This window comes from Pseudomonas ekonensis (assembly GCF_019145435.1).
Lineage (GTDB): Bacteria > Pseudomonadota > Gammaproteobacteria > Pseudomonadales > Pseudomonadaceae > Aquipseudomonas > Aquipseudomonas ekonensis.
Genome location: NZ_JAHSTS010000001.1, coordinates 1305373 through 1362013 on the forward strand (window position 1 = coordinate 1305373; position 56641 = coordinate 1362013).

General features: G+C 64.4%; 47 protein-coding genes, 2 tRNA genes and 3 rRNA genes (1 of these 52 cut by a window edge). 33 read left to right on the forward strand and 19 right to left on the reverse strand.

All coding sequences use genetic code 11. The features are described 5' to 3' along the window. Positions 1–3, reverse strand: partial view of a VOC family protein gene (locus KVG96_RS05985; RefSeq protein ID WP_217891207.1) — the start only. Its footprint begins 456 nt before the window's first position; the window shows 3 of its 459 coding nt (coding positions 1–3); the start codon lies at positions 1–3; its stop codon lies beyond the left edge, outside the window. A gap of 112 nt (positions 4–115) precedes the next feature. Then, positions 116–583: a redox-sensitive transcriptional activator SoxR gene (soxR, locus tag KVG96_RS05990; RefSeq protein ID WP_085629878.1), complete on the reverse strand. Its 468-nt coding sequence runs from the start codon at positions 581–583 to the stop codon at positions 116–118. A gap of 93 nt (positions 584–676) precedes the next feature. Here soxR and KVG96_RS05995 point away from each other — a divergent pair, with 93 nt between their 5' ends. Beyond that, a complete protein-coding gene (locus KVG96_RS05995) occupies positions 677–1039 on the forward strand; it encodes an antibiotic biosynthesis monooxygenase (protein WP_217891208.1) in 363 nt (120 codons plus the stop codon). Here KVG96_RS05995 and KVG96_RS06000 read toward each other — a convergent pair. From KVG96_RS06000 to msuE, 3 genes are read right to left on the reverse strand one after another with little or no spacing between them, the layout of a single operon-like run. Beyond that, positions 1036–2139, reverse strand: a complete 1104-nt coding sequence (locus KVG96_RS06000; protein WP_217891209.1) for a sigma-54 interaction domain-containing protein — start codon at positions 2137–2139, stop codon at positions 1036–1038. The genes KVG96_RS05995 and KVG96_RS06000 overlap by 4 nt on opposite strands. Positions 2140–2165: 26 nt before the next feature. Then, positions 2166–3353: an acyl-CoA dehydrogenase family protein gene (locus KVG96_RS06005; protein ID WP_217891210.1), complete on the reverse strand. Its 1188-nt coding sequence runs from the start codon at positions 3351–3353 to the stop codon at positions 2166–2168. A 53-nt stretch (positions 3354–3406) separates the two neighbouring features. After that, complete coding sequence (gene msuE, locus KVG96_RS06010) at positions 3407–3970, reverse strand: FMN reductase (RefSeq protein ID WP_217891211.1); 564 nt, start codon at positions 3968–3970, stop codon at positions 3407–3409. 390 nt (positions 3971–4360) lie between these two features. Between msuE and KVG96_RS06015 the strand changes: the two genes are divergently transcribed. From KVG96_RS06015 to KVG96_RS06030, 4 genes are all read left to right on the forward strand, one after another. Beyond that, positions 4361–4630 carry a hypothetical protein gene (locus tag KVG96_RS06015; protein WP_217891212.1) on the forward strand — a complete coding sequence of 90 codons (270 nt, stop codon included), beginning with the start codon at positions 4361–4363 and terminating at the stop codon, positions 4628–4630. A gap of 101 nt (positions 4631–4731) precedes the next feature. Further along, positions 4732–5346, forward strand: a complete 615-nt coding sequence (locus KVG96_RS06020) for a LysE family translocator (RefSeq protein ID WP_085577904.1) — start codon at positions 4732–4734, stop codon at positions 5344–5346. A gap of 206 nt (positions 5347–5552) precedes the next feature. Then, positions 5553–6722, forward strand: coding sequence for an aminotransferase class V-fold PLP-dependent enzyme (locus tag KVG96_RS06025; RefSeq protein ID WP_217891213.1), 1170 nt, complete (start codon positions 5553–5555; stop codon positions 6720–6722). A gap of 58 nt (positions 6723–6780) precedes the next feature. Beyond that, positions 6781–8589, forward strand: coding sequence for an aminopeptidase P family protein (locus tag KVG96_RS06030; RefSeq protein ID WP_217891214.1), 1809 nt, complete (start codon positions 6781–6783; stop codon positions 8587–8589). On the opposite strand, the gene KVG96_RS06035 is transcribed toward KVG96_RS06030, so the two are convergent. After that, positions 8582–9490, reverse strand: a complete 909-nt coding sequence (locus KVG96_RS06035) for a LysR family transcriptional regulator (RefSeq protein ID WP_217891215.1) — start codon at positions 9488–9490, stop codon at positions 8582–8584. The two genes, KVG96_RS06030 and KVG96_RS06035, sit on opposite strands and share 8 nt — an antisense overlap. Before the next feature lie 118 nt (positions 9491–9608). Between KVG96_RS06035 and KVG96_RS06040 the strand changes: the two genes are divergently transcribed. Next, positions 9609–10604 carry a zinc-dependent alcohol dehydrogenase family protein gene (locus KVG96_RS06040; RefSeq protein ID WP_217891216.1) on the forward strand — a complete coding sequence of 332 codons (996 nt, stop codon included), beginning with the start codon at positions 9609–9611 and terminating at the stop codon, positions 10602–10604. On the opposite strand, the gene KVG96_RS06045 is transcribed toward KVG96_RS06040, so the two are convergent. Continuing rightward, positions 10601–11191 carry a 2-hydroxychromene-2-carboxylate isomerase gene (locus KVG96_RS06045; protein ID WP_217891217.1) on the reverse strand — a complete coding sequence of 197 codons (591 nt, stop codon included), beginning with the start codon at positions 11189–11191 and terminating at the stop codon, positions 10601–10603. The two genes, KVG96_RS06040 and KVG96_RS06045, sit on opposite strands and share 4 nt — an antisense overlap. A gap of 40 nt (positions 11192–11231) precedes the next feature. Continuing rightward, on the reverse strand, positions 11232–11960 hold the full coding sequence (locus tag KVG96_RS06050) for an SDR family oxidoreductase (RefSeq protein WP_217891218.1): 729 nt from the start codon (positions 11958–11960) through the stop codon (positions 11232–11234). Positions 11961–12050: 90 nt separating this feature from the next. Here KVG96_RS06050 and KVG96_RS06055 point away from each other — a divergent pair, with 90 nt between their 5' ends. Beyond that, entirely contained in the window at positions 12051–12620 is a 570-nt protein-coding gene (locus KVG96_RS06055) for a TetR/AcrR family transcriptional regulator (protein ID WP_217891219.1), read from the forward strand. Between the two features lie 8 nt (positions 12621–12628). On the opposite strand, the gene KVG96_RS06060 is transcribed toward KVG96_RS06055, so the two are convergent. Together KVG96_RS06060 and rhtA are read right to left on the reverse strand one after the other, a co-directional pair. Continuing rightward, complete coding sequence (locus KVG96_RS06060) at positions 12629–12910, reverse strand: hypothetical protein (RefSeq protein ID WP_085577896.1); 282 nt, start codon at positions 12908–12910, stop codon at positions 12629–12631. A gap of 168 nt (positions 12911–13078) precedes the next feature. Then, positions 13079–13966, reverse strand: a complete 888-nt coding sequence (rhtA, locus tag KVG96_RS06065; RefSeq protein WP_217891220.1) for a threonine/homoserine exporter RhtA — start codon at positions 13964–13966, stop codon at positions 13079–13081. A gap of 657 nt (positions 13967–14623) precedes the next feature. Here rhtA and KVG96_RS06070 point away from each other — a divergent pair. The 6 genes from KVG96_RS06070 to mrdA all read left to right on the forward strand — a co-directional run bounded on the left by KVG96_RS06070 (position 14624) and on the right by mrdA (position 21900). Next, positions 14624–16160, forward strand: a 16S ribosomal RNA gene (locus KVG96_RS06070). A gap of 65 nt (positions 16161–16225) precedes the next feature. Next, positions 16226–16302: transfer RNA gene (locus KVG96_RS06075), tRNA-Ile, on the forward strand. Between the two features lie 25 nt (positions 16303–16327). Beyond that, positions 16328–16403 (forward strand) — tRNA-Ala (locus tag KVG96_RS06080). A gap of 236 nt (positions 16404–16639) precedes the next feature. Next, positions 16640–19530: ribosomal RNA gene (locus tag KVG96_RS06085) — 23S ribosomal RNA — on the forward strand. A gap of 147 nt (positions 19531–19677) precedes the next feature. Continuing rightward, positions 19678–19793: ribosomal RNA gene (gene rrf / locus KVG96_RS06090) — 5S ribosomal RNA — on the forward strand. The 16S, 23S and 5S rRNA genes sit together here with 2 tRNA genes alongside, the layout of an rRNA operon. A gap of 214 nt (positions 19794–20007) precedes the next feature. Beyond that, positions 20008–21900: a penicillin-binding protein 2 gene (gene mrdA, locus KVG96_RS06095; RefSeq protein ID WP_217891221.1), complete on the forward strand. Its 1893-nt coding sequence runs from the start codon at positions 20008–20010 to the stop codon at positions 21898–21900. Positions 21901–21911: 11 nt separating this feature from the next. Here mrdA and KVG96_RS06100 read toward each other — a convergent pair whose 3' ends face one another. Then, positions 21912–22871, reverse strand: a complete 960-nt coding sequence (locus tag KVG96_RS06100) for a LysR family transcriptional regulator (RefSeq protein WP_217891222.1) — start codon at positions 22869–22871, stop codon at positions 21912–21914. Between the two features lie 155 nt (positions 22872–23026). Between KVG96_RS06100 and KVG96_RS06105 the strand changes: the two genes are divergently transcribed. Genes KVG96_RS06105 through KVG96_RS06115 form a run of 3 tightly spaced genes read left to right on the forward strand, consistent with a single transcriptional unit; the run spans position 23027 to position 26030 of the window. Next, the gene (locus KVG96_RS06105) at positions 23027–24328 is read left to right on the forward strand and encodes an MFS transporter (RefSeq protein ID WP_217891223.1); all 1302 of its coding nucleotides are present in this window, start codon (positions 23027–23029) and stop codon (positions 24326–24328) included. Positions 24329–24336: 8 nt separating this feature from the next. Then, positions 24337–25092, forward strand: a complete 756-nt coding sequence (locus tag KVG96_RS06110; RefSeq protein ID WP_217892446.1) for a class II aldolase/adducin family protein — start codon at positions 24337–24339, stop codon at positions 25090–25092. Between the two features lie 8 nt (positions 25093–25100). Next, positions 25101–26030 (forward strand): 2-hydroxyacid dehydrogenase, encoded by a 930-nt coding sequence (locus tag KVG96_RS06115; RefSeq protein ID WP_217891224.1) that lies wholly within the window; start codon positions 25101–25103, stop codon positions 26028–26030. On the opposite strand, the gene KVG96_RS06120 is transcribed toward KVG96_RS06115, so the two are convergent. Next, positions 26024–26959, reverse strand: coding sequence for a LysR family transcriptional regulator (locus tag KVG96_RS06120; protein WP_217891225.1), 936 nt, complete (start codon positions 26957–26959; stop codon positions 26024–26026). The genes KVG96_RS06115 and KVG96_RS06120 overlap by 7 nt on opposite strands. A gap of 161 nt (positions 26960–27120) precedes the next feature. Between KVG96_RS06120 and KVG96_RS06125 the strand changes: the two genes are divergently transcribed. The 7 genes from KVG96_RS06125 (at position 27121) to qhpG (ending at position 36722) form a co-directional block, all read left to right on the forward strand. Next, a complete protein-coding gene (locus tag KVG96_RS06125) occupies positions 27121–28431 on the forward strand; it encodes an MFS transporter (protein ID WP_217891226.1) in 1311 nt (436 codons plus the stop codon). Between the two features lie 20 nt (positions 28432–28451). Continuing rightward, the gene (locus KVG96_RS06130) at positions 28452–29681 is read left to right on the forward strand and encodes a Zn-dependent hydrolase (protein WP_217891227.1); all 1230 of its coding nucleotides are present in this window, start codon (positions 28452–28454) and stop codon (positions 29679–29681) included. A gap of 226 nt (positions 29682–29907) precedes the next feature. Continuing rightward, entirely contained in the window at positions 29908–30933 is a 1026-nt protein-coding gene (locus KVG96_RS06135; RefSeq protein ID WP_217891228.1) for a histone deacetylase family protein, read from the forward strand. 191 nt (positions 30934–31124) lie between these two features. After that, positions 31125–33029, forward strand: a complete 1905-nt coding sequence (locus tag KVG96_RS06140; protein WP_217891229.1) for a sigma-54-dependent Fis family transcriptional regulator — start codon at positions 31125–31127, stop codon at positions 33027–33029. Beyond that, entirely contained in the window at positions 33029–34753 is a 1725-nt protein-coding gene (locus tag KVG96_RS06145) for an ABC transporter ATP-binding protein (protein ID WP_217891230.1), read from the forward strand. The genes KVG96_RS06140 and KVG96_RS06145 overlap by 1 nt, the downstream gene beginning before the upstream one ends. Continuing rightward, entirely contained in the window at positions 34750–35427 is a 678-nt protein-coding gene (gene qhpE / locus KVG96_RS06150) for a subtilisin-like serine protease QhpE (RefSeq protein ID WP_217891231.1), read from the forward strand. The genes KVG96_RS06145 and qhpE overlap by 4 nt, the downstream gene beginning before the upstream one ends. Beyond that, positions 35424–36722, forward strand: coding sequence for a flavin-dependent monooxygenase QhpG (gene qhpG / locus KVG96_RS06155; protein WP_217891232.1), 1299 nt, complete (start codon positions 35424–35426; stop codon positions 36720–36722). Before qhpE ends, qhpG begins: the two co-directional genes overlap by 4 nt. A 205-nt stretch (positions 36723–36927) precedes the next feature. Here the strand turns inward: qhpG and KVG96_RS06160 are convergent, their stop codons facing one another. Then, positions 36928–38418, reverse strand: coding sequence for an aldehyde dehydrogenase family protein (locus KVG96_RS06160; RefSeq protein ID WP_217891233.1), 1491 nt, complete (start codon positions 38416–38418; stop codon positions 36928–36930). Positions 38419–38814: 396 nt separating this feature from the next. Here KVG96_RS06160 and KVG96_RS06165 point away from each other — a divergent pair, with 396 nt between their 5' ends. Then, positions 38815–39015, forward strand: a complete 201-nt coding sequence (locus tag KVG96_RS06165; RefSeq protein ID WP_085584605.1) for a hypothetical protein — start codon at positions 38815–38817, stop codon at positions 39013–39015. A 310-nt stretch (positions 39016–39325) separates the two neighbouring features. On the opposite strand, the gene KVG96_RS06170 is transcribed toward KVG96_RS06165, so the two are convergent. After that, a complete protein-coding gene (locus KVG96_RS06170) occupies positions 39326–39682 on the reverse strand; it encodes a hypothetical protein (protein ID WP_217891234.1) in 357 nt (118 codons plus the stop codon). Positions 39683–39837: 155 nt separating this feature from the next. After that, positions 39838–41793, reverse strand: a complete 1956-nt coding sequence (locus tag KVG96_RS06175; RefSeq protein WP_217891235.1) for an amidohydrolase — start codon at positions 41791–41793, stop codon at positions 39838–39840. A gap of 372 nt (positions 41794–42165) precedes the next feature. On the opposite strand from KVG96_RS06175, the gene peaA reads away from it, so the two are divergent. From peaA to peaD, 4 genes are all read left to right on the forward strand, one after another. Next, positions 42166–43746, forward strand: coding sequence for a quinohemoprotein amine dehydrogenase subunit alpha (gene peaA, locus KVG96_RS06180; protein ID WP_217891236.1), 1581 nt, complete (start codon positions 42166–42168; stop codon positions 43744–43746). Between the two features lie 84 nt (positions 43747–43830). Next, a complete protein-coding gene (gene peaB, locus KVG96_RS06185) occupies positions 43831–45261 on the forward strand; it encodes a quinohemoprotein amine dehydrogenase maturation protein (protein ID WP_217891237.1) in 1431 nt (476 codons plus the stop codon). Position 45262: 1 nt separating this feature from the next. Continuing rightward, positions 45263–45586 (forward strand): quinohemoprotein amine dehydrogenase subunit gamma, encoded by a 324-nt coding sequence (gene qhpC, locus KVG96_RS06190; protein ID WP_033061173.1) that lies wholly within the window; start codon positions 45263–45265, stop codon positions 45584–45586. A 23-nt stretch (positions 45587–45609) separates the two neighbouring features. Continuing rightward, the gene (gene peaD / locus KVG96_RS06195; protein WP_217891238.1) at positions 45610–46728 is read left to right on the forward strand and encodes a quinohemoprotein amine dehydrogenase subunit beta; all 1119 of its coding nucleotides are present in this window, start codon (positions 45610–45612) and stop codon (positions 46726–46728) included. A gap of 54 nt (positions 46729–46782) precedes the next feature. On the opposite strand, the gene KVG96_RS06200 is transcribed toward peaD, so the two are convergent. Continuing rightward, positions 46783–47184 carry a lysozyme inhibitor LprI family protein gene (locus KVG96_RS06200; RefSeq protein WP_217891239.1) on the reverse strand — a complete coding sequence of 134 codons (402 nt, stop codon included), beginning with the start codon at positions 47182–47184 and terminating at the stop codon, positions 46783–46785. A gap of 123 nt (positions 47185–47307) precedes the next feature. On the opposite strand from KVG96_RS06200, the gene KVG96_RS06205 reads away from it, so the two are divergent. Next, the gene (locus tag KVG96_RS06205) at positions 47308–47796 is read left to right on the forward strand and encodes an SRPBCC family protein (protein WP_217891240.1); all 489 of its coding nucleotides are present in this window, start codon (positions 47308–47310) and stop codon (positions 47794–47796) included. Positions 47797–47803: 7 nt separating this feature from the next. Then, positions 47804–48604, forward strand: a complete 801-nt coding sequence (locus KVG96_RS06210; RefSeq protein ID WP_217891241.1) for an aminoglycoside phosphotransferase family protein — start codon at positions 47804–47806, stop codon at positions 48602–48604. Positions 48605–49004: 400 nt separating this feature from the next. On the opposite strand, the gene acnA is transcribed toward KVG96_RS06210, so the two are convergent. After that, positions 49005–51746 (reverse strand): aconitate hydratase AcnA, encoded by a 2742-nt coding sequence (acnA, locus tag KVG96_RS06215; protein WP_217891242.1) that lies wholly within the window; start codon positions 51744–51746, stop codon positions 49005–49007. Between the two features lie 210 nt (positions 51747–51956). On the opposite strand from acnA, the gene rlmM reads away from it, so the two are divergent. Both rlmM and tusA read left to right on the forward strand, forming a co-directional pair. Continuing rightward, positions 51957–53033 (forward strand): 23S rRNA (cytidine(2498)-2'-O)-methyltransferase RlmM, encoded by a 1077-nt coding sequence (rlmM, locus tag KVG96_RS06220; protein ID WP_217891243.1) that lies wholly within the window; start codon positions 51957–51959, stop codon positions 53031–53033. Between the two features lie 128 nt (positions 53034–53161). Then, a complete protein-coding gene (gene tusA / locus KVG96_RS06225; RefSeq protein ID WP_217891244.1) occupies positions 53162–53413 on the forward strand; it encodes a sulfurtransferase TusA in 252 nt (83 codons plus the stop codon). Between the two features lie 79 nt (positions 53414–53492). Here tusA and KVG96_RS06230 read toward each other — a convergent pair whose 3' ends face one another. Next, the gene (locus tag KVG96_RS06230; RefSeq protein ID WP_217891245.1) at positions 53493–54902 is read right to left on the reverse strand and encodes an MATE family efflux transporter; all 1410 of its coding nucleotides are present in this window, start codon (positions 54900–54902) and stop codon (positions 53493–53495) included. Between the two features lie 188 nt (positions 54903–55090). On the opposite strand from KVG96_RS06230, the gene pdxB reads away from it, so the two are divergent. Then, entirely contained in the window at positions 55091–56233 is a 1143-nt protein-coding gene (gene pdxB, locus KVG96_RS06235) for a 4-phosphoerythronate dehydrogenase PdxB (RefSeq protein WP_217891246.1), read from the forward strand. A 102-nt stretch (positions 56234–56335) separates the two neighbouring features. On the opposite strand, the gene KVG96_RS06240 is transcribed toward pdxB, so the two are convergent. Further along, entirely contained in the window at positions 56336–56515 is a 180-nt protein-coding gene (locus KVG96_RS06240) for a PA1571 family protein (RefSeq protein WP_085584577.1), read from the reverse strand. Between the last annotated feature and the right edge of the window lie 126 nt (positions 56516–56641).

Consider the following 56641-nt stretch of genomic DNA (forward strand, 5'->3'; position numbering starts at 1 on the left):
CATGACGTTCTCCCTGTTCTTTCTTGTGGACGGTCAGTCTTCACCGGATGCCCGGTCGGTCAACTATAGGTCCGCGCCGGCGCCGCAGACCGGGGCGCCGACAAAGGGTCGGCGGTCATTCGGCATCGCTCGCCGACGGCGGGAAGTGCGGCCCCGGCCCCTGTTCCCCGAGCACGTCCCCGTAGTTGCGCAGCGGGCAGGCTTCCATCGACAGGCACCCGCAGCCGATGCAGCCGTTGAGGCGGTCGCGCAGCAGCATCAGCTGCCCGATCCGCTCGTCCAGTTCGCGGCGCCATTGCTCCGACAGCCGTTTCCAGTCCGCCGCCGTCGGTGCCCGGTTGTCCGGCAGGTTCTTCAGGGCTTCGCCGATTTCCGCCAGCGGAATGCCCAGGCGCTGCGCCACCTTGATCAATGCCACGCGCCGCAGCACTTCCCTGGGGTAGCGGCGTTGGTTGCCGGCATTGCGCTGGCTCTTGATCAACCCCTTGGACTCGTAAAAGTGCAGGGCCGTGACCGCCACGCCGCTGCGGGCCGCGACTTCGCCGACGGTCAGTTGCTTGTGCAGGGTGTCTGCGGTGACCATTTCCAGTTTGCCTCTTGACCTCTACTTAACTGGAGGTTTTAACCTGCACGCCTTCGAATCGCAAGATTCGCCTGACAGACGAGTGGGGACGTTATGCACGCGCCGAAAAACCTCAGCTTCACCCAATTGATCGAATTCGAGATCGACCCCGGACAACAGCCCGCGCTGGTCACCGCGTTGGCGTTGCAGACCGAGCGTCTGGCCGAACGCTACGCCGGGTTCGTCAGCGCCAGCGTCCAGGCCAGCGACGACGGCCGGCGGGTGCTGGGCTTTCTGCAATGGCGCTCGCGGGAGGCGGGCGAGGCGGCGTTTCGCAGTTTCGAAAACGGCGAGCAGGATTTCTGGCAACTGATCCGCACCCATCGGGCGCGCACCGTGACCTTCGGTTCGTTCCAGGTGTTGAGCAGCATCGCCCGCAGCCATGACGACGGGCTGCACTGCCAACTGGTCGGCTAGATCGACAGCTGGATCAGGCGTTCGCCTTGCCGGTGTTGTGCGGGCCGGCGCTTGTTGACCGCCAGTTCGCCGATCTTGATCAGCCGCGTGCGGGTGACGTTGCGGCTCAGGCCGAGCAGCGCGGCGGTGTGCACCTGGTTGTAGTGGCAGAAGCGGTAGGCGGCGCGCAGCAACGCGTCTTCGACGGTTTCGTGCAACGCGCCGGCCTGTTGTTCGAAGAGTTGCTGGAAGGCCCGCTCCAGCAGCGCCGGCGCGGTTTCGTCGGCGGTGTGCTGCGGCTCGTCCGCCCGGTCGATGCGCAGGTTGGACAGGCGCAGGTCGTCGCGCTCGATCACGCCGTTGCGGCAGATGAGCAGGGTGTGGTGGATGACGTTTTCCAGCTCGCGGATGTTGCCCGGCCAACCGTAGCCGCGCAGCCTGTGTTCGGCGCCGGGGCTGATGGCGACCCGGCCGTAGCCCAGGCGCTGGCTGTAGGACTCGATGAAATGCCGGGTCAGCGGCAGGATGTCGCCGGGGCGCTCGCGCAGCGGGCTCAGCTCCAGGTTGACCACGTTCAGGCGGTAATACAGGTCCTCGCGGAAATGCCCGGCGTTGATGGCTTTCTCCAGATGCACGTTGGTCGCCGCCAGCACCCGCACATCGATGGGGATGGCCTTGCGCGAGCCCAGGCGCACCACCTCACGTTCCTGTAGCACCCGCAACAGCTTGACCTGGATCGCCATCGGCAGGTCGCCGATCTCGTCGAGGAACAGCGTGCCGCCGTCCGCTTCCTCGAACCACCCGGCCTTGGCGCTCAGGGCACCGGTGAACGCGCCTTTTTCGTGGCCGAACAGTTCGGCTTCCACCAGGGATTCGGAGAACGCGCCGCAGTTCACCGCAATGAACGGCCGGTTGCGCCGGTGGCTCAGGTTGTGGATATGCCGCGCCACCAGTTCCTTGCCCGTGCCGGTCTCGCCGATGATCAGCACGCTGGCCTCACTGGGCGCCACCTGCTGCAGATGGGCGAGCAGGGCCTGGGACTTGGGGTCTTCGAACACCTGGGCGGTGGCGCGGATCGACGTGGCCAGGGCGGGGGACGGCGGTAGGGTCAGCAGTTGCATGGGGCTCGCTCCACGGAAGGAAAAAATCAGGAATAGAACGTCGGCACCGGCAGGGCGCGGTTCAGCGCCCAGTCGCCCAGCTCATGGAGCTTGTAGTCCAGCGGGTCGTGCAGGGTCTGCGTGCGCAGGTTGCGCCAGTGCCGGTCCAGGCGCAGCGACGCGTGGGTGGCGCGGGCGCCGGTGACCTCGAACAGCCGGCTGCAGATGTCCAGGCCCTGGCGGCTGGCCGCGACCTTGGCCGTGGCGATCGCCGTGGCCAGGTGCCCGCGTTGTTCTGGGCTCAGGTCGGGCCCCTTGGCCCAGGCGTCGTCGAGCAGGGCGGCGGCCCGCTCCACCAGCAGGCGGATGCCTTCGAGCTCGACCCAGAACTCGCCGTAATGGCCAAGCACGTAAGGATCCTCGCGCACATCGCGGGCCGGGGAGCGGTGCCACACGCGGGTTTCGTTCAGGGTGTACTGGCGGGCCTCTTCAAACGCACCTTCGGCGATGCCGAGGAACATGTGCGTGAAGGTCAACTGCGCGATCAGCGGCCGCAGGCAGGCGAACGGCGTGCTCAGGGGGCCGGGGTCGAGCAGCAGCTCCGATTCTTCGACCCGAACCCGTTCGAACGTGGCGCTGCCGCTGTCGGTCTGGCGCTGGCCGATGTTGTTCCAGTCGTTGTGCAGGGTGATGCCGCTGCGTGCGCTGGGGATGGCGGCGATCAGCAGCTTGCCGCCCTGGCTCTCGTCCACCGCCGAGGCGATCAGCATCTGAGAGTCGCTGGCGCCGGAGCAAAAGCTCTTCTTGCCGGAGAACTCGCGCCAGCCGCCCAGGTCCTTGACCACGGTGCGGGTGTCCAGCGGATTGAGCGCATTGCCCCAGAACCAGTTCTGCCGGGCGGTCTGTTCGAACCACGGTTGCCATTGTTCGGGCCGCGAGAACAGGCGCACCGTGGCCAGCATCAAGTGGTGGAAACCGAAGACATGGGCGATCGAACTGTCGACCCTGGCGAACTCGCGCACGATCTGCAGGGTTTCGCTCCAGGGCGCGCCGAGGCCGCCGTAGCGGGTCGGAATGCTCAGGGCCAGCAGGCCGCTGTTGCGCAGGGCATCGCGTTCGGCCTTCGGCGTGCCGCCGCGCTCGTCGCGTTCGACGGCGGTCAGGGCGAACTCGGCGGCCAGCCGTCGGGCGGTCTGCAACGGGGAGGGCAGTGGGCTTTGCGGTTTGGCGGTCACGCGGTGTTCCTCATCAGAGTCCTGGGCGGGCTGGGGTGTCGGCGGGCGGCGCCTCAGGCGCTTTTCAGCAACGGCTTGAAATGCGTGCCGAACAGCGGCGCGGCGCGTTCGGCGGCCAGGCGGATACGGGCCTTGAGCGGTTCGCTGGTGATCTGGTAATCGGTGAAGTCGGCTTCGCTGGCGTACACGCCGATGGGCAGGGTCACGGCCTGGAAGAAGCTGAACAGCGGCCGCAGTTGGTGGTCGAGCACCAGCGCATGGCGTTCGCTGCCGCCGGTGGCGGCCAGCAGCACCGGCGTGTCGATCAGCGCATTGAGGTCGATCAGATCGAACAGGTGCTTGAGCAGGCCCGGATAGGCCCCGCGGTACACCGGTGTGGCCACGACCAGCAGGTCAGCCTGTTCGATGGCCTGCAACTGCGCCTCGACCTCGGCCGGCAATTCCTGGCGCGACAGCGCGGCGCCGAGCGGGCGGGCAATGTCGCCGAGTTCGATGAGGTGGCTGTCGACGGGCAAGTGCCCGGCCAGTTCGGCCAGCAGGGCCTGGGTCAGCACCAGGGTACGGGACGGACGCCAGGTTCCGCCGGACAGGGCAACGACTTTCAGTGGGCGCGACATGATGTATTCCTTTTCAACAGTGGCTCGGCGAGCGGTGAGGGTTCACCGGGGGGCGGAGCAAGCGCTGTACCAATTCCTCAAAAGCCCGCACTGCGGGGCTTCGGCGGTTCTGCGTGGGCCTCCTTGTGTGGTTTTCGGGGCGGTTTGCTGAACCGCTGTTGCCTGGCGGACAGTTGCTGGAGCAACAGTGCCGAACGCGGTGGATGTGTTTATAGAGGCTGCCTTTTATTCCGTAAAAGACTGTTAATTGATATTGATAGGTCTTTTGTGAATATGAAGTGTTCACCGGCGAAAATCTGATAGCCACTATTGAGCGCGTTGATTTCTGCGCGCGCGTGCCCCGGCGTAGCCTTTGTCCATCGACAAACACCTTTCGCCAGGACGCTCCCGATGAACCGCTTACTGACTGTTTCCCTGATGCTCGCCGTCTCCGTGCTCGCCGGTTGCGCCAGCCACGTGTCACCTGAACTGCGCCCCTACACGGCGGAAGAAACCCGCGAACTGGCCCTCGAAGCGCTGAACCGCCGCGGCCTGTCCTTCGACGAGTACCACGCCAAGAAAGCCGAACTGCTCGGCCAGCCACAGAAGATCGTCGGCTTCGACAGCCATGGCGAAATGAGCGCCGAACGGGCCGTACAGCTGCACGGTCGTCCAAGCTGATCGACAACTGTACTGCTCGAAGTTTCGCCCAACTGTCCATGGGCTGGCGCGGTGCCGTGCGATAGGGTCAACACCTGAATGACCCTCACGGAATGCCTGCCATGACCCTCTCGCTCGATCTGCTGCTGGGCTTTGCCCTGTTTGCCCTTGTCACCTCGATCACGCCGGGGCCGAACAACACCATGCTGTTGGCGTCGGGGGTGAATTTCGGCTTCAACCGCACCATCCCTCACATGCTCGGCATCACCTGCGGCTTCTTCGTGCTCGTCGTGGCGGTAGGGTTCGGCCTGGGCGCGGTGTTTCAGCGCTATCCCTTGCTGTACACGATCCTGCGGTACGTCGGCGCGGCGTACTTGCTGTACCTGGCGTGGAAAATCGCCCGTTCCGGCCCGGTCGGCGACAGCGGCGACGGCGAAGGCAAACCGATCAGCTACCTGGGGGCGGCGGCGTTCCAGTGGGTCAACCCCAAGGCGTGGATCATGGCCATCGGCGCCATCAGCACCTACACGCCGATGCAGGGCTACTTCACCAACGTGCTGGTGATCGCCGCCGTGTTCGCCATCATCAACCTGCCGAGCGTCGGCGTGTGGGCGGCCTGCGGCACCTTGTTGCGCAACGTGCTCAAGGATCGCCGCTGGCTGCGGGCGTTCAATTGGGGCATGGCGGCGCTGCTGGTGATTTCGCTGTACCCGCTGCTGCTGGAAAGCTTTGCCTGACGCATCGCTTCAACCGCCGGCCCGATGCCTGTTAAGCTCGGCTTCAGGAGCGTTCCTACGCACTCTTAAATGAAGTTGTTCTTCTTTAACGGCATCCGATCAGGTAATGATGACGCTCTCTAACCGCGGCGCGGCCCACAAGGCTGCGCCTTGCCGTTTGCAGACACGAGCCTCCTGACCCCGGAACACGCTCTGCGAGTCTTTCTATGAACCAACGTCCGCTGTATTTCGATTACGCCGCCACCACCCCGGTGGACGAGCGGGTCATCCAGGTGATGATCGAGTGTCTGGGCTTCGACGGCAATTTCGGCAACCCGGCCTCCAGCTCCCATGCCTTCGGCCGGCAGGCAAGGCACACGGTCGAGCAGGCGCGCCGGCAGGTCGCCGAACTGGTCGGGGCCCAGGCCGGGCAGATCGTCTGGACCTCCGGCGCCACCGAATCCAACAACCTCGCCCTCAAGGGCGTGGCCCAGGCCCGGGGCGTGCCCGGCGGGCACATCATCACCAGCCAGATCGAACACAAGGCCATCCTCGACACTGCCCGGCAACTGCAGGACGCCGGCATCGCCGTGACCTACCTGGTGCCGGACGCCGACGGCCTGATCACCCCGCAGGCGGTCAGCGAAGCGATGCGCGACGACACCTTTCTGGTGTCGCTGATGCTGGTCAACAACGAACTGGGCACCGTCAACGATATCCCGGCCATCGGCGAGGTGGTGCGCGGCCGCGAGGCGCTGTTCCATGTCGATGCGGCGCAGGGCGCCGGCAAGGTCGCCATCGACCTGGCGCAATGGCCGGTGGATCTGATGTCCTTCTCGGCGCACAAGCTGTACGGGCCCAAGGGCATCGGCGCGCTGTACGTCGGCCCGCGCGCGCAGCAGCGTCTGCAGGCGCAGATCCACGGCGGCGGACACGAAGGCGGCTTGCGCTCCGGCACCCTGGCGACCCACCAGATCGCGGCGATGGGCGCCGCCTTCGCCCTGGCGGCGCAGGTGTTCGATGAAGAGAAAAACACCATCGCTGCGCTGCGCGAGCGACTGCTCGAACAATTGCTGAGCCTGCCCGGCGTGCGCCTCAACGGCAGCGCGCAGCGGCGCATCCCGCACACCCTGAGCCTGACCTTCGGCGAAGGCGAGTTCAACGCCGCGACCCTGAGCCATTCGCTCGCGTTTTCCGCGACCTCGGCCTGCAACTCGGCGAGCAACACTCCATCCCACGTGCTGTTGGCGTTGGGGCATGACGCACGCCTGGCGGGACGCACCATCCGCCTGAGCCTGGGCCGCTTCACCACGGCCGACGACATCGACCGGGCCGTGCAACTGATCAAGGCCGCCTGCACCAGCGCTCCGGCGTTCTGGGCGACAGGACTTTCATAAAGGTGCCGGACACGACCGGCACCGGACAATAACGACGAAGTGGTTAGCAGGAGACATGATGAGTACCCAGACTTTGACCGACGGATCGGTTCCCCAGCGCCTGGCGCACACCCGTGAACTGATGCGCCGCGAAGGCATCCATGCGTTGCTGGTGCCGTCGGCCGACCCGCACCTGTCAGAGTACCTGCCGGGCTACTGGCAGGGCCGGCAATGGCTGTCGGGGTTCCACGGTTCGGTCGGCACGCTGATCGTCACCACGGACTTCGCCGGCGTCTGGGCCGACAGCCGTTACTGGGAACAGGCGACCCAGGAACTCAACGGCAGCGGCATCGAACTGGTCAAGCTGCAGCCCGGTCAGCCGGGTCCGTTGGACTGGCTGGCCGAGCAGACGCCGGAAGGCGGCGTGGTGGCGGTTGATGGCGCGGTCATGGCGATGGCGTCGGCGCGAACCCTGGGCAGCAAGCTCGAGGCCCGGGGCGCCCGTCTGCGCACTGACATCGATTTGCTGGATGAAGTCTGGAGCGACCGCCCGCAACTGCCGAACGCGCCGGTCTATCAGCACCTGTCGCCGCAGGCCACCGTCAGCCGTGGCGAGAAGCTCGCCCGACTGCGCGAAACCCTCAAGGAGCGCGGGGCCGATTGGCATTTCATCGCCACCCTCGACGACATCGCCTGGCTGTTCAACCTGCGCGGCGGCGATGTGTCGTTCAACCCGGTGTTCATTTCCTTTGCCTTGATCGGCCAGCAGCAGGCCACGCTGTTCGTGGCCCTGGGCAAGGTCGACGCTAGCCTGCGCGCCGTGCTGGAACAGGACGGCGTGACCCTGCGCGATTACAGCGAAGTCGCCGACGCCTTGCGCGCGGTGCCGGACGGGGCGAGTCTGCTGGTGGATCCGGCGCGGGTCACCAGTGGCCTGTTGGGCAACCTCGACAGCGGCGTGACGCTGGTCGAAGGCCTCAATCCGACCACCCTGGCCAAGTCGCAGAAGAGCCAGGCCGATGCCGAACACATCCGTCGGGCCATGGAGCAGGACGGCGCGGCGCTATGCGAATTCTTCGCCTGGCTGGAGTCGGCCTGGGGTCGCGAGCGCATCACCGAGCTGACCATCGACGAGAAACTGACCGCCGCCCGCGCGCGTCGTCCGGACTACGTGTCGCTGAGCTTCAACACCATCGCCGCGTTCAACGCCAACGGTGCCATGCCGCACTACCACGCCACCGAGCAGGCGCACGCGGTGATCGAGGGCGACGGCCTGCTGCTGATCGACTCCGGCGGCCAGTACCTGGGCGGCACCACCGACATCACCCGGATGGTGCCGGTCGGTACGCCGAACGCCGAGCAGAAGCGCGATTGCACCCGGGTGCTCAAAGGCGTGATCGCGTTGTCGCGGGCTCACTTCCCCAAAGGCATCCAGTCGCCGCTGCTCGACGCCATCGCCCGGGCGCCGATCTGGGCCGACAACGTGGAGTACGGTCATGGCACCGGCCACGGCGTCGGTTACTTCCTCAACGTCCATGAAGGCCCGCAGGTGATCGCCTACCAGGCGGCGCCGACGCCGCAGACAGCCATGCAACCGGGGATGATCACCTCCATCGAACCGGGCACCTACCGTCCGGGGCGTTGGGGCGTGCGCATCGAGAACCTGGCGATGAACGTCGAAGCCGGCAGCAGCGAATTCGGGGAATTCCTCAAGTTCGAAACCCTGACCCTGTGCCCGATCGACACCCGTTGCCTGGAGCCGTCCTTGCTGACCGAGGACGAAAAGCAGTGGTTCAACGCCTACCACGCCCAGGTGCGCAAGCGCCTGAGCCCGCTGCTCGACGGCGCGGCGCTGGCCTGGCTGAATACCCGCACCGCGGCTATCTGACCGGCATCAGCTCGGGCGCTGTCGCCAGCGCCTGAGCCATGTGGTCGACGAATGCGTGGATCCTGGCGGACTGGCGACGGTTCGCCGGGAACACCGCGTGCATCGGCAGCGGTTGTGTGCGGTAGTCCTGCAACAGGGCGACCACCCGGCCCGCCTTCAAGTCTTCGCTGAACAGCCAGACCGGCGACAGCGCAATGCCCAACCCGCCCAGCACCATTTCACGGATGGCCTCTGAGTTGTTGCTCTGGGCGTTTCCCTGTATGCGCACCTCGTGGCGCTGTCCGTCCTTTTCGTAGGTCCACAGGTTCTGGCTGCTGAGCAAGTTGAATTGCAGGCAGTTGTGCAGGCGCAGATCGGCTGGCGCAAGCGGTGCGGGATGTCGCTCCAGATAAGCCGGCGCCGCGACAGTGATACGGTGAGTGACGCCGATGGGGCGGGCGATCATGCCGCTGTCGCTCAATGCGCCGATTCGCAGGCTGACGTCCAGGCCTTCGCTGACCAGATCCTGGTTCTGGTCACTGAGCTGCAGATCGATCTGCACCTGCGGGTAGCGCTCCAGAAACGCCGTCAGCCGCGGCGCGATCTGCAAGCGGCCGAAGCTGACGGACGAGCCGATCCGCAGGGGGCCCGCAACGGTTTCCCGGCCGGACTGGAAACTGTGTTCGGCAGCGTCCACCGCCGCCAGGATGGTTCGGCATTCGTTGTAGTAGCGCTGGCCTTCATCGGTCAGCGACAGCTTGCGCGTGCTGCGGGCGATCAGCTTACCGCCGAGCTGACGCTCGAGTGCACGCAGGACTTTGCTGATGGTCGGCTGGGTGGTCTGCAGCTCACGGGCCACGGCGGAAAAGCTGCCGCGCTCGATGACCCGGACGAAAATCGACATCGCGTGGAGTTTGTCCATGGTGGGCAAGGCTCATTCATGCTGTTTTGGCATGGTCACTATAGCGATACGGCGTCTTATCGGCATGGGTCGGTTGCGGGAGGATGGCTTCACTCTCTTTCAGACAGGAAATGCCGAAATGACTGACTCAATGCACATGCGCGCTCTGATGGTCGAAACCCCCAACGGTCCGCTACGCTTGGTTTCGCTGCAACGCCCCAAGCCACGCCCGGGAGAAGTGCTGGTGCGTATCAAGGCCAGCGGCGTGAATCCGTTGGATCTGAAAGTCCGTGCGGGCCAGGCCGCCCATGCCCGGCAGGCGCTGCCGGCAGTGTTGGGCATTGACCTTGCCGGTGTGGTCGAGGCGGTGGGCGAAGGCGTTCTCGGCTGGGTGCCGGGCGACGAGGTGTATGGGATGGCCACGGGCATCGGCGGCGCGCAGGGTTCGTTGGCCGACTATGCAGCGGTGGACGCACGGCTGCTGGCGCGCAAGCCCTCGAACCTGTCCATGCGTGAGACGGCCGGTTTGCCGCTCGTGGCCATCACGGCATGGGAGGGGCTGGTGGATCGCGCCCATGTGCGCGATGGGCATAAAGTGCTGATCCATGGGGGCGCGGGCGGGGTCGGGCATGTGGCCATTCAGCTGGCGCGGGCCTTCGGGACGGACGTGTTCGCCACAGGCTCTGTCGGGCAGCGGGCAATCATCGAAGGGGTCGGCGCGACGTTCATCGACCGGCAATCCCCGGTGGAGACTTACGTGAACGAACACACGGCGGGGGAGGGCTTTGACATCGTCTATGACACGGTGGGCGGTGAAGCGCTGGATGCCGCCTTCAAGGCCGCGCGGGTTTACCACGGGCATGTGCTGAGTTGCCTGGGATGGGGACAGCACAGCCTGGCGCCGCTGTCGTTCCGGGGCGCGACGTATTCCGGTGTGTTCACCCTGCTGCCGCTGTTGACCGGCCACGGGCGTGAACATCACGGGGAAATCCTGCGACAGGTTGCGCAATTGATCGAAGCCGGGCGCCTGCGGCCGATGGTCGACCCACGTCGGTTTTCCCTGAAAACCGCCGAAGACGCCCATGGGCTGCTCGCCTCGAAAGCGGCCCGTGGACGCCTGGTGATCGAGCTCTAACGCAAGGCCTCTGCGACGAAGTCGAGCCGGTCCTGGCCGAAGAACAACTGGTTGCCGATGAACATGCTGGGGGCGCCGAACACACCGCGCTTGACGGCGGTTTCAGTGTTGTCCTTGAGGGCGGCCTTCACGGCTTCGTCGTTGGTCAGCGCCAGCACGTCCTCCGGATTGAAGCCGTGTTCGGTCAGCACGGCCGCCACCGTTGCGGGCTCGTCGAGGCAGCGACCCTCGACCCAGAGGGCGTTGAACAGGCAATCGACGAACGCCTGGAACCGCTCGGGGTGGCGCAGCTGCATGCCGGTGACGGCGCGCATCAGGGTCAACGTGTTGATCGGGAAGTGAGGGTTGAATTTCAGCGCAACGCCGTAACGTCGGGCGTAGCGGTCCAGATCCTCGAACATGTAGCGGCCCTTGGCCGGGATCGTGGCCGGTGAAGCGTTGCCGGTGGCCTTGAATACGCCGCCCAGCAGCATCGGGATGTAAACCAGTCGGCTGCCGGTTTCGGCGCAGATCTTCGGCAGTTGCGTGTAGGCCAGATAGGTGGCGGGGCTGCCGAGGTCGAAATAGAATTCCACGGTTTTGCTCACGGGTGCGGCACTCCTGATTGTTGTTATGGATGACGTGAAGTTACCAGCGTTCGCTCCAGGGGCGCAGATCCAGCTCGAATGTCCAGGCGTCCCGGGGCTGGTTGTGCAGATACCAGTAGTTCTCGGCAATGTGCTCGGGGTCGAGGATGCCGTCTTGCTCCTTGGTTGCGTATTTTTCGGGGAAGTTGTCGCGGATGAAGTCGGTGTCGATGGCGCCGTCCACCACGACGTGGGCGACATGGATGTTCAAGGGGCCCAGTTCTCGGGCCATGCTTTGCGCCAAGGCCCGGATGCCGTGCTTGGCGCCCGCGAACGCGGCAAATCCGGCGCCGCCGCGCAGGCCGGCGGTGGCGCCGGTGAACAGGATAGTGCCCCGGTGGCGGGTGACCATGCGTTTGGCCACCTCCCGGGCATTGAGGAAACCCGAGAAACAGGCCATTTCCCAGATCTTGAAATACTTGCGTGCGGTTTCGTCGAGAATGCTGCACGGCACATTGGCGCCGATGTTGAAGACAAACGCTTCTATGGGGCCCATGCGGATCTCGATGTCCTCGATCAGTGCGATCACGTCTTCTTCCTTGCGCGCATCGCAGGCAAACCCGTGGGCTTCACCGCCGTCCGCGTGGATGGCATCCACCAGCGGCTGCAGCTTGTCGGCGCTGCGGCGGGTGACGCAGGCCACGAACCCTTCCTTGGCGAAGCGTTTGGCAATGGCGCCGCCGGTGGCATCGCCTGCGCCGACGACCAATACGACCTTCTTGTTGTTCATGGGTATCCCCTTTAGTAAACGATCGTTAAGTGAACGAACGTTATGCTAGGATCCAGGCAGCGTCAAGGCAGTCAATCGCGGAGTACGGAAATGCGTTATTCAGCCGGTCACAAGCTCGAAACCAAGGAAAAGCTGCTGCAAAGCAGTGCGTTATCGGCGAAAAGGTCAGGATTTTCCACGGTGGGCGTCGATGGTCTGATGAAGGCAATCGGACTGAGCGGCGCGGCGTTTTACAGCCATTTTTCATCCAAGGACGCGCTGTTTGCGGCCATCGTCGAACGTGAGCTCGGGCAAAGCCTCGAGCGGTTGGGCGGGCAGGGTACGCAGGATCGCGAACGGCTGGAACGTTGCCTCAAGCAGTATTTGAGCATGGCCCATGTCGAACAGCCGGAGTCTGGCTGTGCGATACCGGCATTGGGCGCGGAGATCGCGCGTTCCGAGAACGGGGTGCGTGAGCAGGCCGAGCTGTGGATCGGCAGGCTTCAGCAAAGTTGGGCGCAGACGTTGGGAAGCGACAGCCTGGCCTGGGCGATTCTGTCGCAATGCGTGGGTGCATTGGTGGTAGCGCGAATGCTGGCCAGCACAGACATGCAGAAGAACGTGCTGGGCGCCAGTCACGGGGAAATCAGTCGGCGGATCGCCGCTCAGTTCGCGGAGTAGGTGTCCGCTTACTTGCAGATGACGATCATGCTGCGGCTGGTATAGCCGGCGGGGTTGAGGCCGAAGGGATAGTCACCGGGCTCTTCCACGGCATCCCCTGATTTTGCGATCACCTTGTAGCCCTTGGGAGCGCAGGCGTTGGCGGCGCTGGCGTAGCACTTGTCCCAGGAGGACGAGAGTCCGGAACAGTTTATGTGCAGGCCTTTCTTGCCATGCTTGACCTGGGTTTTCGTGGTGGCTGCACAACCCGCGATTGCGAGTACGGCGATCAGTATCAAAATCTGTTTCATTAACGTCCTTAATCGCGGCGCCGAGTCTGGTGCTCGATTCTGCCTGCATTCGCTCACGTTTGAAGCGTTGTGCCGTCCCTGTCTGAAAAATCCATGCCTGGCATTGGGTTACGCGCTTTAACATGGCCTAAATGCGCGCCAAATGCCAGACCTTCGTCGAATCCTGTCTCAATCTGCCGCAACGGCAGGCTTGGCTGTGCTGCCCATGGTCATGGTTGCGCCGACGGAAGCCAGGATAATGCACAGGATCGCCATCCATTGTGACAGCGACAGGTACTCCTGCAGGAAGAGCAGGCCGGACAACGCGCCAAACGCGGGCTCGATGCTCATCAAGGTGCCGAACGTACGGGCAGGCATGCGAGTGAGGGCAACCATCTCCAGGGTGTAGGGAAGGGCTGTGGACAGGATGGCGACGCCGATCGCCACCGGAATCAGAGAGGGTGTCAGCAGCGCTGTTCCTGCGTGGATGATTCCGATGGGAGCGACGAACAGTGCGGCGATCATGACGCCCAGCGCGGCGGTCGTGACGCCGTTATCGGCACCGGCCTTCTGGCCGAAGAGGATGTACAGCGCCCAGCAGACGCCGGCGCCCAGGGCATACCCGGCACCGATCAGGTCGATGCCGGCCGTGGTCGCCCCTGTCGGGATCAGCAGCAGAAGCCCGGCGGCGGCCAGTGCGATCCAGAGAAAGTCGATGGCCCGGCGGGATGCATAGATGGCGACGGCCAGCGGTCCGGTGAACTCCAGGGCGACGGCGATGCCGAGCGGTACGGTGCGAAGCGACATATAGAAGAGGAAGTTCATGCCCCCCAATGCCATGCCGTAAACAATGACGGTGCGCAGGGACTTGGCCGTCAGCTTCACTCGCCAAGGACGCAGCAGCAGAACCATGATGACGCTGGCGAAAATCAGGCGCAGGGTGGTGGTGCCCTGTGCGCCGACCACGGGGAACATGCTTTTGGCCAGCGAGGCGCCGGACTGGATTGACGCCATGGCTATGAGCAGCAGGCCAACGGGAAAGAGGATCGAGGCAAGGCTGCGGGGGTGGTCGTTCATCGCTGGGCAGTGTCCGAGTTAAAGATTGGCTTGGTTTGCGCAATATAGTGCGCATTCGCTGTGTGGGCGTCTATATGCAGAACGGCTTTTTAAGGATGTTGATAGAAAAGTGAAATTAACGGTTGACGGCTGATTTCAGTTCTCTATAATTCGCCCCACTTCCGGCGCAGCCGAAACGGAAAACTTCTTGAAATTCAACGAGTTATGAAGTTTTCGGCAGCGGATTGCTTCAGTTAAGCGAAGCCCGGATGAGTCGAGGAGGGTGGCGTTGTTTGGCCCTTTCGGCGTTTCGATCCTCCCGGTCGAAAGCGGAGAAAAGAGGTGTTGACAGCAGCGTGCAACGCTGTAGAATTCGCCTCCCGCTGACGAGAGATCGAAAGCGCAAGTGGTTGAAGTTGAAAAAGAAATTTTGAAAACTTCTGAAAATAACCGCTTGACAGCAAATGAGGCTGCTGTAGAATGCGCGCCTCGGTCGGGACGAAAGACTTGACCAACCGCTCTTTAACAACTGAATCAAGCAATTCGTGTGGGTGCTTGTGGGGTCAGACTGACAGTCAAAAAGATTATCAGCATCACAAGTTACTCCGCGAGAAATCAAAGATGTAACCAACGATTGCTGAGCCAAGTTTAGGGTTTTCACAAAACCCAACGATGTTTGAACTGAAGAGTTTGATCATGGCTCAGATTGAACGCTGGCGGCAGGCCTAACACATGCAAGTCGAGCGGATGAAGGGAGCTTGCTCCCTGATTCAGCGGCGGACGGGTGAGTAATGCCTAGGAATCTGCCTGGTAGTGGGGGACAACGTCTCGAAAGGGACGCTAATACCGCATACGTCCTACGGGAGAAAGCAGGGGACCTTCGGGCCTTGCGCTATCAGATGAGCCTAGGTCGGATTAGCTAGTTGGTGAGGTAAAGGCTCACCAAGGCGACGATCCGTAACTGGTCTGAGAGGATGATCAGTCACACTGGAACTGAGACACGGTCCAGACTCCTACGGGAGGCAGCAGTGGGGAATATTGGACAATGGGCGAAAGCCTGATCCAGCCATGCCGCGTGTGTGAAGAAGGTCTTCGGATTGTAAAGCACTTTAAGTTGGGAGGAAGGGTTGTACGCTAATACCGTGCAATTTTGACGTTACCGACAGAATAAGCACCGGCTAACTCTGTGCCAGCAGCCGCGGTAATACAGAGGGTGCAAGCGTTAATCGGAATTACTGGGCGTAAAGCGCGCGTAGGTGGTTCGTTAAGTTGGATGTGAAATCCCCGGGCTCAACCTGGGAACTGCATCCAAAACTGGCGAGCTAGAGTATGGTAGAGGGTGGTGGAATTTCCTGTGTAGCGGTGAAATGCGTAGATATAGGAAGGAACACCAGTGGCGAAGGCGACCACCTGGACTGATACTGACACTGAGGTGCGAAAGCGTGGGGAGCAAACAGGATTAGATACCCTGGTAGTCCACGCCGTAAACGATGTCAACTAGCCGTTGGGAGCCTTGAGCTCTTAGTGGCGCAGCTAACGCATTAAGTTGACCGCCTGGGGAGTACGGCCGCAAGGTTAAAACTCAAATGAATTGACGGGGGCCCGCACAAGCGGTGGAGCATGTGGTTTAATTCGAAGCAACGCGAAGAACCTTACCAGGCCTTGACATGCAGAGAACTTTCCAGAGATGGATTGGTGCCTTCGGGAACTCTGACACAGGTGCTGCATGGCTGTCGTCAGCTCGTGTCGTGAGATGTTGGGTTAAGTCCCGTAACGAGCGCAACCCTTGTCCTTAGTTACCAGCACGTTAAGGTGGGCACTCTAAGGAGACTGCCGGTGACAAACCGGAGGAAGGTGGGGATGACGTCAAGTCATCATGGCCCTTACGGCCTGGGCTACACACGTGCTACAATGGTCGGTACAGAGGGTTGCCAAGCCGCGAGGTGGAGCTAATCCCACAAAACCGATCGTAGTCCGGATCGCAGTCTGCAACTCGACTGCGTGAAGTCGGAATCGCTAGTAATCGCGAATCAGAATGTCGCGGTGAATACGTTCCCGGGCCTTGTACACACCGCCCGTCACACCATGGGAGTGGGTTGCACCAGAAGTAGCTAGTCTAACCTTCGGGGGGACGGTTACCACGGTGTGATTCATGACTGGGGTGAAGTCGTAACAAGGTAGCCGTAGGGGAACCTGCGGCTGGATCACCTCCTTAATCGACGACGTCAGCGGCTCCATGAGCTCCCACACGAATTGCTTGATTCATTGAAGAAGACGATTGGGTCTGTAGCTCAGTTGGTTAGAGCGCACCCCTGATAAGGGTGAGGTCGGCAGTTCGAATCTGCCCAGACCCACCAATTACGGTGCACCCTGTAGCGATACGGGGCCATAGCTCAGCTGGGAGAGCGCCTGCCTTGCACGCAGGAGGTCAGCGGTTCGATCCCGCTTGGCTCCACCATTACCGGTTGGTGATCCACTGTCTTGAAGCTTAGAAATGAGCATTCCATCGAGGCGATGGTGAATGTTGATTTCTGACCTTTGTCAGATCGTTCTTTAAAAATTTGGGTATGTGATAGAAAGACTGATGAAGCACTTTCACTGGTGCGGATTCAGGCTAAGGTAAAATTTGTGAGTAATTGCGAATTTTCGGCGAATGTCGTCTTCACAGTATAACCAGATTGCTTGGGGTTATATGGTCAAGTGAAGAAGCGCATACGGTGGATGCCTTGGCAGTCAGAGGCGATGAAAGACGCGGTAGCCTGCGATAAGCTTCGGGGAGTCGGCAAACAGACTTTGATCCGGAGATCTCTGAATGGGGGAACCCAGCCAGCACAAGCTGGTTATCTTGCACTGAATACATAGGTGCAAGAGGCGAACCAGGGGAACTGAAACATCTAAGTACCCTGAGGAAAAGAAATCAACCGAGATTCCCTTAGTAGTGGCGAGCGAACGGGGACTAGCCCTTAAGTGGCTTTGAGATTAGCGGAACGCTCTGGAAAGTGCGGCCATAGTGGGTGATAGCCCTGTACGCGAAAATCTCTTGGCCATGAAATCGAGTAGGACGGAGCACGAGAAACTTTGTCTGAACATGGGGGGACCATCCTCCAAGGCTAAATACTACTGACTGACCGATAGTGAACCAGTACCGTGAGGGAAAGGCGAAAAGAACCCCGGAGAGGGGAGTGAAATAGATCCTGAAACCGTATGCGTACAAGCAGTGGGAGCAGACTTCGTTCTGTGACTGCGTACCTTTTGTATAATGGGTCAGCGACTTATATTCAGTGGCGAGCTTAACCGAATAGGGGAGGCGTAGCGAAAGCGAGTCTTAATAGGGCGTTTAGTCGCTGGGTATAGACCCGAAACCGGGCGATCTATCCATGGGCAGGTTGAAGGTTAGGTAACACTGACTGGAGGACCGAACCGACTACCGTTGAAAAGTTAGCGGATGACCTGTGGATCGGAGTGAAAGGCTAATCAAGCTCGGAGATAGCTGGTTCTCCTCGAAAGCTATTTAGGTAGCGCCTCATGTATCACTCCAGGGGGTAGAGCACTGTTTCGGCTAGGGGGTCATCCCGACTTACCAAACCGATGCAAACTCCGAATACCTGGAAGTGCCGAGCATGGGAGACACACGGCGGGTGCTAACGTCCGTCGTGAAAAGGGAAACAACCCAGACCGTCAGCTAAGGTCCCAAAGTTATGGTTAAGTGGGAAACGATGTGGGAAGGCTTAGACAGCTAGGAGGTTGGCTTAGAAGCAGCCACCCTTTAAAGAAAGCGTAATAGCTCACTAGTCGAGTCGGCCTGCGCGGAAGATGTAACGGGGCTCAAACCATACACCGAAGCTACGGGTATCACGCAAGTGATGCGGTAGAGGAGCGTTCTGTAAGCCTGTGAAGGTGAGTTGAGAAGCTTGCTGGAGGTATCAGAAGTGCGAATGCTGACATGAGTAACGACAATGCGAGTGAAAAACTCGCACGCCGAAAGACCAAGGTTTCCTGCGCAACGTTAATCGACGCAGGGTTAGTCGGTCCCTAAGGCGAGGCTGAAAAGCGTAGTCGATGGAAAACAGGTTAATATTCCTGTACTTCCGGTTATTGCGATGGAGGGACGGAGAAGGCTAGGCCAGCTTGGCGTTGGTTGTCCAAGTTTAAGGTGGTAGGCTGGAATCTTAGGTAAATCCGGGGTTCCAAGGCCGAGAGCTGATGACGAGTTGCCGTTAGGCGACGAAGTGGTTGATGCCATGCTTCCAAGAAAAGCTTCTAAGCTTCAGATAACCGGGAACCGTACCCCAAACCGACACAGGTGGTTGGGTAGAGAATACCAAGGCGCTTGAGAGAACTCGGGTGAAGGAACTAGGCAAAATGGCACCGTAACTTCGGGAGAAGGTGCGCCGGTGAGGGTGAAGCACTTGCTGCGTAAGCCCACGCCGGTCGAAGATACCAGGCCGCTGCGACTGTTTATTAAAAACACAGCACTCTGCAAACACGAAAGTGGACGTATAGGGTGTGACGCCTGCCCGGTGCCGGAAGGTTAATTGATGGGGTTAGCTAACGCGAAGCTCTTGATCGAAGCCCCGGTAAACGGCGGCCGTAACTATAACGGTCCTAAGGTAGCGAAATTCCTTGTCGGGTAAGTTCCGACCTGCACGAATGGCGTAACGATGGCGGCGCTGTCTCCACCCGAGACTCAGTGAAATTGAAATCGCTGTGAAGATGCAGTGTATCCGCGGCTAGACGGAAAGACCCCGTGAACCTTTACTATAGCTTTGCACTGGACTTTGAATTTGCTTGTGTAGGATAGGTGGGAGGCTTTGAAGCGTGGACGCCAGTCTGCGTGGAGCCATCCTTGAAATACCACCCTGGCAACTTTGAGGTTCTAACTCAGGTCCGTCATCCGGATCGAGGACAGTGTATGGTGGGTAGTTTGACTGGGGCGGTCTCCTCCTAAAGAGTAACGGAGGAGTACGAAGGTGCGCTCAGACCGGTCGGAAATCGGTCGCAGAGTATAAAGGCAAAAGCGCGCTTGACTGCGAGACAGACACGTCGAGCAGGTACGAAAGTAGGTCTTAGTGATCCGGTGGTTCTGTATGGAAGGGCCATCGCTCAACGGATAAAAGGTACTCCGGGGATAACAGGCTGATACCGCCCAAGAGTTCATATCGACGGCGGTGTTTGGCACCTCGATGTCGGCTCATCACATCCTGGGGCTGAAGCCGGTCCCAAGGGTATGGCTGTTCGCCATTTAAAGTGGTACGCGAGCTGGGTTTAGAACGTCGTGAGACAGTTCGGTCCCTATCTGCCGTGGACGTTTGAGATTTGAGAGGGGCTGCTCCTAGTACGAGAGGACCGGAGTGGACGAACCTCTGGTGTTCCGGTTGTCACGCCAGTGGCATTGCCGGGTAGCTATGTTCGGAAAAGATAACCGCTGAAAGCATCTAAGCGGGAAACTTGCCTCAAGATGAGATCTCACTGGAACCTTGAGTTCCCTGAAGGGCCGTCGAAGACTACGACGTTGATAGGTCGGGTGTGTAAGCGCTGTGAGGCGTTGAGCTAACCGATACTAATTGCCCGTGAGGCTTGACCATATAACACCCAAGCAATTTGCGAACCCGGAAGGGGCCAGATTGCGGTGTGTGGAGACGAAAGAACCGAAAGTTCGCCAAACGCACAAAGCTGTCACATACCCATTCGTCGGCACGGGCCCCCAGGGCGCGGACCGGCACACAGAATTTCTTGACGACCATAGAGCGTTGGAACCACCTGATCCCATCCCGAACTCAGAAGTGAAACGATGCATCGCCGATGGTAGTGTGGGGTTTCCCCATGTGAGAGTAGGTCATCGTCAAGATTAAATTCCGGAACCCCAACTGCGAAAGCGGTTGGGGTTTTGTTTTGCCCGCAGGAAAGTTCCTGCACGCCTCCAACCGTCGCACCGGCACCACCGTTGAAGGAATTCCTTCTGAAGTGAGCCGGCAGTTTTTGGTATGGTGCAGCTCGTTTTTTAACGGACTGATGTCACGCCCATGGATCGGCGCTCATTTTGTCAAAGAGTGGCTGCAGAAATGCCCGAACCCATTCCAATCAAGGATCACGAAAAAGAGACGCGCCTGGTCAACAAACGGCTGATCGCCTGCGCGCTGTTTGTTTTCGCGATCAGTTGCGCACTGGTGGTGCGCCTGTACATCCTGCAAGTGGTGGAATTCGACTACCACTCCACCATTTCGGAAAACAACCGCGTACACGTCTTGCCGATCCCGCCGACCCGTGGCCTGATCTATGACCGCAACGGCGTACTGCTGGCCGACAACCGCCCTAGCTACAACTTGACCATCACCCGGGAACGCGCCACCAACGTCAGCCAGGAGCTGGACGAGGTCATCGAGCTCCTGCACCTCCCCGCCGAAGACCGTACGGTGTTCGACAAGGCCATGAAGCAGTCACGCCATCCGTTCACGCCGGTGACGCTGTTCTACGAGCTCACAGAGGAACAGATCGCCGTTCTGGCGGTGAACGAGTTCCGCTTGCCGGGCCTGGATGTCGAGCCGCAGTTCGTCCGTCACTATCCGCTGGGTGCGCACTTTGCCCATTCCATCGGCTACGTCGGCCGAATCAACGAAAAAGAATCCAAGACCCTCGATTCCGTGGAGTACCGCGGCACCCAGTCCATCGGCAAGACCGGCATCGAGCGTTTCTACGAAGCGCAATTGCATGGGCATGTGGGTTACGAGGAAGTGGAAACCAACGCCCAGGGCCGTGTCCTGCGTGTGCTCAAACACACCGATCCGGTGCCGGGCAAGAACATCGTCCTGAGTCTGGACGTCAAGCTCCAGGAAGCCGCCGAAGCCGCCCTGGGGGATCGGCGCGGTTCGGTGGTGGCGCTGGATCCGGCCACCGGTGAGGTGCTGGCCATGGTCAGCAACCCCAGCTTCGACCCGAACCTGTTCGTCACCGGCATCAGCTCCAAGGAGTATTCGGCGCTGCGCGACTCCATCGACCGGCCGCTGTTCAACCGTGTGCTGCGGGGCCTCTATGCGCCGGGGTCGACCATCAAGCCGGAAGTGGCCATCGCCGGGCTCGATGCCGGCATCGTGACGCCGCAGACCCGGGTCTTTGATCCCGGTTACTACCAACTGCCTGACTACGATCACAAGTACCGCAACTGGAACCACAGCGGCGACGGCTGGGTGGACATGGATGCCGCGATCATGCGCTCCAACGACACTTACTTCTACGACCTGGCGCACAAGCTCGGCATCGACCGCCTGCACGATTACATGGCGATGTTCGGCCTTGGCGAAAAGGTCTCGCTGGACATGTTCGAAGAGTCGCCGGGCCTGATGCCTTCCCAGGCGTGGAAGCGCGCTACCCGCCGTCAGGCCTGGTTCCCGGGTGAGACGGTGATTCTCGGCATCGGCCAGGGCTACATGCAGGTCACGCCGTTGCAACTGGCACAGGCCACGGCGCTGATCGCCAACAAAGGCGTGTGGAACCGTCCGCACCTGGCCAAGACGGTCGACGGGGTCGCACCGGTGGACGAGCACCCGATGCCGAACATCCGGCTCAAGGATCCGCGGGACTGGGAGCAGGTCAACCACGGCATGCAAATGGTGATGCACGATCCCCGCGGCATCGCCCGTGCGGCGGCGGCCGGCGCGCAGTACCGCATCGCCGGCAAGAGCGGCACGGCGCAAGTGGTGGCGATCAAGCAGGGCGAGCGCTACAACCGCGAGAAGACCCTGGAGCGTCACCGCGACAACGCCTTGTTCGTCGGCTTCGCCCCGGCGGAGCATCCGCAGATCGTGATCTCAGTGATGATCGAGAACGGCGAGGCGGGCGGCCGGGTCGCAGGTCCCGTCGTGCGGGAGATCATGGATGCCTGGCTGCTCGATCAGGACGGCCACCTCAAGCCGCAGTACGCCGCGCCGACCAAACCCCAGGGCGACCCTCACGTTTGATCCGAAGCAGCTTACAGCACAGGCTCACGCAGGCTGAGCATGTGCTGGAAGCTGTCGAGGAATACGGTCTCGGCCTGGGTCATCTTCTGCTCGCGGTTCCACAGCAACTGGATGTCGAAATCCACCACCCCGTCTTCCGGCGGCAAGCGCCAGAGCAGACCTTGCTCGACGTCTCGCCGCACCAAATGAACGGGCAGGCAGCCAATGCCGAATCCTGCGCAGATCAGGCGATAAATCTCTTCGAAACTCGTGGATGAGGCCACGATCTTGCCAGTGAACCCCTGCTGGTCACGAAACAGCGTCAGGGGGGAAAGATTGCCGCCGAGCTGGTCGCTGGTGAAGCTGACGAAGTTTTCCGCCGCAAGCTGCTGAAGGGTCAGATTCTCCTGTCCGAACAGTCGATGCCGCTGTCCGCAAAAGTACGCATAGCGCTCGCGGAACAGCACCCGCTGCTCCAATCGAGGCTGCGGCAGACGACAGAGTCCGACGCCCACCGTGGCGGTTTTCTGCAGCAGCGAACTGATGATGTCCGAGCTGCCCATGACTTCCACTTCCAGCTCGATTTTCGGGTGGGTTTCATGGAAATCGGCGAGGAAGTCGTCGTAATGCCGCGCCTGCACACCGCTGACGGTGAGGATGCGGATCTTGCCGACCACATCGTCGTGGCGATTCTCCACCACCGTCCCCAACCGTGAAATGTCGCCGTAGATGTCGGCAGCGATGCGCAGGACTTCTTCCCCGGTCTCCGTCAGGTCGAACCGCCGCCCGCTGCGGGCGATCAACACGCAATCCAGTTGTTCTTCGAGCCGTTTAAGCGCCTGGCTGACCGCCGACTGGGTGATGTGCAGCCGGGCGGCGGCGCGGCTCATGCTGCCTTCCTGGCCGATCACCAGGTAGGTGCGCAGCAGGTTCCAGTCGAGACGGTCGTTGAGAAAGCGGCGGCCCGCCCACGGGGTGGAAGTCGGCGTCATGGGCGCTCCATGTAGTAGTAGGGCTAATAGTAAAGATAAGTTTTTGAAAATTGACTAATCCTTTCACGGAAGCGATAAAGCCCACAAGCGCCACAGAGCGCCACCGTCAGCCGCTTCGACACCTGCCCAAAACTATAAATACACAGGGTTCTTGCATGCACACCACCGCTCAGCCGCGCCGTGCCGCCGCCGCTGCCTTCATCGGCACGACCATCGAGTTCTACGATTTCTACATCTACGCCACGGCCGCCGCCCTGGTGCTCGGACAGGTGTTCTTCCCCAGCGGCGATCCGGTGACCAGCACGCTCGCCGCATTCGGCAGCTTCGCCGTCGGCTTCATCGCCCGGCCCATGGCCGGCATGGTGTTCGGCCATCTGGGCGACCGCCTCGGACGCAAGAAAATGCTCTTGGTGACCATGGCCCTGATGGGGCTGGCCACCACCGGCATCGGCCTGTTGCCGAGCTATGCCAGCGTCGGTATCTGGGCGCCCGTGGGCCTGATCGTGCTTCGCCTCATCCAGGGCATTTCCGTGGGCGGCGAATGGGGCGGGGCGGTATTGATGGCCAGTGAGCACGCACCGGCCAAGCGCAAGACGTTCTATGCCTCGTTCGCGCAACTGGGCAGCCCCGCCGGATTGCTGCTGGCGTTGATCGCATTCCGCCTGGTGACGTCGCTGGAGCCGGAGGACTTTCTGGCCTGGGGCTGGCGCCTGCCGTTCCTGGCCAGCGGTGCGCTGATGACGGTCGGGCTGATGATCCGCTCCGGCGTGCACGAGTCGCCGGAGTTCGCCAAGGCCAAAGCCAGCAACCAGACCGCCCGTCACCCGGTGAAGGATGTGATCCGTCAGTGCTGGCGGCAGATCCTGTTCGCGGCCGCCGCCGTCACCATCGGTTCGGCCGGGTTCTTCTTCACCAACACCTTCATGATCACGTACGTCACCCAGTATCAGGGCATCCCGAGGGCGACGATTCTCGATTGCCTGTTTTTGGTGACGGTCATTCAGTTGCTGTCGCAGCCGCTGTCCGCGCTGCTGGCCGAGCGCATCGGCGAGGGCCGCTTCCTGACGCGGGTCGCGTTGCTGTGCATGGTCACGCCGTACCCGATGTTCCTGCTGGTCGGCACGCAGGACATCGTGCTGATGACCCTCGGCATCGCCGTGGCGGTGGTGATCCTGTCGGCGCTGTACGCGGTGGTCGCCGGGTACATGACCCAGGCGTTCCCGGTTCATTTGCGCTATTCGGGGATTTCCGTCGCCTATCAGCTGAGCTGCGCCGTCGCCGGCGGCACCACGCCGCTGATCGGCACGCTGCTGGCCAGTAAGTTCTCCGGGCAGTGGCTGCCGCTGGCGGTGTTCTTCACGCTGCTGTCGGCCCTGTCCCTGATCGGCGTCTGCGGCCTCGCCCGGCTGCGCGCCAATCCCGCCGTCCTTCCTTCCAGCCAAGAGGTGTATTCGTGAGTGCTCTTATAAACAGAACGGCCCAAACCGACCCGGTCGAATGGCAGGCACGCTGCGAACTGGCCGCGCTGTATCGCCTGATCGCGCACTTTCGCATGACCGACCTGATCGACACCCACATCACCCTGCGCATTCCGGGGCCGGAGCATCATTTCCTGATCAACCGCTACGGGGTGATCTTCGACCGCATGCGCGCCTCCGATCTGGTGCGCATCGACCAGGACGGCCGCATCGTCGCCCCCGCGTACGCCGGGCACCGGGTCAACGCCGCCGGCTTCGTCATCCATTCGGCGATCCACATGGCGCGCCCGGACCTGAACTGCGTGATCCACACCCACACCGCCGCCGGCATGGCGGTGGCGGCGCAGAAGCACGGGTTGCTGCCGATCAGCCAGCACGCGCTGAAGTTCTACGGAAAACTGGCTTACCACACCTACGAAGGCATCGCGTTGTCGCTGGACGAGCGTGAGCGTCTGATTGCCGATCTCGGCCCGCACCGGGCGATGATCCTGCGCAACCACGGGTTGCTGGTGGGCGGCTCCGGCGTGGCCCAGGCATTTCAGGAAATCCACTTTCTGGAGCGCGCCTGCCAGGCCCAGGTGCAGGCCCTGGCCGGTGGCTCGGAGCTGCACTTCCCGTCGCCGGAGGTCTGCGCCCACACCGCCGAGCAGTTCGACCGCGACGAGCAGGACAACATCATCGACCTGGCCTGGGAGGCCGCGTTGACCCTGATCGAGTCCCAGCGCGAGTCCTACGCATCTTGAGCACTGACATGAACACCGTCGCGCTGCTGTCCCGCGACACGCTGCTGCTCGCGCAATTGCAGGACGCTTTCGCCCGCCGAGCGCCGCACTTGTCGGCGGTGCTGGCCGAAGATCCGCAGGCGGTCCAGGCGCAGGTGGCGGCGTGCTGGTTCCCGTTGCCGGGCAGTCTGGGCGCGTTGCCGAACCTGCAGGTGATCCATTCGGTGGCCGCCGGCATCGATCACTTGGCCCACGACCCGTCGTGCCCGGAGCTGCCGGTGTGTCGGGTGGTCGATCCCGGCCACCGCCAAGGCATGACTGAGTACGTGCGCTGGGCGGTGATTCACTTTCACCGAGGGTTCGACCGCGTGCTCGGCCATCAGGCGGATCGACACTGGGAGCGCCCGCCGCAATGCCCGGCGAACCGGTTCAGGGTCGGGGTGATGGGGCTCGGCTCGCTGGGCAGCGCGATTGCGCAGGACCTGGCCGGCGCCGGTTACGACGTGCGCGGCTGGGCCCGCAGCGCCAAGGCGTTGCCCGGCGTGCAGACGTTCGCCGGCGCCGGGGCCTTCGACCCGTTCCTCGATGGGGTGGAGCTGCTGGTCAACCTGCTGCCGCTGACGGCCGAAACCCGGGGTATCCTCAACCGTCGCACGTTCGAACGCCTGGCCGACGGCGCAGCGTTGGTCAACGTCGGGCGCGGTGCGCACCTGAACGCCGATGACCTGCAACAGGCGTTGGCCAGCGGAAAACTGCGCGGTGCGCTGCTCGATGTGTTCGAACGGGAGCCGCTGCCCGCCGACCATCCGCTGTGGACGACCCCCGGCGTCACGGTCACGCCGCACATGGCGTCGGCGGCGTCCCACGATTGCATCGCCGAGCAGATCGCCGAGAACGTCCGGCGCCTGAACGCCGGCGAGCCGCTGCTGAACAGCGCGGACCGCCTGTTGGGTTACTGATCGGCCAGGCACGCCTGCAAGCGTTCGATGAACAGCGTTTCGGCGCGGCTCATGCGTTGCTCGCGGTTCCACAGCATGTGGATGTCGACGTCGGCGATCCCCTCGTGGGGCGGCAGGCGCCAGAGCAATCCGGCCCCGACGTCCGCCGCCACCACGTGTTCGGGCAGGCAGCCGATGCCGAACCCGGCGATCACCAGTCGCCGGACTTCCTCCAGGCTCGGCGAGGACGCGACGATGCGCCCGCTGAAGCCCTGCTGATCGCGGAAAATGGTCAGCGGCGAGAGCATCCCACCGATCTGGTCGCTGGTGAAACTGACGAAATTCTCGCGCTGCAGATCGCTTTGGCTGACGTCGTTCCGTCGGAACAGCGGGTGGTGCTTGCCGCAGAAGAATGCGTAGCGCTGGCGCAGGAACAGGCGCTGTTCCAGGCGCGGCTGCGCACGTCGGTTCAGGCTCAGGCCCAGGGTCGCGGTCTTCTCTTGCAGGGCGCTGACGATGTCCGAGCTGCGCATCACCTCCACCTCCAGATCCACGCGGGGGAACTGGCGGTGGAAGTCGGCGAGAAAATCGTCGAAACGCTCGGAAAAGATGCGGCTGATGATCAACAGCCGCACCTTGCCGATCACTTCGTCCGCCGGCTCACCCAGCAGGCTGCTGACCTGGGACACCTGTCCGTAGATTTCGCCGGCCAGCGCCAACAACTGTTCGCCGACCTCGGTGAGGGCGAAGCGCGGCCCTCGCCGGGCGATCAGTTGGCGGCCCAGTTGTTCTTCCAGACGCTTGAGGGCCTGGCTCACCGCCGGTTGGGTCAGGTGCAGGCGCGCGGCGGCGCGGCTGATGCTCAGTTCCTGGCCGATCACGCGGAAGGTGCGCAGCAGGTTCCAGTCGAGGCGGTCGTTGAGCAGGCGTTGCAGGTCGCGTTCGGCCATGGCGGCTCTCGATTATAAGGTGGCGTAATAATCGGAATAATAAATAGAAAATTGACTGATCATAGCCCCGGGACGATAAATCACTCCACGCCAGGCGCCAGCAGAGCGCCACGACTTGCCGTTCAACTCCTGCCAGAAAAATAACCAAAGGAGCCCGACCCATGAAGCCCCACGCTTCGAACCAGCCGCGCCGTGCGGCGGCCGCCGCCTTCATCGGCACGATGATCGAGTGGTACGACTTTTACATCTACGCCACGGCCGCCGCGCTGGTGTTCGGCGCCTTGTTCTTCCCCTCCGGCGATCCGCTGTTCAGCACCATGGCCGCCTTCGGCACGTTCGCGGTGGGTTTCTTCGCCCGGCCCCTGGGCGGGATCGTGTTCGGCCACATCGGCGATCGCATCGGGCGCAAGAAATCGCTGGTCATCACGCTGCTGATGATGGGCGTGCTCACCGTGTGCATCGGCCTGCTGCCGACCTATGCGCAGATCGGCGCGACCGCGCCGGTGCTGCTGATCCTGCTGCGCGTCGTCCAGGGCATCGCCGTCGGCGGCGAGTGGGGCGGGGCGGTGCTGATGGCCGGCGAGCATGCGCCGAAGGGCCGGCGCAATTTCTTCGCGTCGTTTGCGCAGTTGGGCAGTCCGGCGGGGCTGATTCTGTCGTTGCTGGCGTTCAGCGCCGTGACCCGGCTGCCGGAAGAGGACCTGATGAGCTGGGGCTGGCGGGTGCCGTTCCTGGCCAGCGCGTTGTTGCTGGTGGTCGGTCTGGCCATTCGCCTGGGGGTGAACGAGTCGCCGGAGTTCCTCGCCGTCCGTGAGCAGGCCCGGCAACAGGCCCGCAAGGAACAGGCGCCGGTGATGGAGGTACTGCGCACCGCGTGGCGTCCGCTGCTGCTGTGCATCGGTGCCAACACCCTGGGCATCGCCGGGGTGTATTTCACCAACACCTTCATGATCGCCTACACCACCCAGCAACTGGCGCTGCCGCGCTCGCTGATCCTGGAGTGCCTGTTCTTCGTCGCGATCATCCAGTTCTGCATCCAGCCGTTGGCGGCGAGGATGGCCGAAAAGATCGGTGCGACGCGGTTCCTGTGCCTTGTCTCACTGCTGGCGATGGCGTCGCCGTACCCGATGTTCGTGCTGGTCAGTTCGGCCCAGGCGCCTTTGATCATCCTCGGCATCGCCCTGGCGGTGGTGTGCATGGCCTCGTTCTATGCGGTGATCGCCGGTTACGTCAGCGGCATGTTCGAGACCCGAGTGCGCTACACCGCGATCTCGTTGGCCTATCAGGTCTGCGGCGCGCTGGCCGGCGGCCTGACGCCGCTGATCGGCACGATGCTGGCGCACCGGTTCACCGGCCAGTGGTGGCCGATGGCGGTGTTCTACAGCCTGATCGCTGCCGTTTCGCTGGTCTGCGTGCTGTCCCTGGCGCGCCGTCACGCCCATGCCCACCGCGCGGAAACGGTCCGCGCCTGATGACTGTTCTGGAGAGTTTCATGCTGAAGATCAACGGTGAACGCCTGTGGGCGAGCCTGATGGCCATGGCCGAAATCGGTGCGACGGCCCGGGGCGGCAGCTGCCGGCTGGCGCTGAGCGACGAGGACAAGGCCGGTCGCGAACTGTTCGCCCACTGGTGCCGCGACGCGGGCATGACCGTGAGCGTCGATGCCATCGGCAACCTGTTCGCCCGCCGCCCCGGCACCGACCCGGACGCTGCGCCTGTGATGATGGGCAGCCACCTCGACACCCAGCCTGAGGGTGGACGCTTCGATGGCGTCTATGGGGTGCTCGCCGGGCTGGAAGTGGTGCGCCGCCTCGATGACCTGCGCATCAAGACCCGCAAACCCTTGGAGGTGGCGGTGTGGACCAACGAGGAGGGCGCCCGGTTCACTCCGGCGATGTTCGGCTCGGCGGTGTTCACCGGCCTCATGGATCTGGACGCCGCGCTGGCCGTGCGCGACGCCGATGGCATCAGCGTCGCTCAGGCCTTGCAGCGCTCCGGTTACGCCGGGAGCCGTCCGTTGGGCGGCAAGGTCGATGCCTATTTCGAGGCGCACATCGAGCAGGGCCCGATCCTCGAGGACAACGCCAAGAGCATCGGCGTGGTGACGGGCGGCCAGGCGATCCGTTGGCTCGACGTGCGGGTGGAAGGCATGGCCGCCCATGCCGGCACCACGCCGATGGCGCTGCGCAAGGATGCCTTGTACGGCGTGGCGCGGATGATCCAGGCCATCGAAGGGCTGGCGGCGGATTTCGCGCCCCAGGGCCTGACCACCGTGGGCGAGCTGTCCATCAGCAAGTCGTCGCGCAACACCATTCCGGGCTTGGTGAACTTCACCGTCGATCTGCGCCATCACCGCGACGATGCCATCGCGGCGATGGAAGAGCAGGTGCGCGCACGCTTGCAGGCGATCGCCGACGGGCGGGGCCTGACCCTCACCGTCACGCCGCACTGGATCAGCCCGGCCACGCCGTTCGACGCCGGGTGCGTGGCGGCGGTGCAGGAGGCCGTCGACGCGCTGGGCTACGCTCAACAACCGATCGTCAGCGGCGCCGGCCATGACGCGATCCACCTGGCCCGACATTGCCCGACGGCAATGGTGTTCATCCCGTGCGTCGGCGGCTTGAGCCACAACGAGGCCGAAGACGTGCTGCCCGACGACGTGCGCCAGGGCACCGATGTGTTGCTCAACGCCGTGCTGGCCCGTGCCGGTCGGGCTGACTGAGTAGCGCCCTGAGCGACGTCTTCGCAGGCAAGCCCGCTCCCACAGGAACCGCGTACGCCAAACAGGACGGTGTAGCAAACAAAACTGTGGGAGCCAGCCTGCTGGCGATAGGGCCCGCTCAGACACCCCTCATTTCGATGACACACCGCTATCGCCAGCAGGCTGGTTCCCACAGAGGATTGCAGCCGACTGCATGCCTTACGCGGACAGACAGGACATTCACCCCATGCGCAGTTTTTTCCACCCCGAACAATTGCTCCACCATCCTCGCAGCTACTACTCCCGCGGGCAGATGCGCACGCCCCAGGAAGTCCCCGAGCGCGCGCAGCGGCTGGTTCAGGCCGCCCACGGTCTGGGCTTTGCCGTCGAGGCACCGGTCGATGCCGGCCTCGCGCCGTTGCTGGCGGTGCACGGCGCACCCTATCTGGCCTTCTTGCAGGAAGCCCATGCGCGCTGGAAAGAGGTCCCCGAAGACTGGGGCGACGAAGTGATGTCGAACATCTTCGTGCGTGAGCCCAACGCCTTGCGCGGCGTCCTCGCCCAGGCCGCGCGATACCTGGCCGACGGCAGTTGCCCGGTCGGCGAACAGACGTGGCGTTCGGCCTACTGGTCGGCGCAGTGCGCGGTGGCCGGGGCCCGGGCGTTGATCGACGGCGAGCCGGCGGCCTACGCCCTGTGCCGCCCGCCGGGCCACCATGCCCGCGCCGAAGCGGCGGGGGGCTTCTGCTACGTGAACAACGCGGCGGTGGCGGCGCAGGTGCTGCGCGGCGCCTTCGGAAAGGTCGCGGTGCTCGACACTGACATGCACCATGGCCAGGGCATCCAGGAAATCTTCTACGACCGCGATGACGTGCTCTACGTCTCGGTGCACGGCGACCCGACCAACTTCTATCCGGGCGTGGCCGGGTTCGCCGACGAGCGCGGCGTCGGCGCGGGGGAGGGCTTCAACCTCAACCTGCCGATGGCCCACGGGGCGAGCGAGGCGGATTTCCTCGCTCAACTGGATGTGGCGCTGGCGGCGGTGCGCGGGTTCGGGGCGCAGGCGCTGGTGCTGTCGCTTGGGTTCGACATCTATGAGTTCGACCCCCAGAGCAAGGTGGCGGTGACCCGCGAAGGGTTCGCCGCGCTGGGCGAGCGCATCCGCAGCCTGGGCTTGCCTTGCCTGATCGTGCAGGAGGGTGGGTATCACCTGGAGAGCCTGGAGGACAATGCGCGGGCGTTCTTTGTGAATGCCCAGGTGTGGCAGCGTTGAGTCTTTCGTCGCCCGAAAGATCGCCATCGCGGGCAAGCCCGCTCCCACAGGGTTTTGCGGTGTCCGCCGCTTTTGCATTCACCTGCCGCAACCCAGGCGCCATAAGGCTATTGCCATCGTCCTGACGTTAACGTAAACATTGGCGCCAGGACGCTTGAAAAAGCGCAAAGCGGACCGCTCCGGAGCGCTTGATGACTCTAATAAAAAACACGGGGCCCAAGCCCCACCCCGAAGCCCGGCTGGCCCGGGAGCGCCTGCACCTGGAGGGGCAAGTCCCCGACGGCGTGCTGCGTGCCGAGATCGACGCCTCGTGGCGGCGCAGCCTGAGCCACGGCGTGCACTTCAACGCCAAGCATGACCTGGCGCTGGCCTGCGGCGCGAGTCTGGACGTGCTGCTGGCGGGCAACCGCTTGCTGATCGACGCCGCGACACCGGCCATCGACTACCTGGCCGAGCGCCAGGGCAAGGAAGGCCTGGTCATCCTCGCCAACGCCGACGCCACCATCCTGGCGGTCGAAGGCCGCGCCGACCGGCTCAAGGGCAGCGGCCTGCAGGACATCACCCTCGGCGCCTGCTGGAGCGAAGCGGCGCGCGGCACCAACGCCCTGGGCACGGCGCTGGTGGAAGCCCGGCCGACCCTGATCGACTGCGGCGAGCATTACCTGGACCGCCTCACCGATTTCTCCTGCACCTCGGTGCCGATCCGTTGCCCTCAAGGCGACATCCTCGGCGTCCTCGACCTGACCCGCGAAGGCCCGCTCGGCCGCGTGCACGACAGCACCGCGCTGCTGAGCCTGGCGGTGAGCCAGATCGAGAGCCGGGTGTTCCGCAACAGTTTTCCCGATCAGATCGTGCTGGCGTTCCACAGCCGCCGGCAGTACCTCGAATCGCCGTGGCAAGGGCTGCTGGCGGTCAGCCTCGGCGGGCAGATCCTGGCGGTCAGCGCCCAGGCTTGCCAACTGCTGGGGGCCGAACGCGGGGCGCTGGTGGGGCGGCGCTGCGAAGAGTTTCTCGGCGTCGATGGCGTGCAGTTGCTGAGCCGCCTGCAACAGGGCGGGGTCGGCAGCGTGCAGACCGCCAAGGGCGAATTCTTCTACAGAACCCTGCGTGCCCCGGCCCGTTCGGTCAACCTCGGCGGCCCGCCGCGCAGCGTGGCGAAAGCCGCCAAGCCGCAACCGGACCTGGACGCCCTGGCCGGGGGCAACGCCCGCTACGCCCGCACCCTGCGCATGGCCCGCCAGGGCCTGGCCAATGAGTTGCCGGTGCTGTTGCTGGGCGAAACCGGCACCGGCAAGGAAGTGGTCGCCCGTGCCCTGCACATGGCCGGCAGCCGTTGCGACAAGCCGTTCGTCGCAGTCAACTGCGCGGCCATCCCCGAAGGGCTGATCGAATCGGAACTGTTCGGCTACCGCGAGGGCGCGTTCACCGGTTCGCGCCGGGGGGGCATGGTCGGGCGGCTGCAGCAGGCCCACGGCGGCACGCTGTTCCTCGACGAGATCGGCGACATGCCGCTGGCCTTGCAGGCGCGGCTGCTGAGGGTGCTGCAGGACCGCAAGGTGGCGCCGCTGGGCGCCGGGGAAGAGCAAGACATCGACGTGGCGCTGATCTGCGCCACCCACCGCGACCTCAAGCGCCAGGTCGAGGACAAGCAATTTCGCGAGGACCTGTTCTACCGGGTCAACGGCATCAGCGTGAAGCTGCCGGCCCTGCGCGAGCGCGATGACTTCGGCGCGCTGGTCGTCCGCCTGCTGGGCAAGCTCGATGCGCCGCACGCGGTGCTGCACGATGAGCTGAACCGGCTGCTCGCCGCCTATCACTGGCCCGGCAACATCCGTCAGTTGGAAATGGTGTTGCGCACCGCGCTGGCCATGCGCGAGCCGGGCGAAACCGTGCTGACCCTCGATCACCTGCCCGACAGCCTGCTGGACGAACTGACCGACACCGACAAGCCCCAGGCCGGCAGCCTGCGCGAGAATGAGCTGGACCTGATCCGCCAATCCCTCGACACCCACCAGGGCAATGTCTCGGCCGCCGCCGACGCCCTGGGCATCAGCCGCGCGACCCTGTACCGCAAACTCAAACAGTTGCGCCCGTGATGCAGCGCCTGATCGTGCGCCTGATCGACAGCCAGAACCCTGCCGCGCTGCACGCGGCGCTGCGTTGGCTGTACGGTTTCGTGCGGCCGCAGCGCTGGGCGATTGCCGGCCTGCTGGCCCTGTCGGTGTGCGCGTCGCTGCTGGTGCTGGTGCAGCCGTGGCTGGTCAAGCTGCTGATCGACGACGGCCTGCTGGCGCGCAACTTCCCGGTGCTGGTGCTGATCGCGGTGCTGATGATCGTCGCCGGGCTGCTCGGCACGGCCCTGTCGGGGATCAACCGCTACCTGCACACGCGGCTGTCCGGGCGGATCCTGTTCGCCCTGCGCGACGACCTCTACCGGCATTTGCAGACCCTGTCGCCGGGCTTCTACGGCCAGCGGCGCATCGGCGACCTGATGTCGCGCCTGGACGGCGACGTGGCGGAGATCCAGCGTTTTGCCGTGGACTCGCTGTTCTCGGCGGTGTCGAGCGTGATCGGGCTGGTGGCGGCCATCGCCATGCTGCTGACGCTGTCGTGGAAGCTCTCGCTGCTGGCGCTGGTGCTGATTCCGCTCGACGTCGTGTGGCTGCGCTGGATGCGGCGCAAGGTCGAGCGCGATGTGCGGCACTTGCGCGAGCGTTCGGCGGACATGTCGTCGTTCATGGTCGAGACCTTGCCGGTGATGAAGTTCATCCAGTCCGCCGGACAGCAGCAGCGCGAGGCGCGGCGCTTGGAAACCCTGGGGCAGGGCTACATGAACCAGTTGCTGCGCCTGCAGGTCACCGAGTTCTTCACCCAGGCGGTGCCGGGGACGTTGACCTCGCTGTCCCGGGCCTGCGCGTTCCTGATCGGTGGCTATTGGGTGGTGCAGGGCACTTGGCAACTGGGTGCGCTGATCGCGTTTTCCACCTATCTGGGCATGGCTGTCGGACCGGTGCAGAGCCTGCTGGGGCTGTACGTGGCGATCCAGCGCATGACCGTCAGCCTCGGCCGGGTCATGGAACTGCGCGGCGAAGCGCCGACCGTGCGCTCGCCGGACGCGCCGCAACCGCTGCCGGCCTCGGGCGAACTGCGCTTCGAGCAGGTGCACTTCAGCCATCCGGGGCGGGCCAGCACCTTGCGCGGGATCGAGGCGACGATTCCTTCCGGGGTGAAGGTGGCCTTGAGCGGCGCGTCCGGTGTCGGCAAATCCACGCTGATCGATCTGTTGCAGCGCCACCACGATCCGCAGTCCGGGCGGGTGCTGTTCGGCGGGGTGGATCTGCGTGAACTGGACCTGTTCGCGTTGCGCCGGCGCATCGCCGTGGTCAGTCAGGACATCGTGCTGTTTCGCGGCAGCCTGGCGGACAACCTGGCCTACGCGGTGCCGGACGCCGGCCGCGAGGCGGTGGCCGAGGTGGCGCGGCTGGCGCAGCTCGACGGCTTGGTGGACGCGCTGCCCGAAGGCCTCGACAGCCCGTTGGGCGAGCGCGGCCAGCAATTGTCCGGCGGCCAGAAACAACGGATCGCCATCGCCCGGGCGCTGTTGCAGGATCCGCAGATCCTGGTGCTCGACGAGGCCACCTCGGCGGTGGACGAAACCACCGAGCGCGAGGTGATCGAGTCCATCGACCGCCTGTTTGCCGGCCGCACGCGGATCCTGATCAGCCACCGGCCTTCGACGCTGGCGGATGCCGATCTGCGCTTCGAGCTGATCGACGGCGTCCTGGTGTGCAAGACCTGTCTTGAGAACGGTGCGGCATGAAGCCTGAGTTGCGGATCGGTGTGGTGGACAGCGGGCATTCGGCGCCGCAGCAGGACCGGGTGCTGGTCGGGCAGCGCTTTGCGCTGGCGGACGAGGGCCTGATGCAATCGGCGCTGCAGGGCGATCCCTTGGGCCACGGCACCGCGGTGTTCGACGCCATCAGCCGCCGCGCCCCGGCGGCGCGGATGTGCGTGGCGCAGGTGTTCGACCGGCGCGGCGTCACCAGTGCCTTGCAGATCGCCGCGGCGATCGACTGGCTGGTGGCCCGGGACGTGCGCCTGATCAACCTGAGCCTCGGCCTGCGCCAGGACCGCAGCCTGTTGCGCGAAGCCTGTGCGGCGGCGGTGGCGCGTGGGGTGCTGGTCTGCGCGTCGAGCCCGGCCCAGGGCGCGGCGGTGTTTCCGGCCAGCTACCCGCAGGTGCTGCGGGTGACCGGCGACGCCCGCTGCACCGACGGGCAATGGTCGTGGCTCGACAGCGCGCAGGCGGATTTCGCCGCGTGCGTGCACGGCACGCATCCGGGCCAGTCCGGCGCCAGCCTCGGGTGCGCGGCGTTGAGCGGGCACATCGGCGCCTTTCTGTCGGCTCATCCCGAGGCGAGCAACGGCCAGGTGCTCGACTGGCTGCGGGCCAACGCCTGCTATCGCGGTCCTGAGCGGCGGCTCGGCCCATGACCGCACGCATCCTGATCCTGGGTGCGGGGCCGGCCGGTGCGGCGGTGGCGCTGGGGCTGCGGCGCTTGGGCCATGGGGTGACGCTGGTCAGCGAATGGCGGCGGTTCGCGGCGCTGGAAGGTGTGTCGCAGCGGGTGCTGGAAGCCTTGCGCGGCGCGGGCCTGAATCGGGCGCTGGCGGAGGCGACTCTGCCGTCTCAACGGCAGGTGATCTGGAACGGCCAGCGGCATGCGCAGAACATCGAATGCCTGCTGGATCGCCCGTCCTTCGACCGGGGGTTGCGCGAAGACCTGCGCCTGGCCGGTGTCGAGGTGATCGAAGGGCGTGTGCTGAACGTGCAGCCTTCAGCGGACGGCCATCGGGTCGAACTGGACGGTGGTCGGGCACTGGCGGCGGACTTTCTGGTGGAGGCCCGCGGACGCCAGGCGCCGGCGTCCGGCAGGGGCGTGCGCGGGCCGGAGACGGTCAGCCTGCTCAATCGTTGGCAAGGGACGCCGGGCGCGACCGCCAGCGCCGTGGAAAGCCTGACGGACGGCTGGGCCTGGATGGCGCGGCGGGCCGACGGCCAGTGTTATTGGCAGTGGACGGTGGACGTGAACAGCGCGCAATTGCCGGCCAAGGCGCAATTGCTGGAGCACTGCCGCGAGCGTCGGCGCAGGTCGGAACTGGCGCAGGCATTCTTCGGCGACGATGCCGAGGCGGACCTTCAACTGCATGCCCGCAGCAGCACGGCGATCCTGGCGCGGCAGGTGTGCGGCGAGCGCTGGATCCGCGTCGGCGATGCGGCGATGGCGGTGGATCCGTTGTCCGGCAACGGGATTTTCCAGTCGTTGTCCTCGGCGTTGCAGGCGCCGGCGGTGATCAACACGCTGCTGCGCAAACCGGAACGGGCGGCGCTGGCGCAGCGCTTCCACCGGCAGCGGGTGGAGCAATTGTTCTTGCGCTTCGCGCGCATCGGCCGGGATTTCTATGCCGACGAGCGGCGCTGGGCGGACCGGCCGTTCTGGCAGGCGCGACGGCAGTGGCCGGATGCCGGGGAAGCTCACGTGGCGGCGGATTTCACCGCGTTGCGGATCGAGCGGATGCCGGTGCTGCACGACGGGTTTGTCGATGAGGCCGAAGTGGTGATCACGCCGGATCAGCCCTTGGGGATCTGGCATGTGCACGGGGTGGCGGTGGCGGCGCTGGTGCGGCGGCTGCGCACCGAGCCGGCGCAGCAGGTGCTGGCCGACATGACGGCGGAGCAGGGGCGGGCGGTGCGCGGGTGGCTGCTGGCCCAAGGGTTCAAGCCGTGAGCCGTGTGTCGGCAGGCCGGGCCTCTTCGCGGGCAAGCCCGCTCCCACAGGGATTTCAGGTGAATGCAGAGTCCGGGATCACAGCTGAAACCTGTGGGAGCGGGCTTGCCCGCGAAGGCGGCACATCCAGCTCCGATGTGCCAGACAGGCTGCCATCGCTGGCAGCTGCGCACCGACGAAGAGGCCCTTGAAGGCACCCTAAACCTTACAGTTTGATCAACACCGACTTCAGCTCGGTGTAATGCTCGATCGCCGCATGGCCCATTTCCCGCCCGACCCCGGACATCTTGTAGCCGCCGAACGGCAGCGCCGGATCCAGCGCGCTGTGGCAGTTGACCCACACCGAACCTGACTTGATCCGCGGAATCATCCGGTGCACCGCCGCCAGGTCGTTCGACCAGATGCTGGCGCCCAGGCCATACGGACTGTCGTTGGCCAGGCGCAACGCGTCGGCTTCGTCATCGAACGGTATCGCCACCAGCACCGGGCCGAAGATTTCCTCCTGCACCAGCGGGTGTTTCTGATCGACGTCGACGATCACCGTCGGCTTGACGAAGAACCCCGGCCCGAACTGTTCGCCGCCGCAGGCGATGGTCGCGCCGCTGTCCCGGCCCGTTTCGATGTAGCGGTAGACCCGCTCCTGCTGGCGCGCGGAGATCAGCGGGCCCATCTCCACGCTCGGGTCGAGGCCGTTGCCCAGTTTCATGGCGTTGGCGATGTCGCTGATGTCGGCCACCACGTTGTCGAAATGCTTGCGCTGCACATACAGGCGCGAACCTGCGCAGCAGACCTGGCCCTGATTGAAGAAGATCGCGCTGGCCGCGCCGGCGGCTGCGGTCTTCAGGTCGGCGTCGGCCATGACGAGGGTCGGCGACTTGCCGCCCAGCTCCAGGGTGACGCGGGTCATCGAGTCCATGGCGATCTTGCCGATCTGCTTGCCCACGGCGGTGGAGCCGGTGAAGGTCAGCTTGTCGACCAGCGGGTTGTGGGTCAGGGCGGAGCCTGCGGTGACGCCGGTGCCGGTGACCACGTTGAACACGCCTTGCGGATAACCGGCCTCCAGCACCAGCTCCGCCAGTTTCAGGGCGGTCAGCGGGGTTTCGTCGGCGGGCTTGAGCACCACGGTGCAGCCGGTGGCCAGGGCCGGGCCGAGCTTCCAGCAGGCCAGCAGCAGCGGGAAGTTCCAGGCGACGATGGCGCCGACCACGCCCACCGCCTCGCGGCGGATGAAACTGTGGAACTGGTCGCCGGGCATCAACGGCAGCGACACATCGACGCTGGTGCCTTCGATCTTGGTCGCCCAACCGGCCATGTAGCGCAGGAAGTCGATGGCCAACTGCACGTCCATCACCTGCGCCACCGCCGCGCTCTTGCCGTTGTTCAGGCATTCCAGCTGGGCCAGCAGTTCGGCGTCGCGCTGCATCAGATCGGCGAGTTTCCACAACAGGTTCTGCCGCTCCCGGGGGCGGGCGCGGCTCCAGGCCGAATCGTCGAAGGCCTGCCGGGCGGCCAGCACGGCGCGGTCGACGTCCTCCGGCGTGGCCCGGGGCACCACGCACAGCACCTCGCCGGTGGCCGGGTTGTGCAGGGGCATGGTCTGGCCGTCGGCGGCCTCGGTCCAGTCGCCGCCGATCAGCATGCGCGGCGGACGCTGGATGAAGGCCGAGGTGGCAGGAAGCAGATACGGCAGGGGCATGGCGAGAACCTCTTGTTGTTCGATGGGATCGGGAGGGGGGCTTTCGCAAGGGCAGTCGCAATGGCCGTGCCAAGGGCTGAAAGCGGGCCAGGCCGTGCACTGGCTGGGAGCCGGACGGGCGAGGAGGAGGGGATTTGTCGCAAAACGCGACAGTCGGTGAGATGCCGGATACGGGGTCGCCGCCGTTCAGGCTGGGCCGGAACCCGCTGGGCGTGATCGGTGGAGGGCGCGATTGTGTGTCCGAGTGTTGAATCCGGCTGGTGGATTCATGGGGCCGACGCTACCTTTCGTCTCCATGAACGTATCGCAGGCGGCATGGGGGGGCGGATTCCCGATTGCCGTCATGCGGTGAACCCTGCCACGGAGTTGGCGGGAGAATGTCTGGCAAGGATGTCGATGAACAACAAAACCATTCGATGGATGACCAACCTGCTGTTGTGCATCGGTACGGGATTCATGGTGACGGGGGCCGCGGCTTTGTTGATCGGCGACGTGGTCGAGGCTGAAGAGGTTCGTACGGGGGCCTCGATGGCTGTCGTCAGCTTCTTTGTGATCGTTGCGTCTTATGTGGTCGCGGTACTTGAGGAGGATTTATGACGGTTCTGATCTTGTCCTTGTGGTCGCTGGGCATTCTTTTGCTGATCGCCTTTGCGGTCTACAGGGATCTGCGTATGTCCCCATCGGCCAACCGGAGGCAGCGCGAAAGAGACAGAAAGCAGGCAAGCGGGGCGGCTCCGGCAGAGCAAGGGCTCGCCTGTCGAGAGCCGGGCGCACGGTACGAAGTACATCCAGACAAGCCTGTTCGCTAGCGCCTGGCAAGGATCGAACGCGCCCGGAACGGGTGAAGGCCGATTCCGGGCAGGCACGGCGAAGGACATTCAGGTGCCGGAGAACGCTTGCTTTCGGATCAGCAGGCGACCCGACGGGAAATTTCCTGGTAGGTGTCGCTGTCGGCAGCGATCAGCAGGCGGCGCCGATCCTTGAGGGTCGCCAGGAACGTCACTTCGGTCTCGTGGCCTGCAAGCATGAACCCGGCGATGGCGCCGATGGGCCCCAGCAGCATCGCCCCGGCCACGCCGTAGCCGATGGCGTCCTTGATGTTGCTGATCGACTCCTCGTTGGCGACTTCGAGGGTCTTGATCGATGAGAGCGGGAGGGTAAGGCCCGGCCATGGGTGCAACGTTGTCCTGAGCGTAAGGCTTCCGTCCCTGTACACGCCGTCACCTTGCAGAAAGTCCCCCGCCAGGACCGTGATGTTTGCCATGACGCATCTCCCTGTCAGCACTGGGTGAACAACCATTTCGCGCCGGGACGGGGGGCACGTCAATCGCCGGGCGATGAACTGCCCTGTGGCCGGTTGCCGCTGATCGGGCGCGGACGTGCGGCCTGCCTGCCGGACGTCCGCGCCGTCAGCGGCGGTTATTGGGCGAAGACTTTGTGTCCACCCTTCCAGGTTTCCCTCACGGTGATTTCACGGATCTTGCTGGCCGGGACTTTTTCGTCGAGCGGATCCTGGTCCAGGATCACGAAATCGGCGAAATGCCCGTCCTTCAGCGAACCGGCCCACTGGTCGGCATGGCACTGCCAGGCCGCGTCGTAGGTGATGGCTTTCAGCGCCTGCTGCCGGGTCAGGCACTGGCCTTCGTTGAGCACGGGCTGACGGGCGGCATCCGTGATGAATTTGCCGTTCTCACGCTTGCCTTCCATTTTGCGCGTGACGGCCTGCTCCATGGAGCGCAGCGGGCCCAGCGGCGTGACGGTGCAGTCGCTGTGCAGGGAGATGCGCAGGCCCCGGTCCAGCGCGTCCTGGCACAGGTCGAGCATGCGCGTGGCCTTGTCTTCGAAAATGGCGTTCTCGAACGCGTAGCCCCAGTAGCCGACGTGGCCGATCAGGAAGCTTGGGGAAATGCCCACGCTCTGCAACTGATCCAGGGTGCGCGGGGTGAGCAGCGAGCAGTGCTCGATGCGGTGACGCTTGTCCAGGCCGCTTTTGCCCTTCAGCGCGGTTTTGTAGGCCTGCAGCGTGAACTCGATGGCCCGGTCGCCGTTGGCGTGGATCATCAGCGGCCAGCCGGTGGCCACGGCGCTGTTCAGGGTAGTCTGGTAGGCGTCGGGGAGGGCTTGCGGGGTCGTGTTGTCCGGGCCCGGGTCGCAGAAGTTGAAGTTGCCCACCGGCCGGTCGGTTTCGCAGCAGTACGGAGCGGCCTGATAGCCGGTCAGCCCCTGGTTGGAGCCATCCGACACCAGTTTCACCGAGCCTTGGTAGAAGTGCCGGGCGGCTTCCTTGGTCACCGGCTTGTACGGCGGGATGTGGCTGAAGTCCACGCCGTTGCAGGAGGCCGCATAACCGATGCGCAGGTTGCGCGGGTGGGTCAGGCCGTAGGCTTCCAGGATCATTTTGGAGGTCGGATCCACCATCGCGTCATACAGCAGCGTGATGCCGCGGCTGGACGCCGTCTGGAAATAGTCCTTCATGTACTTGAAGATGTTCACCACATCCAGCGCCTGCACCAGCGGGATCGACAGCAGGGCGGGCGTGATGCCGGCCTCTTCCTGCAGGTTGCCCTTGGTCACCGACAGGAAATTCTCATAAGTCTTGTAGGTGTCGCGCAGCGCCTGGCTGGCCTTGTTCTGATGGTGATACACCACGTCGCAGGCGGCGGTGTTGAGGTAGACGGTGTGCATGGAGGCGCTGATCATCAGCAGCGGCCGGTCGGACACGATGCTGTCCAGGTTGCCGGTGGTGTCGGTGGTGTCGGTGTCCTTGGCGAAATCGGCCTTGCAGTAGAACGCGGTGAGCGTATTCAGCACGCCCGGCTGCCCGGATTCGGTGAACGGCATCAGCGCCGGATCCACCATGCGGCCCAGGAACCAACGCGATCGATCGGCGAAATCCGCTGTGGCGAGCTTGGCCTGGATCGTTTCCTTGAGCCAGGCCCAGTCATAGGGGTCTTTGAGCTTCTGGGTTTTCTCCTCGATCGGCCCCAGGTCTGCCCAGCCTTCCATGACGCAGGACTGCACGATGTGCGCGTGTGGTTCGATGAGGCCCGGCAACAGGGTCTTGCCGCCCAGCGGGCGGGTCTGGTAGCGGATGCCCCGGGCTTTCATGCGGGCTTGCACCTCGGCCAGGCTGCCCGAGGCGACCACGTCGCCGCCGTGGATGCCCAACGCCTCGACCCGTTGGGTCATGTCGCCGTCAATCAGGGGGTAGATGGTGCCGCCGGTGAAGACCAGCGATTCGCTGCCGGGCTCCGGCAGCAGGCCGGCGGCCTTGCCGGCGAAGGCCTTGAGGTCGACGGTGTGCTTGAGCGCGTTCCATACCGGGTTTTCGCAGCCGCAATGGGTGCAGCCGTGACCCTTTCCATGTGATCCCATGATCCATTCCTCAGGTTTTCGGTGGTGTGAGGCGTGACGCACTGGCTGTGCGAACAGCAAGCGTAGCAGGCACTTTGATATCGGGGTGTCAGTCGTCGGTCGCGGCGCCGGCGGTGCGGCCGGTGTGCTTGTCTCACACTGCAACAGCTGTCGCGAAATTGGACGCGCGCACCCGTCGCCGGCAGGGGGCGGACACGGTGGTGCCCGCGTAACTGCTTGATCGCAAAGCCTGCCCGCAAGCTGGCACGCTCTGTGTATTGCTCAGCTCAGACGTTTCGCTTGCCTCCGTCCGCGCAGCGCCGCCGACGGCAGAAACCATAAAAACGATAAGCCACAACAATAAGAAAGCACCGTGCGAGAGGTTCGACGTTGATGAAGAGAAGACTCCGATCAGGCATGGGCGCCAGCCTGCTGGCCGTGGCCGCCTGCGTGGCCCTGCATTCGCCGCACAGCCTGGCGGCCCGGGATGCCCAGAGCATCCTCAGGGAAACCTGCCAGGGCTGCCACACCCCCGAAACCGGCGACAAACTGAGCCGCATCAGCCACCAGCGCAAGACCCCGGAAGGCTGGCTGATGAGCATCGCCCGCATGCAGACCATGCACGGTCTGCAGATCAGCGACGAGGACCGGCGCACGCTGGTCAAATACCTGGCCGACACCCAGGGCCTGGCGCCCAGCGAAACCGATGGCGTGCGCTATGCGTTGGAGCGGCGGCTCAACACGGTGGAGCAGTTCGACGAAAAGACCGCGCAGATGTGCGGGCGCTGCCACTCCGGTGCGCGGGTCGCCCTGCAACGGCGTCCGGCCCGGGAATGGGAGCGGCTGGTGAATTTCCACCTCGGCCAATGGCCGTCGCTGGAGTACCAGGCGCTGGCGCGTGACCGCGACTGGTTCGACATCGCCCGCAAAGAGATGGTGCCGCTGCTGGCCAAGCGCTACGCGCTGGACAATCCGGCGTGGCAGGCCTGGCTGAAGGCCGCACCCAAGGCCGAGGCGCTGGCGGGGGACTGGAGCTTCAGCGGTCACCTGCCGGGCAAGGGCGAACTGGCCGGGGTGATGAGCGTCACCGCCGACGGCAGCGACACCTTCAAGGTCAGCGTCAAAGGCCAGTACGCCGACGGCAGCCCGTTCAACGGCGACGGCAGCGCCATCCTCTACAGCGGCTACGAATGGCGCGGCAACGTCACCATCGACGGCGTGACCATGCGCCAGGTGTTCGCCGCCCAGGGCACGGCCATGCAAGGCCGGATGTTCGAGGCCGAGCACGATGAGCGGGGTCTGGATTTCATCGCCGCCAAGCAGGGCTCCCAGCGTCTGCTGGCGGTGCAGCCGGGTTACGTGAAGGCCGGCGGCGAGGCCGAAGTGACCCTGATCGGCAGCGGCCTGAACGGCAAGCCGGACTTCGGCAAGGGCGTGCAGGTGCTCGACGTGCTTGAGCAAGGCGCCGACCGGATCAAAGTCAAGGTCAAGGCAGCGGCCGATGCCCGGCCAGGCCTGCGGACGGTCAGCGTCGGCGGCCTGAAGGGCCCGAGCCTGGCGGTGTATGGCGCGATCGATTCGGTCAGGGTGGTGCCGGCGTTTTCGGTGGCGCGGATCGGCGAGGGCGGCGGTTCGACGCCGAAGGTCCAGGGCCGTTTCGACGCCGAAGCCTGGGGCAAGGGCGCCGACGGCAAGCCGTACCGCATCGGTGTGTTCCCGGCGCAGTGGAAGGTCGAAGCCTTCGACGAGCGCGCCAAGGAGGACGAAGACGTCAAGTTCGCCGGCACCATGCAGGGCGACGCGGGCGTGTTCACACCGGGCGATGCCGGGCCGAACCCGGCGCGCAAGATGTCCACCAACAACGCCGGCAACCTCAAGGTGATCGCCGCCGTCGACGATGCAGGCAAGTCCCTGAGCGGCGAAGGCCACCTGATCGTCACCGTGCAACGCTGGAACAATCCACCCATTCCGTGAGGCGGCCTGAACGCACGGGCTTCAGACACTTTTTTCGGAATGACCGCCGGCCCCGCCAAGCGGGGCCTGCACAGGAGGTTTGCAATGGGCGCCATCTTGAACCTGGTCGAGCGCAACCTGCACGAAGTGCACGTGGACGCCGACCGCATGCTGTTCCACATCCCCAGCAGTTCGCTGTTCGCCAGCGACGAGCTGACCGGCACCATCATCGACGCGTTGCGCGGTTCCGGCTGCTCGCCGGAAGACTTGGTCCGGCGCCTCGGCGCGCGGTTCGACGGCGAGGAGATCCACGAGACCCTGCGCGAGCTGATCTCGCTGGAACTGGTCAGCGACGGCTCGCCGCTGACCCCGGACATCGCCGCCAAACGGGTCGAGCGCACGGCCATCAACACCGTGGTGCTCAACGTCAACACCGGCTGCAACCTGAGCTGCACCTACTGCTACAAGGAAGACCTCGACAAGCCGTCCGCCGGCAAGAAGATGGACGTGGACACCGCCGTCGCCTCGGTGGAAATGCTGCTGCGCGAGTCGCCGGACGAAGAGCGGTACACCGTGGTGTTCTTCGGCGGCGAACCGCTGAGCAACCGCAAGCTCATCGAGTACATGGTCGATTACTGCGAAAAGCGTTTCGGCGAGGCCGGCAAGTCGGTGGAGTTCGTCATGACCACCAACGCCACGCTGCTCACCGAAGAGACCGTGGACTACCTCAACGCCCACCGCTTCGGCTTGTCGGTGAGCATCGACGGGCCCAAGACCGTGCACGACCGCAACCGCATCACGGTGGGCGGGCAGGGCACCTATGACGTGGTGCGGCGCAAGGCGCAGATGCTGCTGTCGCGCTACGACAGCCGTCCGGTCGGCGCCCGGGTGACGCTGACCACCGGCGTCACCGACGTGGAGACCATCTGGGATCACCTGTTCAACGAGCTGGGTTTTGCCGAGGTCGGTTTCGCGCCGGTGACCTCGGGCGACATCAGCAGCTTCAACCTCACCGGCGCCGAGCTGGTCGAGGTGTTCGCCAACATGAAGAAGCTGGGCCGGCGTTACCTGGAAGCGGCGCTGGAGCACCGCAACATCGGTTTCTCCAACCTGCACCAGTTGATCACCGACATCCATGAGGGCCACAAGAAAGCGCTGCCGTGCGGTGCCGGGCTGAAGATGCTGGCGGTGGACCACAAGGGCGAGCTGAACCTGTGCCACCGCTTCACCGGTTCGTCGCTGCCGACCTTCGGCAACGTCCACGGCGGCGTGAAACAGGTGGAACTGAACGACTTCCTGTCCCGGCGCCTGGACCGCACCGACACCGGCTGCCACGACTGCCGGATCCGCAACCTCTGCTCCGGCGGCTGCTACCACGAGAGCTACGCCCGCTACGGCGATCCGGCCCACCCGACCTATCACTACTGCGAACTGATGCGTGACTGGGTGGACTTCGGCATCGAGGTCTACACCCGGATCATGGCCGGCAACCCTGCGTTCATCAGCCGCTACATCACTCCGCGCAAGGCTCACTGACATGAAACATCTCAAGGCAATCAACAACAAAGCGCAGAAGCTCGATCAGGCCGCGGCCGAGAACCGCATCGAAGAGGTGGTGGCGATGAGTTCCGTCGCCGGCTGCGCCTCGACCACGGATCCGGGCTGGGAAATCGATGCGTTCGGCGGAGTGTCGTCGCTGTGCCAGCCGATGGAGGCGGACCTGTACGGCTGCTCCGACCCGTGCTGGTGGCCGGCCCAGGTGCCGGACATGATGAGCACCTACCCGGACTGGAACAAGGATGCCCAGGCGTCCAACGACAACTGGCGCAACCTCGGCACGGTCTTCCCCAAAGACAAATGATCGGTCAGACAAAGGATTCCAGCATGCACAGCATCAAAGCCTGCGGCCTGGCCGCGTTCGCCGTCCTGAGCACCTGTTCGCTCAGCGTTCTGGCCGATGAGAACACTGCGTTGCAAGACGGTCACGAATACATGTTGACCACCAATTACCCGAACAACCTGCACGTCATCGACCTGGCCACCGACAGCCTGTTCAAGACCTGCAAGATGCCCGACGCCTTCGGCCCCGGCACCGTGCAGCTGTCGCCGGACCGCAAGACCGCGTACGTGCTGAACAACCATTACGCCGATGTCTACGGCGTGGCGCTGGACACCTGCAAACAGGTGTTCCACGCCAGCATCACCCAGCAACCGGGGGAAAAGGCGCGTTCGATGTTCGCCTTCACCGTCAGCCACGACGGCAAGGAACTGTACGCCATCGCCAACCCGACACAGATGCTCAACGACCGCTACGAGGTCAAGCAGCCGCGCCTGGACGTGTACGCGACCGACGCCGGGATGAACGCCAAACCGGTGCGCAGCTTCCCGGCGCCGCGGCAACTGACGATCATGCAGAGCGGCGACGACGGCACGCTGTATGTGGCAGGGGCCGATGTGTACAAGGTCGACGTGAAGACCGGCAAGTTCGACGTGCTGATCCCCAGCCGCCACTGGAAACGCCCCGACTACAGTGCGCCGGACGTGCTCTATGTGTGGAACCAGCAGACCTACCGGCATGATTTCTCGCTGCTCTACACGGCGGCGAAGTTCAAGGACAAGAAGCAGGATCCGGCCACGGCCGAGTACCTGTACGGCCTGTTCAGCGTCGACCTGAAGACCGGCAAGACCGAAACCACCGACTTCGGCCCGCTGACCGAGATCTACTTCAGCGGCATGCGCTCGCCCAAGGATCCGAACCTGATGTTCGGCGTGCTCAACCGCCTGGCCAAGTACGACATCAAGCAGAAGAAACTGATCCAGGCGGCGAGCCTGGACCATTCCTACTACTGCATTTCGTTCAATAAGGACGGCAGCAAGATCTACCTGGCCGGCACCTTCAACGACGTGGCGATCTTCGATGCCGAGACCCTGAAGCAGACCGGCAGCATCAAGCTGCCGGGCGGGGACATGGCGATCACCACGGCGCAGGTGTTTGTTCGGTAATAAGCTGCAAGCTGCAAGCTTTAAGCCTCAAGCTTGCGGCTTGCGACTTGCGGCTTAAGGCTGAACCGGGCAACCCAGATCCCCTTCCTCGCATTTCAGGTACTGCTTGAGCGCCTCGGTCCGCGCCTTGGTCACCGAGGTGAGGCAGTTGTTGTAGATCAGCGGATAGACGCTCCCGCCTGTCACTCCGGACGCCGAGAACTTGCACTCGGCATCACGGAATCCGATCCACGCCCGCTGGGCGCCCACCAGCAGCTTCTTGCCCTCGGGATTGTCCTTCAGGCGCGCGGTGATCTGCTGGTAGACCGCGTTCAGTTCCTTGTCCGCCGCCTTGTTTTCCTGCGCTGCGCACTGGTTCATGGTCGACTGGTCGCTGGCGTTGGCGCAATCGGCGGCCGCGTGGACGAGCGGGGTGACAAGCAGCGGCGCAAGGGCCAGAAGCAGGCGTGGGTGCATGGGTTCTCTCGGTGTCTGCGTCAAGGGACTGTGGAGTTTAGCCGCAACGGCTGCGATGTTTGATACAACTTCGCATTGGACATGTGGTCGAACAGGCCTAGTGTTCAAAACAGGAGGTGACGTATGAAACCAGTACCCAATAGCTTTGAACGCAAGATCACGCTCAGGTCGCCGCGCCCCCATGTCTGGCGCGCGCTGGTCGATGCCGAAGCGTTCGGCCAGTGGTTCGGCGTGGCGCTGGAAGGCCGGCGGTTCATCGCCGGCGAATGGACGCAAGGGCAGGTCACGTACCCCGGCTACGAGCACGTGCTGTGGAACGTGCTGGTGGAGCGGGTCGAGCCGCAGCAGCTGTTTTCGTTCCGCTGGCACCCCTACGCGGTGAACCCCAAGATCGACTACTCCCAGGAGCCGACCACGCTGGTCAAGTTCGAACTGCAGGACTATGAAAACGGCACGTTGCTGAAAGTGTCAGAATCGGGCTTTGCGCACATTCCCGACGTGCGCCAGAAGGAGGCCTACTACATGGACAGCCGTGGCTGGGAAGAGCAATTGAGCCGGTTGGAGCATTTCCTGACCGAAAGCGAACGGGCCCGCGAGCGTGAAGGTGGCTGAGCGCGACGTGTACGGACCCTGGCTGCAGCGCTGGGCGCTGGTGCCGGACGGCGAGCCGGTCATCACCCCCGGCAGCCGCCTGCTGCCGGTGCGCCAGGGCGACACCCCGGCGATGCTCAAGGTGGCCGTGGACGCCGAAGAGAAGTTCGGCAACCTGCTGATGACCTGGTGGGACGGCGAGGGCGCGGCGCGGGTGATCGCCCACCACGGCGACGGCCTGCTGCTGGAGCGGGCCATGGGTCGCCGTTCGCTGATGCGCATGGCGCTCAACGGCGAGGACGACAAGGCCAGCCGCATTCTTTGCTCGGCGTTGGCGCGCCTGCATGCCCCGCGTCCGTCTCCGCCTCCGCCGCTGGTGGAGCTGGCGCCGTGGTTCGCGTCCCTGCGCCAGGCGGCCGAGCGCCATGGCGGGCCGTACGTGAAGAGCCTGCGCACCGCCGAAGCCCTGCTCGCCGAGCCGCAGGACGTGGTGGTGCTGCACGGCGACATGCACCACGACAACGTGCTCGATTTCGGGCCCCGGGGCTGGCTGGCCATCGACCCCAAGCGGGTGCGCGGCGAGCGTGGATATGACTACGCCAACCTGATCTGCAACCCCGAGCTGCCGACGGCGGGGGATCCCGGACGGTTCCGCCGGCAGGTCGAGGTGATCGCCGAGGCGGCGGGGCTGGAACGTCGGCGGCTGCTGCAATGGGTGCTGGCGTTCGCCGGCCTGTCGGCCGCGTGGTTCCTGGAGGATGACGACCGCCAAGCCGCTGCCGGGCAGTTGCAAGTCGCGCAGTTGGCGGCCTCGGCGCTCGAAGCCTGACAGGTGTAGGGGATTTCGGAAGGGGTGCTATAGCGAATGTCTTACACGCACTGGTAGCTTTTTCGACTTTTGCGGATTGGATCCGATGCGTAATCTAGCCACATCAACTGAAGCACAGGGAGTGTTTCAGGATCATGGATGATCGACCATGAGCAAGGATCGCTGCCGACAGGGAGTCGATAATGGTCTTGGGAAAAACCCGCTTCGGCGGGTTTTTTTTCGTCTGCAGAAAAAGTGCCCTTGTGGCGAGGGAGCTTGCTCCCGCTGGACTGCGCAGCAGGCCTTCTTTTATTGGGCCCGCTGCGCGCGCCAGCGGGAGCGAGCTCCCTCGCCACAAAGGGAGAGCCAGTGTCCTCATCCCAGGGTGGAGCAAGCTCCCTTTTCACAAGGGCGTGCGCCCTCAGGACGCGATCAATTGCCGCAGCACGTAATGCAGGATCCCGCCGGACTTGAAGTACTCCACCTCGTTCAGGGTGTCGATGCGGCACAGCACCTCGACCTTTTCCTGGCGGCCGTCCTCCCGGGTGATCACCAGCGTCAGGTTCATCCGCGGCGTCAGTTCCGCGCCGCCCAGGCCCTGGATGTCCAGGGTTTCCCGGCCGGTGAGGTTCAAGCTCTTGCGGTTCTGATCCACCTTGAACTGCAATGGCAACACGCCCATGCCCACCAGGTTGGAGCGGTGGATGCGTTCGAAGCTCTCGGCGATCACCGCCTTCACGCCCAGCAGGTTGGTGCCCTTGGCCGCCCAGTCGCGGCTGGAGCCGGTGCCGTACTCTTGGCCGGCGATCACCACCAGCGGTGTGCCCGACGCCTGATAGCGCATGGCCGCGTCGTAGATCGCCAGTTTTTCGCCGGTGGGGATGTACAGCGTGTTGCCGCCTTCTTCGCCGCCGAGCATTTCGTTGCGGATCCGGATGTTGGCGAAGGTGCCGCGCATCATCACTTCGTGGTTGCCTCGGCGTGAGCCGTAGGAGTTGAAGTCCCGCGGTTCCACGCCCAGTTCGCGCAGGTAGCGCCCGGCCGGGCTGTCGGCCTTGATGTTGCCGGCCGGGGAGATGTGGTCGGTGGTCACCGAATCGCCCAGCAGCGCCAGGATCCGCGCCCCCCGGACATCGTCGATCACCGGCAAGGGCCCGGCGACGTCGTCGAAGAACGGCGGGTGCTGGATGTAGGTCGAGTCCGCCTGCCAGACGTAGGTCGCGGCCTGCGGAACCTGGATGGCCTGCCACTGCTCGTCGCCGGCGAACACCTCGGCGTACTCCTTGTGGAACATCGCGGTGTTGACCTGGTTCACCGCGTCGGCGATCTCCTGGCTGCCGGGCCAGATGTCGCGCAGGTACACCGGACGGCCTTGCGCGTCTTCGCCCAGCGGCTCGCGGCTGATGTCGGTGCGCACGCTGCCGGCCAGCGCGTAGGCAACGACCAGCGGCGGCGAGGCCAGCCAGTTGGTCTTGACCAGCGGATGCACCCGGCCCTCGAAGTTGCGGTTGCCGGACAGCACCGACGCCACGGTCAGGTCGGCCTGCTGGATGGCTTTCTCGATCGGCTCCGGCAGCGGCCCCGAGTTGCCGATGCAGGTGGTGCAGCCATAGCCGACCAGCGAGAAACCGAGTTGGTCGAGGTATTTCGTCAGCCCCGCCGCCCGGTAATAGTCGGTGACCACCTTGGAGCCCGGCGCCAGCGAGCTCTTGACCCACGGCTTGCGGGTCAGGCCCTTTTCCACGGCTTTTTTCGCCAGCAGGCCGGCGGCCATCATCACGCTCGGGTTGGAGGTGTTGGTGCAGGAGGTGATCGCGGCGATCACCACCGCACCGTTTTTCAGGCGATAGGTGCTGCCTTCGAACTCGTAGTCGGTTTCGCCGGCCATGTCCGCGTTGCCCACCGCCACACCGCCGCCGCCCTCGCTTTCCAGGCGGCCTTCGTCTTTGCTGGCGGGCTTGAACTGCAGGTCGAGGAAGTCGCTGAACGCTTGGCCGACGTCGGGCAGCGCCACGCGGTCCTGCGGCCGTTTGGGGCCGGCGAGGCTGGCTTCGACGCTGCCCATGTCCAGCGCCAGGCTGTCGGTGAACAGCGGCTCCTGGCCGGGCAGGCGCCACAGGCCCTGGGCCTTGGTGTAGGCCTCGACGCGTTTGACCACCTCGGCGGGACGGCCGGACAGGCGCAGGTATTGCAACGTGACGTCATCGACCGGGAAGAATCCGCACGTGGCGCCGTATTCCGGGGCCATGTTGGCGATGGTCGCGCGGTCGGCCAGCGGCAGGTCGGCGAGGCCGTCGCCGTAGAACTCGACGAATTTGCCGACCACGCCTTTCTTGCGCAGCATCTGGGTCACGGTCAGCACCAGGTCGGTGGCGGTGATGCCTTCCTTGAGCTTGCCGGTGAGCTTGAAGCCGATGACCTCCGGGATCAGCATCGACACCGGCTGGCCGAGCATCGCCGCTTCCGCCTCGATCCCGCCGACGCCCCAGCCGAGCACGCCCAGGCCGTTGATCATGGTGGTGTGGGAGTCGGTGCCGACCAGCGTGTCCGGGAAGGCATACGTGCGGCCGTCCTCGTCCCGGGTCCATACCGTGCGCCCCAGGTATTCGAGGTTGACCTGGTGGCAGATACCGGTGCCCGGCGGCACCACGCTGAAGTTGTCGAACGCGCTCTGGCCCCAGCGCAGGAAGGCATAGCGTTCGCCGTTGCGCTGCATCTCGATGTCGACGTTCTGTTCGAAGGCGCTGGCGGTGGCGAATTTGTCCACCATCACCGAGTGGTCGATCACCAGGTCCACCGGCGACAGCGGGTTGATCCGCTGCGGGTCGCCGCCGGCCCTGGCCACGGCGGCGCGCATCGCCGCCAGGTCGACCACGGCGGGCACGCCGGTGAAGTCCTGCATCAGCACCCGGGCGGGGCGGTACTGGATCTCGCGGTCGGAGCGACGCTCCTTGAGCCAGGCGGCGATCGCCTTGAGGTCGGCGCCGGTGACGGTCTTGCCGTCCTCCCAGCGCAGCAGGTTTTCCAGCAGCACCTTGAGCGACATCGGCAGCCGGTCGATGTCGCCCAGGCTTTTGGCGGCCTCCGGCAAGCTGAAATAGTGATAGGTCTTGTTGTCGACCTGCAGGGTCTTGAGGGTGTTCAGGCTATCGAGGGACGGCATTGCGATCACTCCTTTGAATCCGCACGGCTACGGATTGAGGGGACGAACTGAGCTTTAAACCTAGCCCCGTTTCCGGTAGCTGGCTAATCACTCGACTCTATAGACAGAACCAAGGTTCCGAACTCGGCTATCATGCGCCGGTTTTCGTGACAGGCTTTGCTACAGGGCAAGTTTGCGCATCGACCCATTGCCAGTTGCCCAGGAGATTCAATGAACACCCTATTCATGCACTGCCGGCCAGGCTTCGAAGGCGAAGTCTGCTCCGAGATTTCCGACCTCGCCGCCCGGCTGAACGTGGCCGGCTACGCCAAGGCCAAGCCGTCCAGCGCTTGCGCCGAGTTCGTGTGCAGCGAAGCCGACGGCGCCGAACGGCTGATGCGCGGCCAGCGTTTCGCCGAATTGATCTTCCCGCGCCAATGGGCGCGCGGTGTCTTCATCGACTTGCCGGAAACCGACCGCATCAGCGTGATCCTCGCCCATATGGCCGAATTCCCGGTGTGCGGCAGCCTGTGGCTGGAAGTGCTGGACACCAACGACGGCAAGGAACTGTCGAACTTCTGCAAGAAATTCGAGGCGCCGCTGCGCAAGGCGCTCACCGGCGCCGGCAAGCTGGTGGACGACGCCGGCAAGCCGCGTCTGCTGCTGACCTTCAAGAGCGGCCGCGAAGTGTTCCTCGGCCTGGCCGACGCCGGCAACTCGGCGATGTGGCCGATGGGCATTCCGCGCCTGAAGTTCCCGCGGGAGGCGCCGAGCCGCTCGACCCTGAAGCTGGAGGAGGCCTGGCACCACTTCATCCCGCGTGACCAGTGGGAAGAGCGCCTGCACAGCGACATGACCGGTGTGGACCTGGGTGCGGCGCCGGGCGGCTGGACCTGGCAACTGGTCAATCGGGGCATGCTGGTGACGGCTATCGACAACGGCCCGATGGCGCAAAGCCTGATGGACACCGGCCTGGTGCAGCACCTGATGGCCGACGGCTTCACCTTCAAGCCCAGGCAGCCGGTGGACTGGATGGTCTGCGACATCGTCGAAAAACCGGCCCGCAACGCCGCGATGCTCGATGAGTGGGTCGGCGAGGGCCACTGCCGGGAAGCGGTGGTCAACCTCAAGCTGCCGATGAAGCAGCGCTACGCCGAAGTCAAACGCCTGCTCGAACGCATCGCCGACGGTTTCAAGGCCCGGGGCGTCAAGGTCGACATCGGCTGCAAGCAGCTGTACCACGACCGCGAGGAAGTGACCTGCCACCTGCGCCGGCACGATGCGAAAAAGCCGAAATCCCGCGGATGACGGCGATGAATGGCGGCGAGGGAGCTTGCTCCCCCCGGAGCCTCTACCGCCCGACGGGAGCCCGCGCCCGAGCGCTCGCCACACGCCCGGCAATGCGCGACAATGCCGGCCTGCTTCAGGAGTGAACCATGAGTGAAATGATCGACACCCCGGTGGACGGCACCCTCGACGCCACCGGCCTCAATTGCCCGGAACCGGTGATGATGCTGCACCAGCACATCCGCGACCTGGTGCCCGGCGGCCTGCTCAAGGTCATCGCCACCGATCCCTCGACCCGCCGCGACATCCCCAAGTTCTGCGTGTTCCTTGACCACGAACTGGTGGACCAGCGCGAAGAGGCCGGCACCTACCTGTACTGGATCCGCAAGAAGCAAGGCTGAACGCCTGATCCGATCCCAAAAACCACTGAGGGAGCCAGCCTGCTGGCTCCCTCAGTTTTTTGTTTCGGCGGAACGGGCCTCAGACCGCCGAATGGCCGATGCGAATGCGCTTGCGGGCGCTGCGGATCAGCCGCACCGACAGCATCAGCGCCGCGCAGCTCAGGCCGACGATCAGGCCCTGCCACAGGCCGCTCGGGCCCCGGGGCTCGCCGAGCCAGTCGGTCAGGCCCAGGGCGTAACCCACCGGCAGGCCGATGCCCCAGTAGGCGAACAGGGTCAGGATCATCGTCACCCGGGTGTCCTGGTAGCCGCGCAGCGCCCCGGCGGCGGTGACCTGGATCGCGTCGGAGAACTGGAACAGCGCCGAATACACGATCAGCATCGCCGCGATGTGGATCACCGTCGGGTCGGCGGTGTAGATCGCCGCGATCGGCTCTCGCAGCAACAGCATCATGCTCGCCGAGAGGCACGCGTAGGCCAGCGCGCTGCCCATGCCGACTCCGGCGGCGAAGCGCGCTTCACGCGGCTCCCCGCGCCCCAGGGCCTGACCGACCCGCACGGTCACGGCCATCCCCAGCGAATACGGGATCATGAACACCAGCGAGCTGACGTTCAGGGCGATCTGGTGCCCGGCCACCACGGTGGCACCGAGGCTGCCGATCAGCAGGGCGATCACGGCGAAGATGCTCGATTCGGCGAACACGGCGATGCCGATCGGCAGGCCGATGGCCAGCAGGCGCTTGATCACGGCCCATTGCGGCCAGTCGAAACGGCTGAACAGTTCGCTGGACTTGTAGGCGGGCGCCCAGCGCTCATAGCCGGCCAGGCCCAGCGCCATTACCCACATCACGATCGCCGTGGCCCAGCCGCAGCCGACGCCGCCCATGGCCGGCACGCCGAAATGGCCGTAGATGAACACGTAGTTCAGCGGAATGTTCAGGGCCAGGCCGCACAGGCCCAGCACCATGGCCGGACGGGTGCGGCCCAGGCCGTCGCTGAAGCAGCGCAGCACGTGATAGAGCGCCACCGCCGGCAGGCCGCTGGCGATGCCGTGCAGGTATTGCATGCAGGGGCCGATCAGTTCCGGATCGACCTTCATCAGGTGCAGGACCGGCTCGGCGCAGACCAGCATCGCGGTCGCCATCAGCCCCACCGTCAGAGCCAGCCAGAGCGCCTGGCGCACCAGCGGACCGATTTCGCCGTGGGTGCCGGCGCCGAAGCGCTGTGCGACTTTCGGGGTGGTCGCCAGCAGGGTGCCGGTCATCAGCAGGAACACCGGCACCCAGATCGAGTTGCCCAGGGCCACGGCCGCCAGGTCCCGGGGCCCGACGCGGCCGGCCATCACTGCATCGACGAAGCCCATGGCGGTGGTCGCCAGTTGCGCGATGATGATCGGCAGGGCGAGACCGAGCAGGCTCTTGAGCTCCAGACGGATCCGGGCGGGGCGGTCGGGGGAAACGGCGGCGGGGCGTTGGGTCACGGAGTTCACAGGCAAAGCGTCCAAGGATTGATGCGCAGGGCGGCGCATTCTACGCCGCTGACGCATCGGTCAGGAAAAATCCCGTGTTGGGGATTTGTAATCGCGGCATGGGGGCGATGGGGCCCTGGGGGCGCAATGTCCGCTGGCTCATCGCAGTGCCAGCGCCTACACTGCCGATCCGCCCAAGGAGCCCCTCTATGCTGATTGTCGCCGACGAAAACATCCCGCTGCTCGATGCCTTCTTTGCCGGTTTCGGCGAGATCCGCCGGGTGCCGGGCCGCGCGATCGACCGCGCCACGGTCGAACGGGCCGATGTCCTGCTGGTGCGTTCGGTGACGAACGTCGACCGGGCCCTGCTCGAAGGCAGCAACGTGCGCTTCGTCGGCACGTGCACCATCGGCACCGATCATCTGGACCTGGACTACTTCGCCGAAGCCGGCATCGCCTGGTCCAGCGCCCCCGGCTGCAACGCCCGGGGCGTGGTCGACTACGTGCTCGGCAGCCTGCTGACCCTCGCCGACATCGAAGGCGCGGATCTTGGCCGGCGTACCTATGGCGTGGTCGGCGCCGGCCAGGTCGGCGGGCGTCTGGTCAAGGTGCTCAAGGGCTTGGGCTGGGACGTGAAGGTCTGCGACCCGCCGCGCCAGGCCGCCGAAGGCGGCGATTACGTGAGCCTTGAGCAAATCATCGAGCAGTGCGACGTGATCAGCCTGCACACCCCGTTGACCCGCACCGGCGACGGCGCGACCTGGCACCTGTTCGACCGCGGGCGTCTGCAGCGGCTCAAGCCCGGCGCCTGGCTGATCAACGCGGCCCGTGGCCCGGTGATCGACAACGCCGCGCTGCGTGAGGTGCTGCTGGCCCGCGAAGACCTCCAAGCGGTGCTCGACGTCTGGGAGGCCGAGCCCGAGGTGGATCTGGCGCTGGCCGACCTCTGCGTGCTGGCGACACCGCACATCGCCGGCTACAGCCTCGACGGCAAACAGCGCGGTACGGCGCAGATCTATCAGGCCTACTGCGACGTCATCGGTCATCCGGCCAGCCTCCGTCTCGAAGACCTGTTGCCGGCGCCGTGGCTGACTCAGATGACCCTGCATGCCGACACCGACCCGGCCTGGGCGTTGGCGGCGCTGTGCCGCGGCGTGTACGACCCGCGCCGGGACGACGCGGACTTCCGGCGCAGCCTGGTGGACGATGTCGGCGCACAGCGGGCGGCGTTCGATGCGTTGCGCAAGGGGTATCCGGTGCGGCGCGAGATCGAAGGGCTCAAGGTCAGGATCGAGGGCGAGTCCCCGGCCCTGCGGCAGATCGTGGCGGCGTTGGGGGCCGTGGCGGTTTGATCAACCGGGTCGGCCTCATCGCCAGTGAGTGCGCTGCGGCCCTTGGCCGTCAGGCATAAAAAACCCGGCCATCAGGGCCGGGTCAGGAAGACGGTGGCGACATCACTTTTGTTCGGCAGGCTTGACCAATCGCTGATCCAGTTCGCGGCAGGCCTTCTGGATCATCTCTTCGGTGATCGGCACTTCGCGGCCGTCCTCGTCGATGATCGAGCAACCCAGAGCTTGGCCGGGCTTGGTGCGGATCACTTGAATCTTGTCGTCGCTGCTGTTTTGCAAGGACATGGCCTGTCTCCTCATCAGGTTGTGTGCCTAGGGTAGAACCGTCAGGTGACCAGGCTGTGACAACTCCCTGCGGTCTGTCCGGGACGGCAACTCCACTCAAACAGAAATGGCGGTGTGCCTCAACCG

What these genes read in the sequence shown, in the direction of transcription:
- KVG96_RS06060 (WP_085577896.1), bottom strand. Translation starts at nt 12,910, where the DNA reads ATGAAACAGATTTTGATACTGATCGCCGTACTCGCAATCGCGGGTTGT.
- KVG96_RS06240 (WP_085584577.1), bottom strand. Translation starts at nt 56,515, where the DNA reads ATGTCCTTGCAAAACAGCAGCGACGACAAGATTCAAGTGATCCGCACC.
- KVG96_RS05995 (WP_217891208.1), top strand. Translation starts at nt 677, where the DNA reads ATGCACGCGCCGAAAAACCTCAGCTTCACCCAATTGATCGAATTCGAG.
- KVG96_RS06140 (WP_217891229.1), top strand. Translation starts at nt 31,125, where the DNA reads ATGACTCTAATAAAAAACACGGGGCCCAAGCCCCACCCCGAAGCCCGG.
- msuE (WP_217891211.1), bottom strand. Translation starts at nt 3,970, where the DNA reads ATGTCGCGCCCACTGAAAGTCGTTGCCCTGTCCGGCGGAACCTGGCGT.
- KVG96_RS06175 (WP_217891235.1), bottom strand. Translation starts at nt 41,793, where the DNA reads ATGGGATCACATGGAAAGGGTCACGGCTGCACCCATTGCGGCTGCGAA.
- KVG96_RS06050 (WP_217891218.1), bottom strand. Translation starts at nt 11,960, where the DNA reads ATGAACAACAAGAAGGTCGTATTGGTCGTCGGCGCAGGCGATGCCACC.
- KVG96_RS06055 (WP_217891219.1), top strand. Translation starts at nt 12,051, where the DNA reads ATGCGTTATTCAGCCGGTCACAAGCTCGAAACCAAGGAAAAGCTGCTG.
- soxR (WP_085629878.1), bottom strand. Translation starts at nt 583, where the DNA reads ATGGTCACCGCAGACACCCTGCACAAGCAACTGACCGTCGGCGAAGTC.
- KVG96_RS06165 (WP_085584605.1), top strand. Translation starts at nt 38,815, where the DNA reads ATGAACAACAAAACCATTCGATGGATGACCAACCTGCTGTTGTGCATC.
- acnA (WP_217891242.1), bottom strand. Translation starts at nt 51,746, where the DNA reads ATGCCGTCCCTCGATAGCCTGAACACCCTCAAGACCCTGCAGGTCGAC.
- KVG96_RS06135 (WP_217891228.1), top strand. Translation starts at nt 29,908, where the DNA reads ATGCGCAGTTTTTTCCACCCCGAACAATTGCTCCACCATCCTCGCAGC.
- KVG96_RS06100 (WP_217891222.1), bottom strand. Translation starts at nt 22,871, where the DNA reads ATGACGCCGACTTCCACCCCGTGGGCGGGCCGCCGCTTTCTCAACGAC.
- rhtA (WP_217891220.1), bottom strand. Translation starts at nt 13,966, where the DNA reads ATGAACGACCACCCCCGCAGCCTTGCCTCGATCCTCTTTCCCGTTGGC.
- peaD (WP_217891238.1), top strand. Translation starts at nt 45,610, where the DNA reads ATGCACAGCATCAAAGCCTGCGGCCTGGCCGCGTTCGCCGTCCTGAGC.
- KVG96_RS06170 (WP_217891234.1), bottom strand. Translation starts at nt 39,682, where the DNA reads ATGGCAAACATCACGGTCCTGGCGGGGGACTTTCTGCAAGGTGACGGC.
- KVG96_RS06105 (WP_217891223.1), top strand. Translation starts at nt 23,027, where the DNA reads ATGCACACCACCGCTCAGCCGCGCCGTGCCGCCGCCGCTGCCTTCATC.
- qhpG (WP_217891232.1), top strand. Translation starts at nt 35,424, where the DNA reads ATGACCGCACGCATCCTGATCCTGGGTGCGGGGCCGGCCGGTGCGGCG.
- KVG96_RS06125 (WP_217891226.1), top strand. Translation starts at nt 27,121, where the DNA reads ATGAAGCCCCACGCTTCGAACCAGCCGCGCCGTGCGGCGGCCGCCGCC.
- pdxB (WP_217891246.1), top strand. Translation starts at nt 55,091, where the DNA reads ATGCTGATTGTCGCCGACGAAAACATCCCGCTGCTCGATGCCTTCTTT.
- KVG96_RS06000 (WP_217891209.1), bottom strand. Translation starts at nt 2,139, where the DNA reads ATGCAACTGCTGACCCTACCGCCGTCCCCCGCCCTGGCCACGTCGATC.
- tusA (WP_217891244.1), top strand. Translation starts at nt 53,162, where the DNA reads ATGAGTGAAATGATCGACACCCCGGTGGACGGCACCCTCGACGCCACC.
- peaA (WP_217891236.1), top strand. Translation starts at nt 42,166, where the DNA reads ATGAAGAGAAGACTCCGATCAGGCATGGGCGCCAGCCTGCTGGCCGTG.
- KVG96_RS06115 (WP_217891224.1), top strand. Translation starts at nt 25,101, where the DNA reads ATGAACACCGTCGCGCTGCTGTCCCGCGACACGCTGCTGCTCGCGCAA.
- KVG96_RS06130 (WP_217891227.1), top strand. Translation starts at nt 28,452, where the DNA reads ATGCTGAAGATCAACGGTGAACGCCTGTGGGCGAGCCTGATGGCCATG.
- qhpC (WP_033061173.1), top strand. Translation starts at nt 45,263, where the DNA reads ATGAAACATCTCAAGGCAATCAACAACAAAGCGCAGAAGCTCGATCAG.
- peaB (WP_217891237.1), top strand. Translation starts at nt 43,831, where the DNA reads ATGGGCGCCATCTTGAACCTGGTCGAGCGCAACCTGCACGAAGTGCAC.
- KVG96_RS06035 (WP_217891215.1), bottom strand. Translation starts at nt 9,490, where the DNA reads ATGGACAAACTCCACGCGATGTCGATTTTCGTCCGGGTCATCGAGCGC.
- KVG96_RS06160 (WP_217891233.1), bottom strand. Translation starts at nt 38,418, where the DNA reads ATGCCCCTGCCGTATCTGCTTCCTGCCACCTCGGCCTTCATCCAGCGT.
- KVG96_RS06020 (WP_085577904.1), top strand. Translation starts at nt 4,732, where the DNA reads ATGACCCTCTCGCTCGATCTGCTGCTGGGCTTTGCCCTGTTTGCCCTT.
- rlmM (WP_217891243.1), top strand. Translation starts at nt 51,957, where the DNA reads ATGAACACCCTATTCATGCACTGCCGGCCAGGCTTCGAAGGCGAAGTC.
- KVG96_RS06205 (WP_217891240.1), top strand. Translation starts at nt 47,308, where the DNA reads ATGAAACCAGTACCCAATAGCTTTGAACGCAAGATCACGCTCAGGTCG.
- KVG96_RS06015 (WP_217891212.1), top strand. Translation starts at nt 4,361, where the DNA reads ATGAACCGCTTACTGACTGTTTCCCTGATGCTCGCCGTCTCCGTGCTC.
- KVG96_RS06145 (WP_217891230.1), top strand. Translation starts at nt 33,029, where the DNA reads ATGCAGCGCCTGATCGTGCGCCTGATCGACAGCCAGAACCCTGCCGCG.
- KVG96_RS06025 (WP_217891213.1), top strand. Translation starts at nt 5,553, where the DNA reads ATGAACCAACGTCCGCTGTATTTCGATTACGCCGCCACCACCCCGGTG.
- mrdA (WP_217891221.1), top strand. Translation starts at nt 20,008, where the DNA reads ATGCCCGAACCCATTCCAATCAAGGATCACGAAAAAGAGACGCGCCTG.
- KVG96_RS06120 (WP_217891225.1), bottom strand. Translation starts at nt 26,959, where the DNA reads ATGGCCGAACGCGACCTGCAACGCCTGCTCAACGACCGCCTCGACTGG.
- KVG96_RS06200 (WP_217891239.1), bottom strand. Translation starts at nt 47,184, where the DNA reads ATGCACCCACGCCTGCTTCTGGCCCTTGCGCCGCTGCTTGTCACCCCG.
- KVG96_RS06030 (WP_217891214.1), top strand. Translation starts at nt 6,781, where the DNA reads ATGAGTACCCAGACTTTGACCGACGGATCGGTTCCCCAGCGCCTGGCG.
- KVG96_RS06040 (WP_217891216.1), top strand. Translation starts at nt 9,609, where the DNA reads ATGACTGACTCAATGCACATGCGCGCTCTGATGGTCGAAACCCCCAAC.
- qhpE (WP_217891231.1), top strand. Translation starts at nt 34,750, where the DNA reads ATGAAGCCTGAGTTGCGGATCGGTGTGGTGGACAGCGGGCATTCGGCG.